The organism is Succiniclasticum sp. (assembly GCF_056977735.1).
Genome location: NZ_DBMCWA010000016.1, coordinates 1 through 57,671, shown reverse-complemented (window position 1 = coordinate 57,671; position 57,671 = coordinate 1). Strand labels below are relative to the sequence as shown.

The following is a 57,671-nucleotide window of genomic DNA, read 5'->3' as shown; positions in this document are numbered from 1 at the left end:
GGAAATGTATGTGGACAGTGTAAATTACTGGAGCCCGCTGCCCCTTCCCACTATGCTGGCGCGCCAGGACGGCGATCTGGAACTGCGCTTTGACAATGTGAATCGCACGGCTAATCCTACCCGCTACCGTTTGTTCTGGGACGTGCAGCGCAACTGGTTTGGGTATCAGGATCTGAACATTCCGGTGTATCATGATGTGCCGGCCACGTATGACGATACGGTATACGACAAGTCCGTGCTTGAGGCGAAAAACATTTATGAAGGTGTGGATTAAACGGAATACAGGACGTATAAGATTGATTAAGACGTTGTAGCCCCGGATTGTAATCGGCTGTTATGCTGACAGGAGGATCGTATGATTTGCCCAAATTGCAGACAGGAAATAGAAGCAGGTTCGAAGTTTTGCGGCAACTGCGGCGCACATATAGAGAGTCATCTGGTTGGGCTGACGTGCCCTGAGTGCGGCAGCCCGCTTTTGCCCGGAGCGGAGTTTTGTACTGAGTGCGGTGCCAAAGTCGGCGGTGAACCGGATCCGGTGTACGCTTTTTGCCCCGAATGCGGGGTGGCGGTGATGCCGGGGGATACATTTTGTGTTGCATGCGGCGCCAGACTGACGGAGGCAGCGGTCCCGGCGACGGAAAACCGGCAGTCATTCCAAACACAGGACCGGGAATATTCTTCACAACAAGACTGGGCACAGCCGCAAGCGCAGCCTCAGTTACAAGGCAGGGAACCGGTACAGCCTCAACAGCAGTGGCAGGCTTCGAACCAGCCGCAAAAATCCAATCGGAACAAGATCCTTATGGCAGCTGCCGCAGCCGTGGTTCTGTTAGTCATTGGCATTACCGGCTTTTGGAAGCCCGGCTTTTTGCAGGACTTTTTCCGCCCCACGGCCAAACTGGAAAATGGCATGCTGGCGCTGAACGATATTGCGTTGGACTTTAAGCAGACCAACCTGAAAAACGGCGAAGCCACACTGACCACGGTAAAAGACAAGGAAGAAGAACTAAATAACGGGCTGATTGGCGACCTGTATGTCATGAAGTTTGACAAGAACTGCCAGGGCAAGGTTACGGTATCTGTGCCGGTTCCGAAGGACTTTAAACCGACCACCGGCAACGGTCTGTACATTAAACTCGGCGTAGGGCGGGATTACCCTTTGGCAGACGGCAAAACTGCGCGGTTTTATGAATATTTTGATGCCGAGATAAAGGATGGCAAAGCCGTGGCTGTCATTGATCCGGCCGCCTCAGGTCGAAACCGGCATAAATTTAAAACATCCGCAAAAACGGTAGAGAATAAAACTCCGGATGTGGGTGAGTTAACGGAATATGTGGGGTACTATTATAAAGAGGGCATAATATGGTATGGAGAAGGGTATCAAAATTCCAAAGGTCATTTCCGCCTGTGGTACCCCTACCATATAGATCTCAGGAAAAACGTATATATGGGGAGCGGTGAAGCGCAAAAGCTGTTAAGCGATCTGGAAGAGGCCTACAATTACTACAAGACGCATGGTTATGCCGATCATGTGGATACATTCACGCCGATTGACGTTTATATCAGCGACTGCAAAGTTGAAGGCGGTTGGAATCCGTTGTCCGGCAACATAGAGCTTAGGGAAAGAAGCATATTTGGCGATAACCTTGACATGAGCTATGAGGGAGATCGGAGAACGAATACAAAGGCAACTATCTACCACGAGACCTTTCACGCAGTGCAGCAGAGCATAATCAATTATGCAGCTTCTGCGGTCCTCCAAACCTTATGGTTTGATGAGGCAACATCAACACACTTTGAAAAGTTGATTATTCCCAACAAAATTACTTCGAACGGAGAACAGAATTTCCAACTTCTGTGGCAAGGCCTGATTCCGCAACATAATACACGACAAGATGGTTATGCGCGGGGGGTGATGATTGATTATATAAGCAGCAAGCTGGGCGGCGATGCCTGGATTAGGGAATGCTATGAAAAATGGAGCGCAAACTGTTGGAAGCTGAAGCATTACATGAGATCGATTCACGTGAGGGAAGCTGATTTTGCCGCAAACTTTTATATGGAAGTGATTAAAAATTTAGGTCCTAAATCTGTTGAGGACTACTACAAGGGTTGTCAGAAACCCTGGGCAGACCTTGGTGAAGATCGTTATTTAAGTGCAATCAAGTTGCAACTGGATGATAAAACCAAAGAGAAAATTAAGAATGGCGAAGAAGATGCACTTCCCATAGTTTTTTCCAGTAAGCCCCTTGAGCTTGGGGGCTATGGAGCGTACGTAGTCGCACTGGCGGTTCCTGAAAAACATATCGAAAAAAGAACATTTGTAAACCTGGCCGATGACTTTCCGGAAAAATGTCAGCTGAAATTAGAGGCTGAAGGAGGCTGCCGGATACAGCTTATCAGGTTTAATAGAGATGATATCAATAATATAGTATCAAGCAATAGTACCGTTATCAAAAATTTCAAGGAGCAGACAAAAGATAATTATTTATATCTCGTACTGGTAACTTCCACCCAGTCTGAGAAGCAAAACGTCGTGCTGAAGGCCACGCTGGAAAAGGAGGATCTTAAAGAAGGCATTTATAATGGCAAGGCCAGAGCGACGATGGGAAACCAAACCCAGACAGTTGATAATAAAGTTGGATTCCGGCTTACCAAAGAAAAGGATGGCCGGTGGGGTCTGAACATATGTCTGGCGAATGGGGATAATATGGGAACGGCTCCCAATGTGCCCCTCACCTATGATGCTAAGCAAAAAATATGGAAAGGACACAGAAAATTTAAAGAAGAGCTTTCCAAAGATCCTAAAAAGTCGAGACCCGAAGTGAGCAACATCAACTGTACTATGAAAGTCAATCTGGAGGGAAAGGAACCTGTCCTGATTGTAGATTATACGATTGTTGCTACCAGAACTTGGGATTATGTTAAGCAACGTACTATGAAAGTACACTTTGAAGGCAAATGGAGTTCGGAGTTGAAGGGGAAAGTTATAGAGACAGGCAAGATTACCATACTGGAGTAAATTTAAAACGCATAAAACATTGGGGTATTTCCGGAGGTGAGGCTTAGCATGAAGAAATATATTTCCGTGTTGCTGGCGGCGGTTTTGTTTGTGTTGGGTATGCTGGGCGGCGGAACGGCAGATGCGGCTAAAGTGACAGCCGAAGAGGTTTCGAGGACGGTAACGATACAGCCGCGTGCAAAAAAAGGTGAAGAGAAACCCACGAAGACCGCGCAGATCAAAATGCATGTGATGTTGGAAAATTTAGATTTAAAAGCATATGAAAAATATACGGCCGAATTACGAAAAACTGGAAAATATAGGAATGTAGTATTTGCAAAAGCCGCTCCCGGAAGCCAGATAAGTATCTCTGCTGAAGCGGATGTTATACCGGGTATGCTTTCAAAACTCTCCAGGGGGAATAATTATTCGGGAACTGTCAATTATTACAATCATAAGAAAATAAATAATGCAAAAGACTTAATGCCTGTCGGTAAGGTAAATGGTTTTGAAAATAAATATATAATTCCCAAAGACGTGGAAGAAGTAACGGCATACGTATCGATAATATATCATGTAGGGATGGAAGTTGGGAACGATATGAAATCTTCTACCGGCACATATCGCAAGGAGCCCGCATTAGCCCGGCACTATTATATTTTTACATCTGATGCAGCATGTAAAAAGGCGTATAAGTTACTGACAGGGGATAGTGCTGCAGGGTCAACAGGATCAATTGATTCCGGTACGAAAAAAAGTGCTGCCAGTGAAGGTAACGGGAAACAGACTGCCGGTAAAGATAAAGCCTCAGTTTCTCCCGAAAAAGACAGCGGCGAATCCGGCGGCTTTGGTACCGCGGGTAAAGTCGGCATCGGTGTCGTTGCAGCGGGCGCTATCGGCTTCGGTGCAAGCCGGTTGTTGAAAGGCCGTGGCAGCTCCAAAGGTGGAGGCGGCTCCAGTAGCGGCGCAGGTAAAGCCGGTCAGTCTGCAGCAGCCACTCCTAAACCGGAGCGCGTTGTGAACACTGCTCCTCCTGCTGCGGCTCCGCGAAAACCGGAGCGTTTTGTGCAAAATGATTCTCCTACAGCCCCTTCGAAACCGGAACGTTTTGCACATACTGCTACTTCTGCAGGCGCGAATGCGGCAGGAAAAATCGGTGCGAAGATGGACAACGCTGCAGGAACTGCGGCGTTTTGCAAACAGTGTGGGGCGCCGTTACGAAGCGGCAGTCGTTTCTGTGCAAAATGCGGCGCCAGGAACGCACCGGAGTTTTGTACGAACTGCGGGGCAAAATTGGAACCTGACAGTATGTTTTGCGGGAATTGCGGGGCAAAAGTGTGAAGTCAAACACGTAGTATTTGCCGGGGCTCAGGAACTGTGGAAAATGCACAGCGAGCCGTAGCGAAAAGTTTCAGGGATACTAACAAGTAACTTGGAGGAAACAAAAATGGTAGGAAACAATAACAACGCTGAGGGTACGTGGGTCTGCAGCTGTGGAAAGGCCAATACGGGTAAGTTTTGCGTAAAATGCGGCGCACCGCGCCCGGCGGCGCCTGCGCCTCAGTCGGCCTCGCCGGCGGAATGGGCGTGTGCCTGTGGCAGGATCAATACAGGCAAGTTTTGCGCATCGTGTGGCGCGCCCCGCCCGGCGGCAAATTCAGGGAACGTACCCCGTCCGGAGAACGGCAAAGCAGTGATGCCTCCAAGGGGTAATAACCCCGCCGTTGGCACTGTAGCAATGCCGCCGAGGAATCATAAGCCCCCGGCGGAAGAAGCAGCCGCACGCAGAGCGGCGGAAGAAGCGGCCGCACGCAAAGCAGCGGAAGAAGCAGCTGCACGCAGAGCGGCGGAAGAAGCGGCGGCCCGCAAGGCAGCAGAAGAAGAGGTCGCACACAAGGCGGCGGAAGAAGCGGCCGCACGCAAAGCAGCGGAAGAAGCAGCTGCACGCAGAGCGGCGGAAGAAGCGGCGGCCCGCAAGGCAGCAGAAGAAGCAGCCGCACGCAAGGCGGCGGAAGAAGCGGCGGCCCGCAAGGCAGCAGAAGAAGCAGCTGCACGTAAAGCGGCGGAGGAAGTAGCGGCCCGTAAAGCAGCGGAAGCGAAGGAAGCGTCCCCGGCGCCTTCTGCGGAAGCAGACGGCAACAAAGGCATGATGAAGAAGGCCGCAATAGGTGTATTGGTGCTTCTGTTACTGATCGGCGCGTATTTTATGTTTGGGAAAAAGAAAGAGGAACCACCTGCGCCTGAACCGCAGAAAGTGGAGACGAAGGCAGAGGTAAAGTCCGAGACGAAGGAAGAGATGAAGGCTGATACTGAAAAGGCGATGGACCCGGCGGCAAAGGAAGCAAAACTGAAGGAATATGCTGAGGAGGTGAAGACTGCTAACGCGGAGAAAAAACAGGACGCCGCTGCGAACCAGAAAATTGTCTTTTTGGTCGATGACGTGCAGCGTAAAGATAACGATTTGGTAATTTCCGGGCATTTCTACAACGGCAAGAAAAACCGGACGATCATCTCGGTGAAAGGGCTGGAACTGGATATCGTGCTGCGCGATTTGGATAAGGAACTGCTGAACGAGAAGAATATTAAATACGAAAAGGCCTTTACCGGAATGAACATTAAGCCGCTTCAGGATTCAGAAAAGTTGGTAGTGAACCTGCCGGGTAAGGCGCCTGCGGCCGAGTTCAACAACTTTACGGTTACGGCGCACGACGTCCATTGGGAAGGCGTTGGCGACTGAAAAAAAGGCTTGAGGGGAAAGAGGTATTTTATGGCAGCTCAACCTTTTTACAAAAGTAAAAACATTACCCTGTGTAACGACGGCAAGTATCGCTGGGTGTACGAACTGGATCTCTATACTACTACGGCGATCATCAAAGAGGTGTGGAGGGCGATAGTCATCAGTATTGCGATTGTGATCGCGCTGATGCTTCTCTTCTTTGCTATTGAAGGCGATTTCATGGAGGGGCTTCAGTTCATAGGGGAATTGGCCGGCATTCTGTTTGGAATCTTTCTGGTTCTCAGCATTGCGGGCTATCTGCTTTTTGCGTTCATCATAGGCGGAAAATACTGCGCGCTGTTCGAGATGGATGAGGACGGCATCAATAACAAGGCTTTGGAAAAACATGTGAAGAAAGCGGAGCTGATCGGTTTGATCACGGCCCTTGCGGGTATCGCCAGCGGCAGGCCGGGCGTGGTCGGTACAGGCATTCTGGGAGCAACGCGTACGTCTATGTACACCAGTTTTGACGATGTGAAAGAACTGGAGCTGTTGCCGAAGCAGCACCTGATCCGTGTGAATGAAACGCTGAGCCGTAACCAGGTGTACGCGGAAGACGAAGACTTTGCGTTTGTGGCGGAGTATCTGAAAGCGCATTGTAAAAACGCGAAGGTGAGGGAGTAAAACACAGACGGATTTTTAAAAGGGGGTTCAGTATGAAAAAGATAGCTTTTTTGATGACGGTTTTGGCAGCCGTATGTTTATTTGTATCCGTCAATCCCTGTGAGGCAAAGGATGTGTGGGTGGACCGTTGGCAAAACATCAATGCGGACATTTATGTGATGGATGAAACGCTTGCCTGGGAAGAAAACCTGGAGGGCAAATTTTTCAGGGTTTCTACAAAAGAGGTGAAGAACGGAAAACTGAAACGCATCGTGAAATGGAAATATATAAAATACGGGCAGGAGATGTGGCGCTACGAAACGGATCAGATGAGCGGAAACAACATGACGGTGGTTTCGCCCAGGGACAAAGTGTTTGATTTCTGTATGAAGCGGATTGGATGGAAGTACAGGACAGAGGATTTCTGGTGCTATTGAGAAGAGAGGGTGTTTTATGGCAACGCAATCTTTTTACCGAAGCAACAACATAACCATGTGCCCGGACGGCAAGTACCGCTGGGTGTACGAACTGGATATGTATAAATCCTCAGCCATCATCAAAGAGGTCTGGCGCGCAATGCTTATCGCCGGGGCTATTCTTCTGGCAATTTTGTTTGTGATAAGCATTATGGACAGCGATTTGATGGAAACGCTGCAGTTTGTAGGGGAAACCGCGGCAATCCTGTTTGGGATTTTTCTGGTGCTCAGCATTATCGGGTATCTTATTTTTGCGTACATAATCGGCGGAAAATATTGCGTGGTGTTTGAGATGGATGAAGAGGGTATCAATCACAAACAGCATGATAAGCATGTAAAGAAATCTGAACTGATAGGTGCGATCACGGTGCTCGCAGGCCTGGCAGGCAGCAGGTTGAGCACCGTAGGAACAGGTATTTTGGCGGCGTCCCGTACATCTATGCTGACTTATTTTGACGATGTAAAAGAACTGGAATTTTTGCCGAAAGAACACCTGATCCGGGTGAACGAAACGCTGAGCCGCAATCAGGTGTATGCAGCGGACGAAGACTTTGCGTTTGTGGCGAATTATATCAAAACGCATTGCAGGAAGGCGAAAGTGAGAGAAGAGTAGCTAGTTTGTGTTTTTTTATAAAGAAAAAGTAATGTAATATGGAACGAGGTGTAAGCATGAAAAAGATCAGGGTTATTTCGTTGTGTTTCGTTTTGTTATTTGGGCTCATGAGTCAGGCTTTTGCAGAACTGCCTGCAAACCGTATCGCATTAGGCGTTCAGCTGGGTGCGACGTTTTTCCAGGTGAAAAACGTATTCGGCGTGCCGGACCGTGTGACGAAAGAACAGGTGAAGTCCGAGGCATATGGGGATTTTGTAGAAACGACGATGATTTATGGAAACGATTCCATTGTTGTTAAGTTTTATGATGATAATGCCTGGCGGATTGAATCCAACAGTGATAACGGCTGGCGAACCCCGGACGGTGTGACGGTAGGCATGCCGTTGCAGGGCGTGTATGACCGGTTGGGAAAAGAAGATATCAAAAGTCCGGCTGAAAACGGTGAAATGCTTTACTGGTATAATCATGACACCAAGAGTCAGGAAAACCGCGGCAACTTGTATCTGTTTGTGAAGAATGGCCGTGTTTCCCGGATTGTAATCGCATATCAGTGAGATAAAGAGATTTATTTGCGCCTGTAGTCATGAATGATATAAATGCAGCCGTTAAAGAATTATAATAATAGAACAGGAGGGCAGGGGATGCTGAAAATACCAAAGATTTCTAAAAAGGCCTTAACACTGTTTACTGTTTGCTTTGTGTTTCTGTTAATGTCTGCCTGTGCTGGCGGCTTTGCGGCGAACCCTTCTGCTGAAAAGGCAATTGGCCCGGAGGATATCCCGGAAGGCGTATACCGTCGTTTTTCTTCCGGGGAAGAGGTGACCTATCTGGTGGTGATGCATAAAAAAGGTGTGCTGGCAGGGGATCCTTTTAAACGTACTTACATAGGTATTGAGTCCGTGCGACGGAGCCATCCTTCCCATCCGGACGGCAGCGTGTTCATGGCGGCCCGGCTGCGGAGCTCGAAAGAGTATAAACTGAATCCGCCCACGGAGGCCGGTCCGGTTCCGACCGACGATATGGTCGCGTTTATGCTGGATTACGCGGAAACGGTCAACGCCGACGGCACAAAGGGGCTGAAGAAAAACCAGTCCCAGGCGTATGTGATGCAGCCCACGGTTGACGGACGCATCAACATCATAGGTAAGGAAACGCTTCCTGCGCCGTTGTGCGGACATTACATTCCGGTAACTGACAGACCGGCTCCGCTGGTGCTGCAGCAGGCTATGATCAAATACATGCTGGAGGATTTCATTCCCGCTGCTACCAATATGGATAACCGTTCCCAGTTCTACGATTATAAGATGGAGTTCCTGACGGGGGACAATCCGCCGGTGGATTGCTGGGCAGGCTGGTACCTGGTTCAGGTATGGGAAGACAGGAACATGGATAAGTACGATTCCCGCTACCAGATGAATTTTATCGTGGGCGATACGGGCGATGAAATCAAATTGCTTACTTTATACGACGGAAAAATGTGGCCGGTGTATGAGGATGACAGACTGAAAGGAAAGACGGACCGTGGTCCGAAGGTTGTACCGAAGGGGTAACCGGGTTGTAGTGTGTGACGTGACAACAAATGAAAAATTTTTAGAATAAACAGTGTGAGGAATGGCTTTATCCATTCCTCATTTTCATTTTTGTGATATAATAAAATGTAGGAGTATTTTAAGAAAGAAGGGAATCATCATGGCAGATCCGAGAACAGAACGCAACGCCCGGTTAGGCGCGACACTGGTGAAAAAGTTACAGGCACGGGCTTTTGATGCCTATTACTGTGCTACGAAAGAGGAAGCGCTGCAGCAGGCGTTAGCGCTGATCCCGAAGGATGATATAATCAGTTGGGGCGGTTCGGCTACCATTGCAGAGATTGGCCTGCTGGATTATGTGCGGAAAAATTTCAGATGCATTGACCGGGACACGGCGAAAACGCCGGAAGAGCGGATGGAAATTATGCGGCAGGGATTGCTCTGCGATACGTTTTTAATGAGCACCAATGCCATGACGACGGATGGCGAGATGGTTAACATCGACGGCAACGGTAACCGGTGTGCCGCCATGATTTACGGTCCGAAGCAGGTTATTGTCATTGCCGGCCTGAATAAGGTGACGGGCAATCTGCACAGCGCCATTGACCGTGCCCATACGGTGGCGGCGGGAATCAACGTGCAGCGCTTCGGCGGCAAAACGCCCTGCTGCCTTACCGGGGTTTGTGGGAATTGTAACAGTGCCGACACGATCTGTAACTATATCGTTGTCACCCGCCGCAGCAAACCGGCTAAAAAGATCAAAGTGATTTTAGTGGGTGAAGAGTTAGGCTTTTAAAGGTAGACAGGTTAAACGGTGATTCCTTAAACGGACATAAACCTTCTGGAGGCGACCATTATGCAATTTTCTTCCCGTTTTACTATTGCCGTGCACATTTTATTAGCGGTGAATGAATTCGAAGGGCAGTTTAAAACAACATCCAATTTTTTAGGAAGCAGCGTGAATGTGAATCCGGTCATCATCCGTAAAACCCTGGGACAGTTGAAGGATGCGGGACTGGTTACGGTGGAGGCCGGTGTAGGCGGCGCGTCCCTGGCGAAAGAACCCAAAAAAATCACGTTGTGGGATATTTTCTGTGCCGTGGAAGATAAAAAAGAAGATCTTTTCCATTTCCACGATCCCAACCCCGACTGCCCGGTTGGAGGAAATATCCATGCAGTCATGGACGGGCGGCTGCGAAAGTTTAAGCGAAACCTGCAGAAAGACCTGGATGATGTGACACTGCAGGATCTGGTCAAGGACCTGCGGAAAGAGATGAAGAAGAACCGGAAACTTGGATTTGCACAAACGGATGCTGAAACTACGGCGTGATAAGTATGTTAGAGTAAAAGTTTTGTCATAATATGGTACCGGGGCATAGCTATGAAAATTATTGATGCGCATATGCATTATTTTAATATTGAAGGCTTTAACGAACTGGCGAAGCTGGCAGATCATGAGAATTCTCGTGCAGGCTGGCAGAAACTCTGCGAGGATAACGGTATCGTTTTTTCTGTTGCCATGGGAAACAGCTATGATGCTCCCTGCCGTTTCGGCGGTGTAGTGCCGCGACTCATTGATCTGGGCGGGGAATCGTTTTGCCTGCAGCCTTACAATCAGCCGGAAAACATAGGGTACTGTCTGGGCGTGCAAAGTGAAGAGATTACACCGGGCAATGCGGAAAAGACTGCGTTGGAATTTGAATATTACCTGCAGCGTGATCCTCATTGCGTTGGTATCAAGTTTTATATGGGCTATCAGAATGTCTATCTTTACGATACTCGTCATGAACCGCTTTTTGAGCTGGCAAAGGCTTACGATGTGCCGGTGGTCATGCATAGCGGAGAGACTGCGAATCATCACGGACGTCTGCGGTACGCCCATCCTCTTACCGTGGATGAAGCTGCCAGTGAACATCCGGATGTCCGGTTCGTTATCTGTCATGCAGGGAATCCCTGGATTCCCGATGCGATTGAAGTCGCCACAAAAAATGAAAATGTATTTATTGATTTTTCCGGTCTGTGGGAGCATCGTCTGACACCGAAACGGGAAAAAGAAATAGCGGCATTTCAGCAGTATGTGCGCATGTGGCTGGAGTATCACGAGCTGTGGGATAAGATTATGTACGGCAGCGACTGGCCCCTGATCAACATTCCGGACAATATCCGTAATCTGGGCAGGATAGTGCCGGAGGAACATTGGAATGAGTTTTATTATGAGAATGCGTTGCAGGTATACAGGCGGATCGGAAAGCTGTTACATTGAAACTTGTGATGCCTGTTATGGCAATAAATTACGACTTTAAAATGGGAAAAAGGATCATTTTTCGGAGGTGTGTTACGTTGAAAGAAGAGGACGTAAAAAAATTAATAGATAAACTGCAGTATTTTGATTATGACAAAGTGCTGAACAAAATCCGCAAAAATGTTAAAAAACCCAGCGTCCTTGTGACAGGCGGTACCGGTGTAGGAAAAAGCAGCCTGATCAATCATCTCTTCGGCATGGATGTGGCTGTAACGGGAAATGGAAAACCCATGACGGACCGCATCACTTGTTACGAACCGGAAAATTGTGATGTGGTTTTATATGATACCCTGGGCTACGAAGTGGGGGAAGACAAGCAGCAAAAATTCTACAGGGATGTCATCGGCTTTGTGAAAGACGCTAACAGTAAAGGCGATATTAAGAAGCATGTACATCTGGCCTGGTATTGTATTTCCGCTGCTAATAAACGGGTGACGCCAACCGATCTGGACGCAATTGCGGCATTGGAAGGTTTAACAGAGGTCTGCGTGGTACTGACTCAGATCGACGCGGCTACCATGGTGGAACTGGACGAAATGAAAGCAGTTCTGAAAAAGAAATTACCGAATACGTCTGTGTTTATGGTCAGCATCGATCCCCGTGTGCCGGAGGAAAAGATGCAGTGGGACGAACTGCTGAACTGGTCTGTGGATCATCTGGATGCCGGGCTGCAGCTGACCTTTGCCCAGGCTTTGGGTCAGGAGTTGCAGACGAAGCACATTCAGGCAGACAAGCTGATCCATCGTTATGTAGCGGCGGCTGCCGGTGCGGTGGTGTGTCCGCTGCCAATGACGGATTCTGCGGCGCTGATAGCGATCCAGACTACGATGGCGACCCATCTTTTCAATTTCTGGGGCATCGACCGGGGTACGGATAAGATCAAGGAAGTGTTTGTCAATGTGGTGGTCGCCAACACCGGACGCATTTTTTCCCGCTCTCTGCTGAAACTGATACCCGGTGCCGGATCTGTGGCAGCGGTTGTGGTGAACAGTGGTGTGGCAACTTCATTTACCTACGCGTTTGGCAGGGCGGTGAACGAAGTCTGCTACAAGACAGCGTCCCGGATGGCGAAAGGGGAAAAGGTGGACATTACCTCAGCGTTTGCGATGGACGTAATTATGAAGCTGATACAAAAGTATTATAAAAAGTAGAAACTACAATTTACAAATTAGTGTGCAACAGATATAAAAAAATCAAAGATTTTTAAATGTTATACAGGTGATAAGCTCATGCCAATCAGAATATGGAACCGGACGGGACGTAAAAACTCAATGAAAAAAGAGTACGTTTCATCTCAAACAGAGAAAGCCGGCCAGGAAGACCGCGGCCGTCGGGAAACAGAAAACAAAGTCAAATCACACAGGCCCACTGTGAGGAATATTCTTGTACTTGGAAAGACCGGCGTGGGTAAGACTTCTTTATTAAATTACCTGTATGGTTTTGATTTGCCAACCGGCGCGGGATTGCCCAAAACGGGGAAAGGCCTCCATGAGAATGTAATCACCCGCAATGGGACGGCATACCACGTGTTTGATACCTGGGGTATTGAGGCGGATTCCCTGCCTGAGTGGCGGAAGGAAGTGCTGGCGCTGGTACGGAGACGCAATACTTCACCGCATATCAGTGAATGGTTTCATGCAGTCTACTATTGCTTTTCATCCAGTACGGCCCGGATCGAAGAAGCAGAGGTGGAGGAGATTATCGTACCCCTGCTTCAGTCCGGATGTAAAGTGATCATTGCGATTACCAATGCCGAGGACGGTTTCCGGAAAAAAGAAAAAATCGAGGGTATGAAGCAGTATCTGACAGAAGAACTGACAAAGCGACTGCATCGTGACCCGCAGCTGGAAATTATCCCGGTTGTCAGTATAGCCGGCGAAACGCTGGCGGGAGACTCCATTTCCCGTTTTGGTCGGACCGAAGCATTGGAAGCAGCTCATTATAATCTGGCTGATGATATTGAAAAGCGGCTTCCTGCCATTTATAAAATGAACGTGATGAACAAACTGGGCGCCTGGAAGGAACGCAGCCTGCTCCTGCTGGCTAACGGTAAGATCAGTTTCGTGCTGAACAACAATTCCGCAAAACAGTTAATCGACCTGGTTAATTATGACCTGCTCAACACGTTTGGCGCCATTGACGCGGACGGTGATAAGCTGGAAGCAGAAGCCAACGAATATTTACTGGCTGCCGGAGATAAAAAACCAATAGACCGGCGCTGGCGACCGGAATTCAGCCGCATTACCTATGTGAAAGGTTACGAGTACAGCAAAGGCTTATCGATCGGACTGGCGATGGATGTAGCATCCAGCCTGTTGCGTTCTTCCAAAAGCATCCGCGAGAATTTAAGCCGCCGGGTGGAGAAAACCTATGCGGCCATTGTAAACAGTATGAAGAAGAAATAGAGAGGACGATCCTGTTTTGTTAAAAGATATAATCAAGGAAAAAATCAGTGAAGTAGTCAAGGCGATTCTGCCGGTGGTAGCAATCGTTCTCATACTTTCTGTCACTATAGTGCCTATGCCGACCCATGTGGTGATGGTTTTCTTATACAGCTGCATCCTGCTGATGGTAGGGATGGTATTCTTTACCATCGGTTCGGAACAGGCTATGGAACCTATGGGAAATCATGTGGGAACCCGTATTACAAAAACCCGCAAACTTTGGCTGATATTGCCGTTGGGCTTTTTATTGGGCTTTATGATCACGATTTCCGAACCGGATCTGCAGGTGTTAGCAAACCAGGTCCAGTCTATTCCTAACAGGGTATTGATTTTATCGGTATCAGGCGGCGTGGCTTTATTTCTTCTGGCGTCACTGATCCGCATGGTGGTAGGCATTTCACTGCAGCGGATGCTGCTGTTCTTTTATGTCATCGCTTTTGTACTGGCATGCTATGCGCCGCCGGATTTTCTGGCGGTGGCGTTCGATTCCGGCGGTGTGACCACAGGTCCCATGACGGTGCCGTTTATCATGGCTTTTGGCGTAGGCGTTTCGGGGTTACGGGGCAGCCGCCATTCTTCCCAGGACAGCTTTGGCATGATAGCTCTCTGCTCCATCGGGCCTATTATCGCCGTCCTGCTTCTGAGCCTGATTTTTAAACCGGAAAACGCGACGTTTGAACCGGTTGTGATTCCGAGAGTGCTGCATACCATGCAGCTGGGTGAAATGTTTTTGGCTGAACTGCCGGATCAGATGCATGAAATTGCCCAGGCGGTTTTGCCCATAGCCATATTTTTCGGTATTTTTCAGCTGGCTTTACTTCATCTTCAAGGAAAGCCGCTGCTCCGCATTCTTCACGGTATTATATGTACCTATATCGGTCTGGTACTGTTCCTGACAGGCGCTAATGTGGGCTTTATCCCGGCCGGGTTCGACCTGGGAAGTATTCTGGCCACGTTGCCCTATAACTGGATCATTATACCTATCGGCATGCTGATAGGTTATTTTATCATCAAGGCGGAACCGGCAGTGTATGTGCTGATGAAGCAGGTAGAAGATATTACTGCCGGCGCTGTCAGCGGAAAATTACTGCTGCGCAGCCTGTCCATCGGTGTGGCGATTTCGGTAGGCCTGGCCATGGTACGTGTGCTGACAGGAATCCATTTGTTTTATATGCTGATACCGGGGTATCTCATTGCGTTGATACTTACATTTATTGTGCCCCCCGTGTTTACTGCTATCGCCTTCGACTCAGGCGGCGTGGCGTCCGGTCCCATGACGGCAACGTTCTTGCTTCCTTTTGCCATAGGAGCCTGCATGACGCAGGGCGGCAATGTGGTAACAGATGCGTTTGGTGTGGTAACCATGGTAGCAATGACACCATTGGTCACGATTCAGCTGCTGGGAGTTATGTATATGGTAAAAGCGCGCAGAACTCCCCAAACCAGTGTCAGCCAGAGTACGCTGGAGGATTTCGGGAACTACGATATTATCGAGTTGTAGGAGGTAGCAGGCTGTGGAAGTCTATTTGATGATAACCATCACAAGCAGGGAGAAGCTGCCTGGCTTTCTTGCGTTTTATGATAAGAAGCTGCCGGTGGGGTTTGTTTTATTAGGGTACGGAACTGCCAAAGACGAAATATTGGATATGCTGGGGCTGGACCGGTCTGAAAAAGCAGTCTGCCTGAATGTGGTGACTGATGAAGTATGGAAAGAAACCAAAGGGTATTTGCGGAAAAAGCTTTATATTGACGTACCGGATACGGGCATAGCTTTCATTGTTCCCATGAGCAGCATCGGCGGAAAGCGGGAGCTTGCTTATCTGACGGCAGAACAGAATTTCCGGAAGGGAGAAGAATCCGTAATGAAAGATACAACAATGGAGTTATTGATCATTGTCAGCAACCAGGGACACAACGACATGGTCATGGACGCGGCCCGCGCGGCCGGCGCCTATGGCGGAACGGTGTTGCATGCCCGGGGTACCGGTGTGAACCGGGCCGAACTTTTCTTCGGTGTGCCGCTGGCTTCGGAAAAGGACGTGACTTTAATCGTAACCCAAAAGAAACAGAAGAACGCAATCATGCAGGCCGTGATGCAAAAGGCCGGTATGGATACGCCGGCCCAGGCAATCCTGTTCTCGCTGCCGGTAACGGACGCGGCAGGACTCCACGCAGTAGAGGAAGATAACGGATAAGGCGGGGGACAAACCCGTTAAATCAGCGCCTCAGCAAAGAACACGTTTGCGAATCGTTTTTTTGTCCGGAGCGTTTTTAATAATAGTATTCTGTGCAATATAAAAATCCCGTTATGCAGAAGCGTCTGCATAACGGGATAAGTATTTGTAATGAAAAACTGTTTTAATCGTTGTGATGCTCTGCGTAAAACTCGTTATAATCCTTTAACATGTACTGCAGCAGGGACGGAGTATCTAATCCGTAAGGGCAGCGGCTCTTGCAAAGGTCACAGTGTACGCACTCTTCGATTTTCTGCATTTTGGCATACCATTCATCGCTCATGAACCGTTTATAGGGTGAACGGCGCAGCAGCATGGCCATTCTGGCTGCCTGGGGAATGTCGATGCCTGCAGTGCAGGGGAGGCAGTAACCACAGCTCCGGCAGAAATTACCGGATAATTCTTTACGGTCTGCATCAATGACTTCCTTCAGTTCATCCGTCATCTGCTGATTGATTTCCGTAAGTTTAAGCCACTGGTCCATTTCCCAGTCATGCTGGATGCCCCAGATGGGAACCACATTGTCATATTCCTGCATGAAAGCATAGCAGGCCGCTGCGTTGGTCAGCATACCGCCGGATAAACCTTTCATGGCAATAAAGCCCATGTCGTGCGTTTTGCAGTCTTTTACTAGTTCGATATCTTTATCCGTTGCCAGATAGCAAAACGGGAATTGCAGCGTTTCATATAATCCGGAATCAATAGCCTGATGCGCTACCTTCAGCCGGTGATTCGTGATGCCTATATGACGGATGTATCCCTTCTTTTTGGCGTCCAGCGCCGCAGCATACGCTCCCTTTTCATCTTCCGGGGAAGGCATAACAGCGGGGTTATGGAACTGGAAAAGGTCGATGTAGTCAGTCTGCAGCCGTTTTAAAGAAAGCTCGATATGCTCGGTTACCGTTTTGTAATCGGTGCCGCCGCTTTTAGTGGAAATAACAATGTTTTGACGTACATCGTGCAGCGCCGCGCCGATTTTTTCTTCGCTGTCCGTGTACATATTGGCGGTATCAAAATAATTGATGCCGTTGTCATACGCTTTGCGCAGCAGTTTTTTTGCCGCTTCCAATGAGATGCGCTGGATGGGCAGACAGCCCATTGCGGTTTTCGTGACCCATAAACCGGTTTTCCCCAGTCTGATTTTTTTAATGTCCATGATTCCCCTCCCGGTACTTGTTTTCTTTTAACAGTATTGTTGTAATGATTGTCAGCGGTTTTAGGATTCTGATTAAATTATATACGAAAATTTCTGATTTGAATATAACTGAATAAAGAAAAATTGTTTCAGCAGGCTTAAAGCAGTGAAAGCAATAATGAAGAAATCCAGTATATATTAAGAAAATGATTGTCATGAAGAGGAAAATATAGTATAATACGATAGTTAAATTTACTTATCTTATAAGCTGATATATTGGAGGAATTAACATGTCCGGACATTCTAAATGGGCAAATATCAAACACAAAAAAGGAAAAGCAGATGCTGCAAGAGGAAAAATAACGACAAAGATCGGTCGTGAGATTACCATTGCCGTGCAGATGGGCGGCCCTGACCCGGTTGGTAATATGCGTCTGAAACTGGCGCTGGCCAAAGCAAAAGCCAACAATATTCCGAAAGACAACATCAAACGTGCGATTGCCAAAGGCGCCGGTGAGACCAATGGCGCAAAATATGAAGAGATTACCTATGAAGGTTACGGTCCGGCCGGTGTGGCAATCATGCTGGACGTGCTGACTGATAACCGCAACCGTGCAGCTGCGGATATCCGCCATGCGTTTACCAAACACGGCGGGAACATGGGCGAGACCGGTTCGGTAGGCTGGATGTTCAAGCGTAAAGGTATCTTTACAATTGATAAAGAAGCCGGCTATGATGAGGATGAAGTCATGATGATCGCACTGGATGCCGGTGCAGAAGACATGAAATCCAATGAAGACAGCTTTGAAATCGTGACCCAGCCTGAGGACTACGACGCCGTAGAAAAAGCGCTGGCCGACAACAATATCGAAACCGTTATGTCGGAAATCACCATGGTTCCTGACACGATGGTGCAACTGTCCGATGAGGATGCGGAAAAGGTCCGTAAAACAATTGATATGTTCGACGATATGGACGACGTACAGGAAGTCTATACCAACGCTGACTTGCCGGACGATGACGACGAGGAATAAGAAAAAGCAGGCAGGCTTCAAATGAGCCTGCCTTTTTTATTATATTGTTTCACATTTTTGTCATTAGTGCCTTGTATAATAAATTGTAATAAGATGGTTTGAGGCAGAAGGCTGGAGGAAACAGTATGCTGGCGTTAGGAATTGATCCCGGTACCGCTATCTGCGGGTATGGGGTGGTAGAAATGAAAGGCAGTACGCTTAAGCCGGTATTTTATGGCTCTATACTGACCGGCAAGGACTGGTATCCGGAAGAGAGGCTGCTGAAGATCCACCAGGATGTTTCCGACATTATCAGTCATTTTAAGCCGGATTTTATGTCTGTGGAAAAACTGTATTTTAACCGCAATGTCAACACCGCGATCCCGGTTGCCCAGGCCAGAGGCGTAGTATTGCTGGCGGCGGCGGAGAAAAAATTGCCGGTGCTGGAATTTACTCCGATGCAGATAAAAAAATCGGTCACAGGCACCGGCGCGGCAGAAAAGAATCAGATTATCTTTATGGTACAGCGCCTGCTGGGAATCCGTGAAAAAATTGAGCCGGATGATACGGCGGACGCCCTGGCCGCCGCGATTTGTGGGCTGAACCAGGCAAGGGTGCTGCAGTTGCAGGCAACGGGCGGCGCACGGATCGGGGAAATCCTGGAAAAACAACGGAACCCGCTGAGCAAAAGATAGCAACGTGAAAATGATAGGTGCATCGTGCGTATATAGTTTTTTTTAACGAAAGAGCGCAGATAATCGTGGGAAAGTATTTGCTATCACGTTTCCACGGATATTTGTCAAAGACAGAGTTGGAGCGTGTATTATGATTGGTTCAGTACGAGGAACGGTAGCGTATCAGGCGGCAGAGTATTGCCTGATTGAAACGGCAGGCGGTGTCGGATACCGTGTGTTTATGCCGGTGTCCCAGATGCGCACCCTGTCCATGGGACAGGAGATCCGTGTTTTAACGTATACGTCTGTACGGGAGGATGCGATTCAGCTATACGGCTTTTTGACACAACAGTATTATGACCTGTTTGCGCTTCTGCTAAACGTAAGCGGTATAGGCCCTAAAGTTGCGATAGGTATTTTAGGAGCTGTCAGGCCGGAAGATTTTTATCTGGCGGTGCAGAGCCGGGATCTGAAAATGCTGACCAAGCTGCCCGGTATCGGAAAGAAAACGGCAGAACGTATGGTGCTGGAACTGAAGGATAAAATCGGTACACTGGAAAGCGAAGAGAATGACAGGGAATTTGCCGCTGCAGTCAGCGGCGAAGGCAAATCGGAAGCAATCAATGAAGCTATGGCCGCGCTGGTTGCATTAGGGTATTCCAATTCGGAAATTCTGCCGGTGCTGCGGAAGATTCCGGACTATGCTACACTGAAACGGGATGAGCTGATCCGAAGAGCCTTGCAGATTTTTGCTAAAAGATAAGAGAAGAAGGGGAAAACAATATGGATTTTGATGACCGGCTGGTGACATCGGAGACAATGGAGTCTGATGGGGAACAGTACAGTCTTCGCCCCCGGACGCTGGAAGAATATATCGGGCAGGATAAAGTAAAACAGAATATCTCGGTGTTCATTGAAGCGGCGTTGAAACGGAATGAGGCGCTGGATCATGTTTTGCTTTTTGGACCACCCGGTCTCGGGAAAACAACGCTGGCCAATATTATTGCCAATGAATTGCATGTAAATATGCGTGTTACATCAGGCCCTGCCATTATGCGGCAGGGTGATCTGGCCGCGATTCTCAGCACCCTGTCGGAGGGGGAGGTGCTGTTCATTGATGAGATTCACCGCCTGCCGAAAGCCGTAGAGGAGATACTGTATTCAGCCATGGAAGATTATCAGCTGGATATTGTCATCGGCAAAGGACCGGGCGCCCAGAATGTACGGCTGCCCCTTCCCAAATTTACACTGATTGGAGCCACCACAAGGCTGGGCTCTCTGGCGGCGCCGCTGCGTGACCGTTTTGGCGTACAGTGCCGTCTGGAATTTTATCAGCCGGAGCAGCTGCGCATTATTGTAAATAAATCAGCGGAGAAACTGGATGTTGCGATGACGCCGGAGGGCGCGCTGGAAATTGCCCGCCGTTCCCGGGGCACGCCCCGTGTGGCGAACCGCCTTCTGAAACGGGTACGGGATTTTGCCCAGGTACTTGGCCAGGCTGTCATTGATCAGAAGCTGGCCGATGAGGCTCTTTCCCGTCTGGAAGTTGACCGTTACGGGCTGGACCAGAATGACCGGCGTATCCTGCAGACAATTGTAAAGACGTTTGGCGGCGGACCTGTCGGTGTCGATACCATCGCCGCGGCTGTCAGTGAAGAGGCAGGCACAATCGAAGATGTGGTAGAACCATACCTGATGCAGCTGGGGCTGTTGCAGCGCACGCCCCGTGGGCGCGTGGCGACACGGGAAACGTACCGGTATCTTGGCGTCCCTTATCCGGATGATTCTGCAGGCAAATCGAAGATTGAACAGCCTTCACTATTGTAAAGGATAATTGTAAAGGATAAAGCGATGAAATTATTGTTGCATGCCTGCTGCGGTCCCTGTGCCTGTTATCCGACAAAGACGCTCACGGAGCAGGGCACGGATTTTACCCTGTTGTATTACAATCCGAATATTCATCCCTATAAGGAGTTTAAGCGCCGCCTGTCTGCGTTACGGGAACTGGCGGAAAAACAGGAATACCGGCTGATCATTGATAAGACCTATCCGCTGGAAGAATGCGTGAAAGGAATGCTGGAGGAACCGGTCGTACGTTGTGCGTTCTGTTACCGGATGCGTCTTCGTTACACGGCAAAATATGCGGCGGATCATGGGTTTACCGCATTTTCCACGACCTTGTTGTACAGTCCGTACCAGAAGCATGAGCTGATTGTACAGGCTGCGAAAGCAGCAGCGGAAGAATTTGGTGTGGAGTTTTATTATCAGGATTGGCGTCCCCATTATCAGGAAGGTGTGGATATCAGCCTGGCCTTGGGATTGTACCGTCAGCCGTATTGCGGCTGTGTGTTCAGCGAACGGGACCGCTACATGGAATGGAAAAAGCCAAAAACCGGAGCAGGGAACGAGAATAATCCTGAGGGAACGGATGCCGACGAAATTCAAACGGAGAGTAAGCCATTTATCCGTATAACGAAAAACATTATCCAGCTTCAGAAGCAGGAAACGATTTTATATAAATAGGTTTCGTCATATCTGTTTTTATTTTTTGTTTCGGGTTATGATATGAAAAATAATATTAAGACTTTTTTTTATGTATTCATCATCTTACTGACCTGCCTTTTTACCGGTCCGGTCCGTGCATCTTCGGACCTTGATGTGGGCCTGGTTGTTTCCCAGTTTTCTGCTGAATTGATTGCGCCGGCTTCTTTTGTGGCTACAGAACCGGATGGGAAGAAAACAAAATTAGAAAAGGGCAAGTTTTTTATTGCGGCCAATCAGGGAAAAATTACGCTGGGCAGCCACCAACTGGCCAGCGGAACTGTGTTGGAAATTGCGGAGCCGGAAAATACTGACAGTACTCCCACGGTTCGTCCCCGCCATCTTTTTTCCGTAAACCGGCAGGAGTATCGGGGAATTTTGAAAGTGTATGTGACAAATGAAGGAAAAAGCCTTACGGTAGTCAACAGGGTGCCTATGGAATATTATGTAAATTCCGTGTTGGGACCCAAGTCTTCCCCTATCTGGCCGGACGAAGCAATTAAAGCACAGGCTGTTGCTGTCCGCAGTCTGGGATGGTACTATAAAAACAATCCGGTAAGCGGTCTGTTTGCTGTACGGGCGGTGGAACCGGAAGCGTTTTATGGCGGCATCCGTAATGAGAATAAAAATATAACGAAGGTTGCGGCGCTGACTGCCGGAAAGGTTTTGTATTATAACGGGAAGCCTGCCGCGGCTTATACATGCGAAAGCAGCGGAGGCATGACTGTCAGCGCAACAGAAGTGCTGCAGAAGGATATTCCGTATTTGCAGCCTGTACTGGATTATGATTCGGACTGTCCCAGTTTTACCTGGGAAAAAAAGATACAGGCCGTGACGATCAGCCGGCTTTTAGAACAGGGCGGGCATAAAATTGGAAGACTGCGGGGATACCGCATATCTGACAGTGAAAAGCCAGACCTGAAGGACCGGTATCCCAGCGGCAGGATAAAGACGATATACTGGCAGGGCGAACTGGGAAGTGTAACCGTGAGCGGCCAGGAGTTTGCGGATATGCTGGCCTTAAGCAGCAACTGGTTTGACGTTTATGTAACGGATCCGGTACCTCAAAAACTCGATGTGCCCATTGAAAACGGCTATGGTATAGAAATTGGGAAAAAGCAGATTCCCATTGAAATCAAAGGACGCGAGAAAAATGCCTGGCAGTCTGTTATTCCCGGGTATCACTTCTTGGAAGGCACAGCAGAGGAAACCATTTTGTTTAAAGGAAAAGGAATCGGCCGGGGGCTTGGCTTGTCCAAATGGGGTGCCAAAGGCATGGCTGATGCGGCGCCGGAAAAAACAAAAGAGTATTACAAAACGATTTTGCAGCATTATTATCCGGGAACCTGTCTGGTTTCCGTGTACTGAAGGAACTGTATTTGAAACATTGCCCGTATACATTTAACGGACAGCCATCCATATAAAAAGAAAAGAGAACTGCTTTATGAAAGTTTCTGATTTTGATTACGTATTACCGAAAGAACGAATTGCCCAGCATCCTGTGGAACCGAGGGATCACAGCCGGCTTTTGGTGGTAGATAAAAATACCGGTGAGATGGAACATCGTCATTTTTATGATTTACCGGAATATCTGAAACCCGGCGATTTGCTGGTCTTTAATGATACCCGCGTGATTCCGGCCCGTTTGTATGGATATAAGGATACCGGGGCCCACGTGGAAGTGTTTTTGCTGACCCGCCTGAACAATACGGACTGGGAAGTGTTGGTGCGCCCCGGCAAAAAACTGCAGGTGGGGGCCCATATCAATTTCTCGGAAGAACTATCCGGGACGATTATTGACCATACGGATTTTGGCGGACGTATTATCCGTTTTGTATTTGAAGGCGTGTTCGAAGAGATTCTGGACCGGCTGGGGGAAGTGCCGCTGCCACCGTATATTACGGAAAAACTGGAAGACAAGGAACGGTATCAGACCGTTTACAACCGGGATCCGGGCTCGGCTGCGGCGCCTACTGCAGGCTTGCATTTTACAAAAAAACTTCTGCAGAAAATCAAAGACATGGGCTGTGAAGAAGTGTTTGTCACTCTTAATGTAGGCTTGGGCACGTTTCGTCCTGTAACAGAAGAGAATATAGAAGACCATCCTATGCATAAGGAATTTTACAGCGTGACCCCGGAAGCCGCCGCTGCCATCAACAAGGCGAAGGCGGAAGGACGCCGGATTATTGCTGTGGGTACTACGGCAGTGCGCACTCTGGAGTCTGCCGGCGCAACAGGCGAGGTGAAGGCCGGAGGAAACTGGACACAGATTTATATTTACCCGGGCTATCAGTGGCATATGGTAGACGCGTTGGTAACCAATTTCCATCTGCCTCAAAGCACGCTGCTGATGTTGGTGTCCTCCCTGTCATCACGGGAAGTGATGCTGCACACGTATGAGGAAGCCGTAAAATTGGAATATCGCTTTTTCTCGTTTGGAGATGCCATGTTTATTACAGAGTTGGATAAGAAATTGCCGACAGGTTTGGCTTAAATTTTTCAGGAGATATCATGCACGCAGTAACATACGAATTAATAAAAGAAGCAGCACGGGGAAAGGCCCGCAGGGGCCGGCTTCATACGCCGCACGGAACCTTTGAGACGCCCATGTTTATGCCGGTGGGGACTCAGGCTACTGTTAAAACGCTGTCGCCGGAAGAATTATACGATATGGAAAGCCAGGTGATACTGGCCAACACCTATCATCTGTTTTTGCGTCCCGGCAGCGAACTGGTAAAAAAGGCCGGCGGCTTGCATAAGTTTATGAATTACAATCGCGGCATGCTCACAGACAGCGGCGGCTTTCAGGTGTTCAGCCTGGGCGAGATGCGGAAGATTACAGAAGAGGGCGTTATGTTCCGCTCCCATATTGACGGCAGCAAACAGTTCCTGTCTCCGGAAGTTTCCGTACGGGTGCAGGAAGAACTGGGTGCCGACATTGCTATGGCTTTTGACGAATGCATTCCCTATCCGTCGGATCTTAATTATACGAAAAAGTCAACAGAACGCACGACCCGCTGGGCAGAGCGCTGCCTGAAAGCGCATACCCGTGAAGATCAGGCGCTGTTCGGTATTGTACAGGGCGGTATGTTCCCGGAATTACGGAAAATGAGTGCCCGGTCTCTGCAGGAAATGGACTTTGCCGGTTACGGCATCGGCGGGCTTTCGGTGGGAGAACCAAAACCAATAATGTATGAAGTGCTGGATCAGACTTCTGACTGGATGGATAAGCAGAAAGCCCGGTACCTGATGGGGGTTGGGACACCGGATTGCCTGGTGGAAGGCATTAATCTGGGCGTAGATATGTTCGACTGCGTGTTTCCGACCCGGGTGGCCCGCAACGGTACGGCCATGACAGCCAAGGGCCGGCAGGTAATTCGGAATGCTGTGTATGCGGAAGATTTCCGGCCGATTGACGAACACTGTAACTGCTACACCTGCCGTAATTATTCAAGGGCTTATATCCGTCACTTATTTAAAGCTGAAGAAACGTTTGGCTTGCGGCTGTTATCCATTCATAATCTGCATTTCCTGCTGGATTTTACAAAAAAGATCCGGGAAGCGATTGAACAGGATCGTTTCGGAGAATTTCGGAGAGAATTCTGGGACAACTGGGAAGAAAAGGACAAACGGCCTGACGATTTGCTATGACAGAGTTTCGGCAATATCCGGTATTGAAAAGGTTGAAACTAACGGTTGCATGTGGTAAAATATTATGTAATTTTGTGTGGTTTGTATGCTTAAATGCAAAAACTGCATAACTGACAACCGGGAGGTGTAAGATGACTGATGTGATGGTAATGGCTAATGCCATACTGCCGTTTATATTGATGGCGGCCATTTTTTATTTTATGTTATGGCGTCCCCAGAAGCAGGAGCAAAAGAAACGGAAAGAGATGCTGGATTCACTGAAACGCGGGGATAAGATCATAACCATTGGTGGTATGTACGGTACGCTGACCAAGGTAGGGCCGACGAAAGTGAAAGTCAGACTGGCGGAAGGCGTGGAAATTGATTTTGCCAGAACGGCTATCAGCGCTTTCCAGGACGCCGGTGCGGATGTTCAGCCCGAAAATCTGGATGCCTGATGGAACGGGACCTGTTGCAGGAAGAAAAACGCCGGGTGCGGCGTGAGTTAAAAGAAACTGCCGCACGTTTTCCGGAATGCTATGTTACCGAAGCAAGCCGGGCCGTTTGCGACACAATACTGCGAAGTGAAGAATATAAAGCGGCTTCCGTTATTTTCGGTTATCTTTCTTTCCATAATGAGATTTCTGTTGATGCTGTGTTGGAGACCGCGTTGCGTGAGGGCAAACGCGTTGCGGTACCGTGGATCGTTTCCCGGACGGAGATGAAAGCGGCAATGCTGGATTCACTGTCTGATCTGCCGCTTGACTGCTATGGTATCCGGACAGTGCGGGAACCGGCGACGCCTGTCAGACCGGAAGAAATCGGCCTGATTCTTGTGCCGGGGGCAGGTTTCTCACTGAACGGTTGCCGGATGGGAAGGGGAGCCGGTTTTTATGACCGCTTTCTTGTAAAAACCAGCGGTTTCCGTTTAGGTATAACCTGTGAGGCACTTTTGCGGGAAACAATTCCCGTGGATTCATACGACCGGAAGGTAGAAGCACTAGTCACGGAAACAAGGTTTATCCGCTGCACCGTCTCGTGAACTGAGTTTATAAATGTTACGTTGGTAACAAATGAAAGGGGTAAAGTATTTTGAGGTGGAATGAGTTGGGGAAGTTCCTGATCGTTGCGCTTGCAATTGTCGGGGGCTTTTGTATGTATATCCGGCCGCTGGCGAGCTCGGTCAAGCAGGGGCTGGATTTGCAGGGCGGTACCCATGTGGTGCTACAGGCAGTGGATACGCCCCAGTTAAAAGTGAATGATGACGCGCTGGACCGGGCGACCCACATTATTGAGCGGCGTGTAAACGCGTTGGGCCTGACGGAACCTGTGGTACAGCGTCAGGGGCGTGACCGCATCATAGTTGAACTGCCGGGCGTAAAGGATCCGGAAAAGGCAATTAATATGCTGGGCAAGACCGCTATGCTGGAGTTCAAGGACCCCAACAATAAAACGGTGCTGACCGGTACGGATCTGAAAGACGCGAAAGCAGTAGTCGGAAACGGAAACCAGCCGCTGGTTTCCATGGAATTTTCTGATGAGGGCGGACAGAAATTTGCAGATGTAACGGCCCGCAACGTGGGCAAGCGCATCGCAATAACCTTGGACGGGGAAGTACTGACCGCTCCGGTTGTGCAGGAAGCGATTACCGGCGGGCGCGCCCAGATTACCGGTAACCGTTCTATGGAAGAGGCTCAGCATCTGGCTATTTTACTGCGCAGCGGTTCTTTGCCGGTCAAACTGGAAATTATTGAAAACCGGACCGTGGGCCCGACCCTGGGGCAGGATTCCAAGGAAGCCAGCCAGAAAGCGTTCCTGATTGGTGTAGCCGGTGTCTTTGTATTCATGCTTCTGTTCTACCGTCTCAGCGGTCTTGTAGCGGATATCGCACTGCTGTTGTATACCATGCTGCTTCTGCTGGTCATGCGCTATTTAAACGCGACCCTGACGCTGCCGGGCATGGCGGGTATCATTCTGTCCATTGGTATGGCCGTTGACGCCAATGTACTGATCTTTGAACGGTTTAAGGAAGAAATCCGGAACGGCAAGACATTGCGCAGGGCTATGGATAACGGTTTCGGCCGCGCGCTGGTCACCATTCTCGACTCCAACATTACGACTCTGATGGCCTGTGCCGTATTGTTCTATCTGGGCACGGGTCCCATCAAAGGTTTTGCGGTTACGCTGGCTATCGGTGTTATTCTGAGCATGTTCTCGGCAGTTACAGTTACCAAGTTCCTGCTGAAGTTCCTGATTGATGCGAACTTTACCAAGAGCCCCACGGCTTTTGGCATCTCCGCTCCGAAAACAGAGGAGGTGGCAAAATGAAAAACTTTTCTATTGTTAAGAACTGGAAAATTTTCTTTGCGATCACGATTATCGGCCTGATTATCGGGTACGGTTCCATGATCACCCGCGGTTTCAACCTGGGTATTGATTTTACCGGCGGCAGCATCATGGATCTGAAGTTTGAAAAAGAAGTACAGGTTGCCCAGGTCCGTGAAGTATTGGGCAAGCATAATCTGGGAAGTGCCATTATCCAGTTGGAGAGTAATGATTCGGCGGCAACTTCGTCCCAGGGCGTTTTGATTCGTACGCCGGTCATTGCGGACAATGACCGTACGGCCGTGATGCAGGATATGGAAAAATCCCTGGGCAAGTTTGACATCCGCCGCGTGGAAAACGTCGGCGCTACGATCGGCGGCGAGCTGATCCAGCAGGCGGCCATCGCCATCTTCCTGTCCTGGGTGCTGATGGTGCTGTATATTACGATCCGGTTCCAACTGAATTTCGCACTTGCTGCCATCATCGCACTGATAGTTGACGTGTCGGTTACGTTGAGCTGGTTCTCCCTGCTTCAACTGGAAATCGACTCTACCTTCGTAGCGGCACTGCTGACGGTCGTAGGTTATTCCGTCAACGGTACCATCGTCATTTTTGACCGTATCCGTGAGAACCTGAAGGTGCATCGACGCAGCGAGACGGTAACGGATATGATTGATCACAGTATTAAATCTACGCTGACACGTACGATATACACCACGATTACAACTCTGTTTGCTATCGTAGCGATTTTCCTGTTTGGCGGAGAAACGATTCACAATTTTTCTTTCGCCATGCTGGTTGGCTGCTGCAGCGGCGCATATACCTCCATCCTGCTGGCAGGAACGATCTGGCTGTTCCTGCAGCATAAAAAAGCAGGGGAATAAAGTTGCTGGAAACTCATTTAACCGGTGTTTCCTTAATTAAAAAGGGCAGGCACTTTTCACGCCTGCCTTTTTTGTTTATAATATTAAGAAGTAAAGGAGCGTGTTTGCAATGCGGAAAATTATAATGCTGTGCCTGTGCCTGCTGATCAGTTTTTCTTTCAGTGCCTGCGGTAAGGAAGCAGAACCGACTAAGCCGGCTCCGAAACCGGCAAAGGCAGTGTTTGAAACGAGCATGGGTACGTTTACCTGCCGTCTGGAAACAAAACTGGCGCCGGTTACAACGGAAAACTTTATTAAACTGGCTAATAAAGGTTTTTATAATAATCTGATCTTCCATCGCGTGATTGACGGTTTTATGATCCAGGGCGGTTGCCCCAACGGAACAGGGACAGGTGGTCCGGGCTATACCATCAAAGATGAATTCAGTTCGGAACTGCGTCACAGCGGTCCGGGCGTTCTGTCCATGGCCAATGCGGGGCCCAATACCGGCGGCAGCCAGTTTTTCATTACCCTGAAGGCTACGCCATGGCTTGACAATCATCATGCGGTGTTCGGACGCGTGAGCGAAGGAATGGATGTAGTGCAGAAAATCGGACATACCAAAACAGACGCCAACGATAAGCCGGTGGAACCGGTTGTGATCCGTAAAGTGACCATAATCGAAGGCGAAGCGGCGAAATAAGAAAACATTGGTACAGCAAGCCCCCAGATGGCTGTAACTATACAGATCAATGATACAGCGATTCCGAAATTAAAAACGGAGAAGAACGTAAAGAATACGGAAAGCAAAACAGGGAAGGGAGTTAAGCAATTTGTCTTTTTTGTCAGACGAACATGTAATTGAGATCAACGATCAACAGGAAATGATAGGGATCCTGGGCCGGAACGACGAGTTCCTGCGGTTAATTGACGCAAGCTTTGACGCGACGGTCATGGCCCGGGGAAACAAAATTATCTTCAGCGGAAGTGAAGAAGAAAACCAGAAACTGGAACAGCTTTTTAAAGAACTGTTGTTTCTGTACCGGCAGGGCTTGCCGGTGACCAGCCATGATGTGAAGTACAGTATTTATATGGTGCAGGGCGGAGCAGTGGCAAAACTGCATAACATGTATGCGGAAACCCTGATCGTTACCTGGCGGGGACACCAGATCAAGGCGAAAACGCTGGGCCAGTGGAATTACGTACGGGCTATCAAAAATAATTTCATCACCTTCGGTATCGGGCCGGCAGGGACCGGTAAAACCTACCTTGCCGTTGCCATGGCGGTTACGGCGCTGAAAAAACGGGAAGTGGAACGGATCATCCTGACCCGCCCGGCAGTGGAGGCCGGAGAAAAGCTGGGCTTCCTGCCGGGGGATATGCAGGAAAAAGTAGACCCGTACCTGCGTCCGCTGTATGACGCACTGTTTGACATGCTGGGCAATGATACGGCGCAAAAGTATCTGGAACGGGGCACCATTGAAGTGGCTCCGCTGGCATATATGCGGGGACGTACCCTGAACGGTTCATTCATTATTTTGGATGAAGCGCAGAATACGACTCCCGAGCAGATGAAAATGATTCTGACCCGGTTTGGATTCGGTTCCCACATGGTGGTAACGGGGGATGCTACACAGATAGACCTTCCGTTGGGCAGGAAGAGCGGATTGATCCATGCGGCGAAAGTGCTGCGTGAAGTGCCGGGCATCAGTATCAATTATTTCGATGAAAAGGATGTGGTGCGACACGAAATCGTGGGCGCCATTATCAAGGCATACGAGCGGTTTGAACAGAATCCGGACAAAATGAAAGAAACGGAGAAACAGTATGAAGATTAGTTTCAGTGATGACCAGGATGAGGTACTGGTTCCGAAGGAAGCGGTCATGTTACTGAAACGTGGCCTGCAGGCAGTAGCAAAGTTGCATAAATTGTCTGCAAAAACCGAAGTGAGCGTGTCGTTGGTCAACGATGAGGTGATCCACGTGCTGAACAAGGATTACCGGGGTATCGACCGTCCTACCGATGTTCTTTCCTTTGCGCTTGATGAAGCGGAAGAACCAGTCGAGATTGGTGGCCCGGGCGATCATTTGCTGGGCGACATTATTATTTCGGCGGAAACAGCCTTACGCCAGGGAAAAGAATACGGGCACGGCTTCAACCGGGAACTGGTATATCTGGGGGTGCACAGCCTGCTCCATCTGCTTGGGTATGACCACATGAATAAAGAAGATAAGGCTGTGATGCGGGAAGAAGAAGAAAAAGCACTGCGGATGATCCATCTCAGCCAGGCTGATCTGGACGCGAAAATTGCAGAGGGCGACGCGGATCATTTTACAGCAGCTGTGGTCGATGCGGGGCCGGAAAAGCAAACACCCAGGTCCGCGCAAAGTGAAAAATCCAAAAATAAGCATGCAAAAAAGGTAAAACCCGCAAAAGATAAGATTGATAAAGAACTGAAGGAAGGGGAGAAAACGATGGGTCGCGATGACAGTCAAAAGAAGGACAAAACTGTTAAAAAATTGTTTAAAAAGGCATTAAAGACCCGTGAAAATGCGTATGTTCCTTTCTCAAAGTTTAAAGTGGGGGCAGCGGTTCTGACGGACTCGGGGGATATTTTTACCGGCTGTAATGTGGAGAATTCGTCCTTCGGCCTGACGGTCTGTGCGGAACGGGTGGCCATGTTTACGGCAGCGGCAGCCGGTGTCCGTCCCGGTGAAATCAGGATGTTGCTGGTAGTGGCGGATACGGAAGATGTGACCTCGCCATGCGGCGCCTGCCGTCAGGTGATGGCGGAGTTTGAAATTCCGGTCATCGTTATGGCAAACGTGCGCGGCGATATGCAGATCGTAGAATTGGAAGAGTTGTTGCCATTCCGTTTTAAGGCAACGGATTTTGCGTAAGCGATATTTATAAATTGTGTAAGAAGATTAAGGAGTTTTTATGACTGAAAATAATCATCGTACAGGCTTTGCGGCACTTGTTGGCAGACCGAATGTCGGGAAATCCACGTTAATGAACGGGATGGTCGGAGAAAAAATCTCCATCATGAGCGACCGCCCCCAGACGACCCGTAACCGGATCATGGGCATTCTTTCTACTGACCGTGCCCAGATTATGTTTCTGGATACACCCGGTATACACAAGCCGATGCATAAACTGGGGGAGTATATGAACCAGGCGGCTATCGGTGCGCTGAACCAGGTTGATGTGGTGTTGTTTGTTGTTGACGCCAGCGAAAAAAAAGGAGCCGGCGAAAAATTTATCATTGAACATTTAAAGAAAGTCAATACGCCTGTGTTATTGGTGATTAATAAAATAGACAAGCTGGATGATAAGAGCAAATTGCTGGGTATTATGCAGAGTTATAAGGACGATTTGCAGTTTGCTGCAGTCATTCCCATCAGCGCGTTGCAACAGGATGGCTTTGCGGATTTGGAAGAAGAAATTGTCCGTCACCTGCCGGAAGGTTCCAGCATATTCCCTGAGGACGAGCTGACCGATCAGCCGATGCGGGTTATCGCAGGGGAAATGATCAGGGAAAAGGTGCTGCGCAATACTCACGATGAAGTGCCTCATGCGATTGCTGTCGAAGTTGATGAATACAAAGAACGCGTGAACGGATCGGTTTTTATCCGGGCGACGATTTTTGTGGAAAGGGAATCGCAGAAAGGGATCGTTATCGGGGCAAAGGGCAGTCTTCTGAAAAAAATCGGGCAGGAGGCCCGGCATGATATTGAAACCCTGACGGGTTGCAGCGTTTTTCTTGATTTGTGGGTCAAGGTGCAGGCCGACTGGCGTAATAAGTCGAAGCTGCTGAAAGAATTGGGGTACAAGGAAGGATAATATGTTTATCCTATTTTTGATTATACTTAATGCGCTGTTTGTAGCGGCGGAATATTCGCTGTCCCGGATCCGCCGGGCACAGCTGCAGGAAATGGAAGAACAGGGAATTTCCGGGGCGGAAACATTGTTGCAGATCTATGACCGGAAAAACCATTATATCAGTGCCTTGCAGATTGGGATTACCTCCATTTCACTGTTGCTTGGCTGGTATGGGGGCCCGTTTCTAGCGGAACGGCTTTTAGGGATGCCCGGCATGCAGCAATGGATGACGGAGACGGTTACGGCAGAGCAATACCAGTTGTTTGACTGGCTGCCCGATACGGCGTCCTCCCTCAGCCTGCTTTGCGCGTTCCTGATTTTGCTTTTGCTGCATGTGGTCATCGGGGAACTGGTGCCCCGTATCATTGTCTGGGATAACGTGGAAAATGTGATCGTACATCTGGGAACTCCATTGCGCGCCATTTACCTGCTTACGTATCCGCTGGTGGGCTTCACGTTCTGGATTGCCAAAGGCATTGCAAAGCTTTTTGGCGTAACGTATACGCCGGAAGAAGACATATCCCGCAGCGAGGAAGAACTGCGGGAAATTGTCAGTGCCAGTGAAAAGGAAGGCGAACTTGACAGCGCGGAACGTGTTTTGATTGACAATGTGTTTGAGTTTAACGATACGGTGGCCCGGGAAGTAATGGTTCCCCGGCAGGACATGGCCTGCGTATATGTGGACGACAGCCCGGAAGAAATCCGGGAGGTGATCCGTTCGACCCGCCATACACGTTTTCCTGTCTGTAAAGAAGATAAGGATCATATACTGGGGATTTTCCATGTAAGGGAGTTCCTTAATGCTGATGTGTCCCAGGGATTTGATATCCGTTCTGTGTTACGGAAAACCATCATGGTGCCGGATGGGATGAATGCATTGCGGGTGTTGCAGACTATGCAGAAGCAACACGTCCATCTGGCAATCGTCGTGGATGAATACGGCGGTACAGTGGGGCTGGTTACGCTGGAAGATCTGATGGAAGAAATTGTAGGCGATATTCAGGATGAATATGACGAACCGGAACCCCCGGACGTTTTGCCGCTGACGGATGGAAGCTTTAACCTGGACGGAGAGATGCCGCTGGATGACGTGGGTGATTTGTTGCATCTGTCATTCGAGGAAGAAGATGAAGACGACACATTGGGCGGTTATATCTTCAGCCGGCTGGGACGGAAGCCGGAAGAAGGCGATGAGGTTGCATGGAAAAACTGGACGTTTACGGTGTTGAAAATGGACCAGTTCCGAATTGAACGGGTGAAGGCGGAAAAAGCAGAAGCGGATTAAGACACCGCCGTTGTGTCAGAGACGATGGAAAGTTACCAGGACGAAATATTGATTTTACAAGTAAATAATTGGCAGACTGCAGATAAGAAAGTTGTGTGCTTTTCCCGGGAGCATGGGAAGATTGTGTTTATGGCCTACGGAGCCCGATATCCCAAAAGCATATCGGGACGTCTGCTGCAACCCTTTGCCTGCCTGGAAGCAGAGTTGTATCCGGGCAGCCGGGTGGATAAACTCAAAAACTGCCAGCTGGCAGCGCCCATGCCGCAACTTGGATTGGAACAAATGGCGTACGGTTTTCTTGTAGCTGAAATGACAGAACGGCTGATGGAGCAGGGCGAACCTTCGGAAGGCCTGTATTTATTGTTACGAAAAGCGTTGCAGCTGCTGGTAGAACGCAATCCGCGCCTGGTATCGCTTGCGTATCTGATACAGCTGCTGGATTATTGCGGGATCGGTCCCGTGTATGAAGTATGCGTCAATTGCAGCCGTCCTTCCGAAGGAGATGGCTGGTTCAGCGAGATGCAGGGCGGCTTCATCTGTAACGAGTGTCATTCCGGCCCGGGAAAGACGGAAGCGCTGCAGCCGTTCCACGAAGAGACACGCAGGTTGTGGCAGAAGTTACGTATGCTGGATTTTGCTGACCCCGGGCATTTTTCGGTAAAAGGCGCGGCGTTGATGGAATTGGAACAGATTTTGCACCGATATCTGGTGTATCAGACGGAGCAACCCGTAAAAAGTCTTGATTTCATACGGCAGATTGTGGAACAGAAAAATCAGTAAATCATTTGACAAAGCAGTCCGGACTTCATATAATATTTTGTAGCGATGATAAGACTAAGTATTCTGTCACTGCAGCGAGCCGGGAGGGTGCAAGCCGGCGACAGGCGGAAGAAGGCAGCTTTGAGCAGAATTGAATAAGCGTTGAGGCGGGTCATGTATGTTGTGACCAAGCAGGGTGGAACCGCGGAGATTCTCCGTCCCTGTAACATTTATTTGTTGCAGAGGCGGATTTTTTATTTGCGTCAGACTGATTGCAGAGGGAATAACCAGGCAGAGGGTTGCGCAAAAGTAACGGCTTTGTAACACGAAGGAGGAAAAAATGGATTTTCAGCAAATGATTTTGACATTGCAAAAGTTCTGGTCTGAACAGAATTGTATTTTGGGCCAGCCCTACGATATGGAAAAGGGGGCGGGTACCATGAACCCGTTGACTTTTTTGCGGGTTCTGGGACCGGAACCCTGGCGTGTGGCGTATGTGGAACCGTCCCGTCGTCCGGCAGACGGACGGTACGGCGACAACCCCAATCGCCTGTTCCAGCATCATCAGTATCAGGTAATCATCAAACCGTCTCCGGAAAACATTCAGGATTTGTATCTGCAGAGCCTGGCAGCTTTAGGCTTTAAAGCAGAGGAACATGATATCCGTTTTGTGGAGGACAACTGGGAATCGCCGACGCTGGGCGCCTGGGGCCTGGGCTGGGAAGTGTGGCTGGACGGTATGGAAATTACCCAGTTCACCTATTTCCAGCAGGTAGGCAGCCTGGACATCAAGCCGGTGGCTGTTGAAATCACCTACGGGCTGGAACGTATCGCCATGTACATCCAGGGAGTGGAAAATGTGTACGATGTGAAGTGGGTCGGCGATGTGACTTACGGCGATGTGTTCCATGACAACGAAGTGGAGCAGAGCTGGTATTCCTTCCAACTGGCAGATACCGATATGCTGTTTGACATGTTTGAAAAATTTGAAAAAGAAGCAGAACGGATCGTGGAGACCGGCAATATCCGCCCGGCTTATGATTATGTGCTTAAATGTTCCCATACTTTTAACCTGCTGGACAGCCGCGGCGCCATCAGCGTCAGCGAACGCGCCGCGTATATCGGGCGTGTGCGCCGTCTGGCGCGCCTGTGTGCCAAAGCCTATGTGGAACAAAGGGAAAAGATGGGCTTCCCGCTGCTGAAGGGAGGAAACAAATAATGAAAAAATTATTGTTTGAAATCGGAACGGAAGAATTGCCGGCGAATTATATGCCGAATATTTTAAAAGACCTGAAAGAGCTGGCAGTAAAAAAACTGCAGGATGCCCGGGTGCCATTTGCTGATGTAACCGTCCTGGGTACGCCCCGCCGTCTCGCCGTTCTTGTTGACGGAGTGGAAGAAACTCAGGCTGACAGTACGGAAGAATTCAAGGGCCCGGCTGTGAAGATTGCCTTTAAGGACGGGGAACCTACCAAAGCGGCCCAGGGCTTTGCCCGTGGCAAAGGCGTGGATGTGAAAGATCTGGTTGTACGGGATAATTATATTTATGCGGTTAAACATACCCAGGGCCGTGTCACTGCAGAACTGCTGCCAAATGTTCTGCAGGAGATCCTGACAAACATCCCGTTCCCCAACCATATGCGCTGGGCAGACTTTGATTTTCGTTTCCTGCGCCCTATCCGCTGGCTTGTTGCATTGTTCGGTACAGAAGTGGTGCCCGTTTCGGTTACGGATATTCAGTCTGACCGTTATACCATGGGGCACCGTTTCCTGAGCAACCGGAAAATCGAAATCCCGGTTGCTGATGATTACGAAAAAGTGTTGGAAGAAAATTTTGTCCTTGCAGACCAGGATAAGCGCCGGGAGATGATCCGGCAGCAGATTACCGAGCTGGCAAGAGAAGAAGGCGGCGATATTGAAATTGCACCTGACCTGTTGGAAGAAGTAAACTATCTGGTAGAATATCCCACACCATTATGCGGAACGTTTGAAGAAAAATATCTGGCCCTGCCGGAAGCCGCCATTATCACCCCCATGCGGGACCATCAGCGGTATTTCCCGGTACGCGGCAAAGACGGCAAACTGCTGAACAAGTTTATTGCTGTCCGTAACGGCGGCAAAGCATTTCTGGAGAATGTGACCCATGGCAATGAACGGGTATTGCGTGCCCGCTTAAGTGATGCGGAATTCTTCTTTAACGAAGACCGCAAACAGAAACTGGAAGCGTACGAAGAGAAGATCAAAACAGTTGTGTTCCAGGAAGGTCTGGGCAATATGTACGATAAGAGTCAGCGCCTGATCCGGCTGGTAGAGATGCTTCATTTCGGTCAGCAGAGCCGGTTGTCGCTGGATGATCTGAAGCGGGCTGCCCGCCTGTGCAAGTGCGACCTGGTTACCGGCATGGTTACAGAATTTACGGAACTGCAGGGTGTCATGGGACGGGAGTATGCGCGTCTGGATGGAGAAAAAGAAGGGATTTGTGAAGGTATCTTTGAACATTATCTGCCCCGTTTTGCCGGCGATGTGCTGCCCAAAACAGAAATCGGCCGGATCCTTGGTATTGCAGACAAGGTGGATAACATTGTAGCTACGTTCAGCAGGGGGAAGGCGCCCACCGGTTCCCAGGATCCTTTCGCACTGCGTCGTCAGGCTCTGGGTATCATCAATATACTGTTGGAAAGCAAAATGAATATGGACATGGCGAAGGTTGTAGGGGCATCTATCCTGCTTCTGAAAGTTCCCATGGAAAATATTAAAGAACTGGCAAAACAGATCCTTGACTTTATTAAGCTGCGCTTCCGTAACCTGATGCTGGATCAGAAGATCCGGTACGAAGTGATCGATGCCGTGCTGGCCGATGAGCGCAACAATAATCTGTACGATCTGTATCTGCGGGCACAGGCGCTGAATGAATATGTTGCAGGTGACAAAGCGGCGGATATGATTCAGGCGGCTACCCGTGTCAACAATCTCAGCAGCAAAGCGGAAGCAGAAGAGCCGATTCATGAAGGGCTGTTTAAAGAACAGGCGGAAAAGGACTTATATGCGGTTGTGAAGAAACTGGATACCGGGATGATCCCGCTGATGGTGCGCTGCGATTATGCAGGCGCGCTGGATATCCTCAGCGAACTGAACGCTCCGGTAAATAAGTTCTTTGACGATGTCATGGTAATGGATAAAGATGAGGCAATCAGAAATAACCGCTTGTCTTTGTTGTGTCTGGTGAAAGACCTGGTAAATGGTGTAGGAGATCTTTCCAAAATTGTCATGTGATTTTAGGCCGGTTATATCACGGGTGTGACTGCGCGCAAAGATTTCCAAGAAGCGACCTTGAATATCTGATAGAAGAGTGGTATAGTATATACTAAATAGGGGAATAATCTCACTTTGTGTGTACAATAAAAATTTTAAAAAGGAGTGGCATTTATGGAGAAAGAAAAAGAGTATCTCTTGTGGTTCGAACAGATGGAGCGCAAAGATGTGGCCATTGTAGGCGGTAAATCTTCTTCTTTGGGAGAAATGACCGCCAAAACAGATGTTCCGGTACCCTATGGGTATGCAACCACTGCGTATGCGTATCGTTATTTCATTGAGAAAACCGGCCTGAAACAGAAAATGGCTGACTTGATCGCCCAGCTGACTGATGTGGAAAACACTGCTCTGCTGCGGGATATCAGCGCCAAACTGCGTAAAGCCATTATGGATGAAGAAATGCCAAAGGATTTGCAGGCTGCTATCACGAAAGCCTATAAAGAACTGGGCAAAAAAGTTGGTGAGAAAGAACCGTATGTGGCCGTTCGGTCCAGCGCTACTGCGGAAGACTTGCCGGATGCCAGCTTTGCCGGGCAGCAGGATACCTACCTGAACGTCCAGGGCGCCAAGATGATTATTCAGAAAGTAAAGGAATGCTATGCTTCCTGCTTCACCGACCGTGCCGTGTACTATCGTGAGAAACAGGGCTTTGACCATCTGGACGTGGCATTGTCCGCTGTTATTCAGATGATGGTATATTCCAAGGCTGCCGGTGTTATGTTCACAGTTAACGTAGCTGACGGCGATGATAAGAATGTATTGATCGAAGGCGCTTACGGCCTGGGCGAATATGTGGTACAGGGAACCGTGACCCCGGATGATTATCTGGTTTCCAAAGATAAATTGGAAATTCTGGAAAAGACGGTTAATCCCCAGGAAGTAAAACTGATCCGCAAACCGGGCGGTGATGTGGAAGAAGTTCCTGTTCCTAAGGAAGAGGGAGAAGCCCAGAAGCTGACAGATGAGCAGATTAAAGAGCTGGCAGGCTATGCACTGAAAATTGAAAAGCATTACGGTTGCTATATGGATATGGAATGGGGTATTGACGAGCGGGACAATAAAATCTGGATCCTGCAGGCCCGTCCGGAAACCGTATGGAGCCGCCGCAAGGCAAAAGAAACTGCCAAAGCGGAAGAGAAGGGAGCGGTTACTACGGACAGAAAAGTTATTGTAAAAGGCGCGCCGGCAAGTCCCGGACAGGTTTCCGGCAAGGCACACGTAATTTTGGATCCGTCCATGATTGATGAATTCAAGCAGGGCGAAATTCTGGTAACGGAAATGACGGCTCCTGACTGGGTTCCGGCCATGAAGAAAGCCAAAGCTATCGTAACGGACAGCGGCGGAATGACTTGCCATGCTTCTATCGTAAGCCGTGAACTGGGGATTCCCTGTATTGTTGGCTGCAAGAGCCGGGGCGCCGCTGCTACGGCTTCTATTCCGAACGGTGCGGATATTACAGTTGACGCGACCCACGGCGTTGTATATGAAGGAATCTTGGAAGATGCCAAACCGGCTGCTGCTGCACCGGCTGCTGCGGGCGCAACCGTAACTGCGGAATTCTTCCCGCCCACCGGCACTAAGATTTATATGAACCTGGGCGATCCGGAACTGGCGGAAAAATATGCATCCCTGCCTTGCGACGGTATCGGCCTGATGCGTGAAGAGTTTATCTGGACTACGTACATCCATGAGCACCCGCTGTATCTGATCAAGACCGGTCATCCGGAAAAAGTGGTGGACCAGCTGGCCGAAGGGATTCGCCAGGTCTGCCAGGCTATGGCTCCGCGTCCGGTAACCCTCCGCTTCAGCGATTTCAAATCCAGTGAGTATCGTGATTTGAAAGGCGGCGATGAGTTCGAGCCCTATGAACCTTCCGCTCTGTTAGGCTGGCGCGGCGCTTCCCGTTATTACGATCCTAAATACATCGAAGCATTCAAGCTGGAATGCCAGGCTGTACGTAAAGTACGTGAAGAATTCGGTTTAAAGAACCTGAATGTTATGATTCCGTTCTGCCGCAACATCGACGAAGCCCGAAAAGTAACTGGCATTATGGCGGAACAGGGTCTGGCCCGCGGCAAAGATTTCAAAGTCTGGCTGATGGCTGAAATCCCATCCAATATTATTCTGGCCGATCAGTTTAATGAATTTGTAGATGGCTATTCTATTGGGTCTAACGATCTGACCATGCTGATTCTGGGTTGTGACCGGGATAACGATACTGTTTCCCATATCTATGATGAACGTAACCTGGCAGTACGCCGCGCCGTACGTCACCTCATTGAAGTGGCACACAAAGCAGGCAAGACCGTTTCTATCTGCGGTCAGGCTCCGTCCGTATATCCGGAATTCTGCGAATTCCTGATCAAGAGCGGCATCGACAGCATGTCCGTCAATCCGGATACTGTTAAATTCACCAAGAAGCTGGCCGCTCACATTGAACAGCGTATCCTGCTGGATTCCCTGACAGGAAGAGGCCGTCAGGAAGCAGAGGATCTGGACTGGTAACGTAATAAACTCTGTACATTTAGTTTTAATATAGTAAAGACATTTTTAAATCTGTATTAAGTGGTAACTCATAGGGGTTACCACTTTTTTTGTGAAAAATTGGAAAAATTGTCCTCTTATTGCAAATGAAACTATACATCCTTGTTAATTCAGTGATATAATTACTATGTATGCGTGTGCCAATTTATCGCTAAATAACAGACATAGCAATGGTAACGCATTGAGCCAGATTTTCTTTTCACGGCAACGGACAGGAAGGCAGAAATTCTTGTTTTGAAAAGGAGCTACCGTGAAAATGCAAATGTTCAATTATTTTTTGCTTGGTGCTGCAACCAGTACTTTTTTACAATATTGCAGCCGTTTTGTGCCGCTGTGGCATAAGATTCTGCTCAGCTTACTGGCAGGCGTCCTGTTTTGTTTAGCCGGGTTACGGTTACCATGGGGTTTGCGGCTGGTCTTAGTCTGGTTTTTTCTGTGGGGGCTGGTTGCAGAATCCTATGTAGATCTCCGGTACACAATCATTTTGGATGAAATTCTTCTTTTATTGTTGCTGGCCGGAATCGCGTATACCGGAGTGACAGGGTGCTCATGGAGGGATTCTTTTCTGGGGGCTCTGACCGGCAGCGCGTTGCTTGGTCTGGTCTTCGTTTTAAGTAAAGGCGGTATGGGGCTTGGGGATGTAAAATTCGCCGGAGTCCTGGGGATCTGGACTGGTATTTCTGGCATATTGGTAACATTATATCTTTCATTCTTCATTGGCGGCATCGTGGCATTGTTGCTTTGTGTGACACATAGAACTACCCTGAAAAGCAGGATTCCTTTTGGTCCCTGTCTCAGCGCGGGGGCAGCCATGAGTTTCTTCTTTTCTTCCCGCATTCTTGACTGGTATTGGTCTTTGCTTTTATGAATGGAGGCGGTGTCAGGATGCGTTTGATGTGGAGTATATTGGATCAGCTTTTGGGAAAGCCGGTCGTGCTGACGATTACGGGGACTTGCGTCAGAATCTGTGCGGATAGAAAATCTCTGGAGTATGAGCTCCCGGGAACCTTTCAGGATTATAATTACATAAAGCATGTGGAAGAAATGGCAGGCTGGTTACAGGCAGTCCTGCTGGAGAAAAAAATACGGATCAGGCAGTGCAGAATCGTTCTGGATACAGGACAGGCTTTTTTACAAACGGTAAAACTGCCGTCTCTGACAGCACAGGAACAGAAAAACTGGGTCCGTTGGGAAGGAAGCCAGTATGTTCCTTTTGAACCGGGAACGTATCAGGCTGTTATACTGCCCCGGCCTGAACCGGTTGCTGAAGGGAATATGCAGGAAAGTCAGGAAGCGGGCGCTCTGGCTTTTTCTTCAGAATGGAAAACAGAAGAGTCTTCGTTAATAGATTTTTTGCTGGTAGCAGTGCCTTTGGAGCAGATCGCGTCGCTGCAAAAACTGTGCATGTTCTTGAAGGCAGAACTGAAAGGAATCAGCGTTGAGGAACCAAAGCAGGGTGAACTGCCGATTGATTTACTTCCTGCAGTTTCAAAACAGGAAGCTTTACTGAAACGATGCTATAAAACGGCTGCAGGTATATGCCTTTTTCTGTCGTTGTTTCTGGCGGTCCGGGCCGGTATTTGCTGGCAGCGCGCAAAATGTGTTCATGCAGAAGCAGAACGTCAGCTTATGCCATACCGTTCTGTAAAAACAGCTTATGAAGAGGGAAGGCAAACAGATTACAGGATTCAAAATTATCGGCAGAGTCTGAAATATGTCAACCAGGCTGATCCAATTTGGAGTCTGGCGTTTCAGACAATAGGACAGACGATACCGGAAGGTTGCTGGTTAGTTGGGTTGCAGCAAAAGCGCTCTGCCCAATTGGAAATCAAAGGATATGCATTAGCGTTAACCCATGTTACAGATTTTTTGAAGCGGTTAGAAAGATCCGGCGCTTTTTCGGAGGTTCATATCGCGGAAAGCGGCGGTAAACGAATTACTGTTAAGGAGGGAGAAGAGAACGGAAAACGGGTAATTTCCTTTCTTTTTCTTGCAGAACTTGCTCCGGTACAGGAGGAGGGGATGCCATGAAACAGTTTTTTCTATCCTGTATCAAAAGTGAAAAAATAATTTTGCTGAAAAAGGGGATGACTGAGAACAGCAAAAACGCCTGTTGGCTGCTGCTTTCCGTGATTCTCTTAACCGGTACGGTAACAGGAATTGCAGGCCCATTGGAAGAACTCGTAAGCAAAATGACGGACCAGGCAAGGATTATGCAAAGGGAAATTGTCCGGTACCGTGAGTTTGCAGAACGTCCGGACCGGGTTCAGCAGCAGATGTTGCAGCGTCAATTACTGTTGAGATTAATGAATCTGATTCCTGAACAGATTAACGCGGAGAAAGAGGTACAACGGATATACCGACTGGCTGACCTTCACAATATAACGGTACAGAGTTTTAAACAGATACCCGATCGTACGGTACAGTCCAAAACAAAAAGCAACCGGATCAACAGACAGATTTGGGAAACAGAATTCTTTGGAACATGGAATAACCTGATACTTTTTTTAAATGATATAGAAACCCAGAGCCCCTGTACACGAATGGAAGCATTGCAGATTTGTAAGTCTGGCGGAACGGGAAAAAGTTTGACTTTTTACGGAACCGGCAGTAATACGGCATTGTCTGTAAAAGGCAGGATTTGTGTATATTATAATTCCAGCGGTCAGCAGCGTAAATCATCGCTGCCTGATCGGAGAAAGCAGGCGTCATCATGAATTTGCAGGACAAAAGACTACGTATCCTTATCATCGGTGTAATTGTTATTTTGGGAATCGTGGCATTCCGCGTCATATCAAATATCATGTCGCGGAATCAGGAGGCAAAAAGCAGCAACCAGGGCAGGACGGCGGTAATCACAGCTGCGTATCCGAAGCGGGAGACCATTATTCCAAAATTCCGCTTTTCCGGTACGCTGGATCCTGTCTGGCAGGCAGATGTCGCGGCTAAAGTCGATGGACGTATTGAAAAGGTTCTGGTCAGCGAAGGGCAGGCTGTGGCTGCAGGCCAGGCACTGGTGGTGTTGGAACAGGAGGATACAGCGGCAGGTGTAATGAATGCCAGAGGGTCTTATCTGGATGCCAAAACCAATTATGAAAAAGCCAGGATGGATGTACAGCGGTACGAAGAACTGTATAAGCGGGGCGCTGTATCAAAAGAATCGTTAGATAACATGCGGTTTGCTCTCGAAAATGCCAGAGGCAAGCTGGATGCGGCCAAAGGCAGTCTGGTCTCCGCGGAATCCGATATGGGCGGGACAACAGTCACAACACCGCGGGCCGGCGTGATCCAGAAACGGTATTTTCAGGAAGGGTATTATGCAAAAGTAGGTACGGCATTATTTAACATTGCGGATATATCTACACTGTCCGCAAAAATTGATATTCCGGAAGGATATGTGAACAGCGTGGCAGTTGGCGGGGAAGTCGAGTTTACCATCCCGTCAATGAGCGGGAATAACAAAAAGGTTAAAGGTACTATTATCCGGATCAGCCCTGTAGCGGTACAGCCATCCCGTACATTTGAAGCTGAGGTTATCGTAGATAACCGGGATAACCGGCTGCGCGGCGGTATGTACGCGGAGGCATTGATTACCGCGATTCCCAAAGAAAACGTGCTGACGATTCCCATGACGGCAATTTCCATGCGGGACGATCAGCGTACCTGTTACGTGATTGAAGATGGAAAAGCGGTACGCAGGATACTGACTACTGGGTATATCGGCGAAAATCTGGTCGAAGTACTGAATGGTGTAAATGAAAAAGACCATGTAATTACCGGTGGCCTGAACAAGGTTCGGGAAGGCGCTGATGTAAAGGTTTCTGAGAAGGGTACGAACGAATGATTGAAACATTTATCAAACGGCCAGTCTTTACTACCATGTTCATATTGGTGTTGATCGTCTTTGGTATCCGCTCTTACCCGGGACTGGGTGTGGATCTGTACCCGGATGTGGATCTGCCCATGGTAGGCGTTACCGTCACCTATGAAGGAACGGCGCCGGAAGAAATGGAGACCCTGGTTACCAAGCCTATTGAAAGCCGGGTCAGCCAGGTATCCGGAATCAAGACGATTACGTCAACAATCCGGGAAGGTTATTCCCAGACGATTCTGGAATTTGAAATAGGGACGGATCCCCGGCAGATGGCAAGTGAGGTACGTGAAAAAGTTGCCGGTGTGCGCCGGCGCCTGCCTGACGATATCGACGAACCGGTGGTACAGCGTTTTGACATGGCGTCTCAGGCTATTGCGACCTATTCGTTTTCATCTGAAAAACGCAGTACTGGCGAAGTCCGCCGTATCGTTAACGATGTGGTGATTGATGGCTTGCAGATGCTGGAAGGTGTGGCGGATGTTACCGTTTACGGTTCGGCAGACCGGGCTATCAAGGTTCATGTAAAGTCAGACAAACTGAGTCAGTATGGCATATCTTTCCAGACGGTTCTGTCGAAAGTTAACAGTGCTAACATTAATACGCCCGGTGGCAAGGTCAGGGATAACAATAATACAATAACCGTGCGGACCATCGGCAAGCTGAACACGGTGGATGATTTTAAACAGATCATCGTAGCCAACAAAGACGGGAAAGCCATCCGGCTCACAGAGGTAGCAGATGTGGAGGACAGTTGGGAAGATGCGGAGTCCTTCTCACGTACTAACGGTGTTCCTTCTGTAACTATGGCCGTCCGTAAGCAGAGCCGGACTAATACGGTAGAGGTCATTGATACGGTAAACAGGGAATTGAAAAAAATCATGGAGCAGGATATGCCTCCGGATATCCATATGGATGTAGTACGGGATCAAAGCCGCTATATCCGGGAAAATGTAGCGGATGTGTGGAATACGATTCTGTTTGGCGGTTTTCTGGCGCTTCTGATTACCTATATGTTTTTAGGGGATCTTCGGGCTACTATTATCGGCGGTCTGGCCATACCTACGTCCATTATTGCAACCTTCTTCCTGATGGATATCATGGGCTTTACGCTGAACAATATGTCCCTTATGGGGTTGTCGCTGGCCGTTGGTTTCCTCATTGACGATGCCATCGTACTGGTAGAAAATATTTTCCGGCATATGGAAATGGGAAAAAATCCGTTCCTTGCGTCAGCTGATGCCACAAAAGAATTAGTGCTGGCTATTTTGGCGACATCCATGTCCCTGATGGCAGTATTTGTACCTATCGGAAGCATGGGAGAAACGATTGGGCAGTTCTTCAAACAGTTCGGGCTGACGGTAGCCTTTGCGCTGGCTTTTTCTACAATTTCCGCTTACACATTAACCCCAATGGTTTCCGCCCACTGGCTGAAGCCGCCCGGAGAAGACAAGACGCTGCGTCCGAAATTTGTGGATTCTGTATTGAAAAGCTTTAATAACGGCTTTGAATATGTACGGGCGCTGTATAATGAGCTGATGGCTTTTGCAATCAGGCATCCTAAAAAGATTGTAGCCGGCTCACTGGTCACGCTGGTTTTTAATTTATTCCTCCTGCCGTTTTTGGGAACGGAACTGCAACCTATTTATGATTCCGGTGAATTCCGTATCAACATGAAAGCCCCCGCCGGTATCGGCCTGGACCAGATGGCGGCGTGGTCCAGATATCTGGAAGATACCGTCATGAAAATTAAGGAAGTTAATGTTACGGCCATGCACCTGGGGGGTGTCCGTACCCAGGTGAACGAAGGCAGTATTGAAGTGAAGCTGAAGCCTCTGGAAGAACGGAAACGAGGAATGCTGGACATTATGAGTGAACTCCGTAAAGATTTCCGGGATATCGGCGAGATGCAGGTGTCGGTAGTGACCAACCAGGGAAGCCGCGGCGATCCGCGTCCGGTACAGATTGGCCTGCGGGGCAGCGACCTGGTGCGCCTGACAAAATATGCCAATGATCTGGCAGAAAAGATCCGGCAGGTGCCGGGTTCTGCAGACGTAGAAGTGATCGGTGTCGATCCGGAACCGGAAATCATGGTGCGTCTGGATCAGACAAAGGCCAGTCAGCTGGGTTTGGATAATGCCAGCGTGGGCCGGGTCGTGCAATATGCCTTCCAGGGTAAAAGTACGGGCAACTCTTATACGATTGGCAACAATGATTATGATATTATATTGCAGTTGGATAAAGCTGACCGCCGGACGATTCAGGACGTGGAGAACCTGCGGGTCTCTACTGAATCCGGAGAATTTGTACGCTTAGGCGACGTGGCAGAAGTAAAGCTGGGCTCCGGGCCGACCCGTATTGACCGGGAAGGACGGCAACGGCAGATCGGTGTATATTCCAATGCAGTGGGAACTTCTCCCGGTGACTTGCTGAAAGTAATTGAGGGACAGCTGATTCCTGAGCTGAATATGGATATTGGCTACCGTTATAAACTGATCGGTAACTCAGATATGATGAGCCGTATTTTTGGGGAAATTGCCAAGGCGGTTATTCTGGCCATTGTTTTGATTTATATGGTACTGGCGGCAGAGTTTGAAAGCTTTTCCCAGCCCTTTGTTATTATGATGAGCCTTCCCTTTGCCATTATCGGTGCGGTACTGGGTCTGCTGGTCGCCAATCAGACCGGTAACATGATGTCCCTTATCGGTGTAACCATGCTGCTTGGTTTGGTTACGAAAAACGCAATCCTGCTGGTTGACTATGCAAATCAGGCAAGAGAGAACGGAATGCCGCTGAAGGAAGCGATTCTGGAAGCCTGTTCTTTGCGTCTCCGTCCTATTTTCATGACCACCCTGTCCACCATGCTGGGTATGCTGCCTGTAGCATTGGGCATAGGCGCCGGTGCTGAATTGCGCCAGAGTATGGGCGTGGTTTTGATTGGCGGCCTGACAACATCCACCTTGCTGACGTTGGTGGTAGTTCCTTTGATTTATCTGCTGACAGAGGAGTATAAAGAAAAGAGAAAGGCGAGGGCAGCAGATTAATTTGACAGGAGAAAACTGGCAGATCCGTATGTATGATAATCTGTCGGCTAAGGAGGATACATGAGTTACGAAACGGATATTCATGATTTACTGGAGGCGTACAAATCCGGAGATTTATCAGAAGATGAAGTGATCAGCCGGTTTCACCGTCTTAATGTAACGGATCTGGGATATGCCTGTCTGGATCATGACAGAAGTCTTCGCCGCGGCTTTCCTGAAGTTGTTTATTGCGAGGGGAAAACGATTCCGCAAGCTGCCTCTATTTTAACGGTACTGGCATCCCGTCACGCAAATGTACTGGGTACAAGGGCTTCGCGGGAACTGTATGAGACGGTAAAACCGGATTTGCCTGAGGCACTTTATTATGAGCAGGCCCGGCTGATTGTTCTGGAAAAAGAACCGTTGCCGAAAGACCCGGATCATAAGATTGCGGTTATTACTGCAGGGACCAGCGATGTACCGATAGCTGAAGAAGCAGCGGTAACGGCAGAAACAATGGGCAACGAAGTTATGCGTATTTATGACGTGGGCGTTGCAGGGATCCATCGGCTGCTTGGCCGCGTGGAGGAGATACGCAGCGCGAATGTCATTATTGTCATTGCCGGCATGGAAGGCGCGTTGGCAAGTGTAGTAGGCGGTCTGGTGGATAAACCTGTGATTGCGGTGCCTACCAGTGTTGGCTATGGTGCAAACTTTAAAGGACTGTCTGCATTGCTGGGTATGCTGAACAGTTGCAGCGCAGGCGTGGCCGTGGTAAACATTGACAACGGATTTGGCGCCGGGCGTATGGCCAGCATCATTAATCACCTGAGATAGTTTTTCTGTCCTCGCTGCCGGAAGCCCGGTTGCATTCGTCAGAAGACGGTTAAAGAAATTTTAAGAAAAAAGTGGCCGGAGGCCAAAATACATTCTGCAGCAGGCAAGAGCCTGTCAGCGGAAAATCGGAGAAAAATATGAAAACCTTATATGTAGAGCCGTTTGCCGGTATCAGCGGCAACATGTTACTTGGAGCCTTGATGGATGCAGGAGTGCCGTTTGCGTATTTACGGGAAGAATTTGTAAAACTGCATTTGGGAGACTATGAATTAGTTCATAAGAGTGTGAATAAGAGTGGGATTCAGGCGCAGTATTTTAATGTAATGTTGCCGGAAGAACACCATCATGATCATCATGAACAGGAGCATGGTCATAGTCATGCTTCAGAACATGGGGAAGAGATGGTTCATGATCATGCCTGGATGCATGCTCATGGGATAGCCCATAGCCATGATACGGCTGAAGGGTATCATCATGAACATTGCGACCATGCTGCTAACCATCAAGAACATCATCACCATCACGGGCATCATCATGAGCATCGTAATCTTCATGACATTGAAGAAATATTGGAACATTCTGATTTAACGCCAGAAGTAATCGCCAAAGCGAGAAATGTTTTTCTTGCAATTGCTGAAGCAGAAGCAAAAGTTCACGGCAGTACAATTGAAGAAATTCATTTCCATGAAGTAGGTGCAATTGATACCATTATTGATGTTGTCGGCAATATTCTCGCATTACAGTATCTGGGGATTGAAAAGATTTTCACAACCCCTGTGAATACGGGATTTGGATTTGTGGAATGCGCGCACGGACAGATGCCGGTACCGGCTCCTGCTACTGCGGAACTTCTGAAAGGAATACCGCACTACAGGGGTACCGTAGACAAGGAAATGACAACGCCTACCGGGGCTGCGCTGTTAAAAGTGCTGGCTGTTCCGGTAGAGGAAGTGCCTGATGGGTTTACGGTAGACCGAATTGGCTATGGGGCAGGCACCCGGGAAGTTTCTATACCCAATGTGCTTCGCGTCAGTGTGGGTACATATGAAGAAGGTGTTATGGCAACTGTTCGCGGTAATGGTTGTGAATCCCTGATTATGCTGGAATGTAATCTCGATGATTTGAATCCGGAAATTTTACCTTATGTATTGGATAAACTGTTGGAAGCAGGGGCAAACGATGCCTGGATCCAACCTGTCATCATGAAAAAGGGCCGCCCGGCACAGATGTTAAAAGTACTTTGCCGGGAATCATTGCAACAAAAAATGCAGCAGATTATGTTTTTGGAAACTACTACGCTGGGAATTCGGGCGTATCCGGTTACGCGTATTGCACTGGAACGCCGCTGGAAAGAAGCAGATACGCCCTGGGGAAAGGTACGTGTCAAAGAAGGGCTGTTGAATGGGCAGGTAATCAATTCGGTACCGGAGTTTGAAGACTGTAAGCATATAGCTCTGGAAAGCGGACAACCCTTAAAGAAAGTACATGCAGCTGCATTGAAAGATAACGGTTGATTATATCTTCTACAGGATATAAATCAGAAATTGAGGGACCCATTTTGGACTTTGAAGATTATATTAATACAATTGAAGAAACGTTGTGTGCTTTAGGAAATGTGCAGACTAAAGCTATTAATTACGGCGCCCAGATCATCTTAACGGATGCCGGTAAAAAAGTTACGCTGAATATTTATAACGGGAAAAAAGGAATCCGTCTGGTTTGGGGTGGCGGAGATTCTGAACTGCAGAAGAAGGCTGTTGCTTTAGTCCATAGCAGCCCCGGACAAACTGACTCGATTCTATCTGATGAACCGGATTTTCCCGGTATCTGGATGGGAAGCGACGAAAGCGGCAAAGGTGATTATTTTGGTCCGTTGGTGGTTGCATCGGTGTGTCTGGATGTACAGGGCGGCAACTCTTTACGGAATGTCGGCGTAAGAGATTGTAAAGCATTAACGGATACAAAGATTCTGGAGTTGGCAGAAGTGATACAAAAGACAGCGCTGGCTTACAGTGTGCTGGTTATGAAACCGCATGCCTATAATATGCGGTATGAACAGGTGCAAAAGCAGGGCGGTAATTTGAATACCCTGTTAGCGTTGGGACATATTGCTGCGTTAAAACAAACGTGGCAGAAGTACCCGGAATGCAACAGGGCTGTGGTAGATCAGTTTGCCAATAATGAAGTTATACCGGATGGTGTTCATGCCTTTGCACCGGAAATGAAAGTGTTCCAGCGTCCTCGGGCAGAAGAAGACATTGCGGTTGCTGCGGCCAGTGTATTGGCCAGGGCTGCTTTTTTGCAGACGATTCAGGAACTGGGACAGGAAGCGGGTATTGGCCGGATTCCTAAAGGCGGCGGGGAGGCCGCCACGAATGCGGCTCGTCGCCTGGTTCAAAAACAGGGAGCAGGAATATTAGGAAACTATGTAAAATTGCATTTTGCCAATACGCAAAAACTGTGACTATCATGTTTTGGAAGGATTCACAGCAGAAAACCTGGTGACCAAGAGAATGCATCGAAATAAACTTTACAAGCGGCTTGCGCTGCTGGCAACTTTTGTACTTGCTGTTTCGGCAGCAGTCATTTACTTCACATTTGATATCCGCGCAATAGACTATCTGACCATGTTTTCTTCATGGTCTGTTTTGTGCGCAATTGGTTCGCTGGCAATAGGGTTGTTTTTTGACGGTACACGCCTGTTGACCTTAGCCCGTGTGACAGGGGAAGAGTTATCATTGGCTGATGTTACGAAGGTAGTGCTGAGCAATTATTTTCTGGCTCTTTTGACCCCCGGGGCATCCGGAGGAGCTATTGCCCAGGTTATGTTTATGCGACGTGCCGGCGTGCCGGTGGCACGTTCAACGCTTATCATCTTAGTCAGGACCATTATGTCTATCTTTTTCCTGATTATTATGGTTCCGTTCTTTATGGAACAGGATGAAGCCATTACCAGTTGGATCCCGTTGCCCATAATTGTCACAGTGTCATTGATATTTATAGCTATTCCTGTTACGGCAATTATCCTTATGCACACGGATTATCCGGAACGGATTATTTACTATTTCTCCCAATATTTTAAACATGAACGGAGGCGGCAGGCTTTCCAATGGTATCGTGATTTTCGTCAGGCCGTTTATATTATGGGAAAACAGCCAGTCATGGTGCTTCGTGCTTTTATTGAATCGGGAGTCAGTCTTACGTTTATATATCTGACAGTTCCGTGCTTTTTTATGGGACTTCAGTTTTCTTTTGATATTGTTCAGGTACTGGGACGGATGTACCTTCTTAATCTTGTGCTTTATTTTTCGCCAACACCTGGAGGAAGCGGTATTGCAGAAGCCGGTTTTGTCGTACTGTTTAATCAGCTGGTACCCAGCGGCACTGTTGGAATTCTTGCAGTATTATGGAGATTCACAGCGGAATATCTTCCGTTTGTTTTAGGCGCCTGCATCACGTTACGTGCATTTGGCTCCAATGTACTTTCCATAGCGGATAAGAATAAAGGGAAGGATAAGGAAGGAAACGAAGAATGAAACATATTTCCCGGAATGTGTTTATCGTTTTGCTGCTTCTTTCTGCATTTGCGGCTTTATTTGCCAATGCTGCTCTTCCTTTCTTTTACACTGATGAGCAGATTTTTGCGGAAACCGCAAAAGAGATGCTGCAGTTCCGTGATTATCTGGTGCCGCGCCTTCATAACGAATACCTTCTGAACATGCCTCCTCTGTATTACTGGATTCTGGCAGGTTCGGTTTCCGCTTTTGGCGACAATCTGTTTGCCATGCGTTTCCCAGCAGCTATAATGGGTATTTTGACGGTAATGATGGTTTATGTCGCTTCAACAAAATTATGGAATGAACGTATCGGTTTTTGGGCAGGATTGATTTTAAGCAGCAATATGCTGTTTTTTTACTCTGGTAAGGCTTCGGCTGCGGATACAACCTGTTTGTTTTTCGTAACCGGAACCTTACTTTGCTTTTTATGTGAAAAATATTGGCTTCAGTATGTTTTTGGCGGAATGGCAGTCCTGGCGATGGGATTTTCCGGGTTGCTTTTTCCCACCGGGATTTTGCTTATTTACTTATTGATGTCGGGGCAAATGCACCGCGTGCTCAGGATGCATGTATTGCCGGGGCTTGTGCTGAGTTGTGTATTTTTTATTCCCTGGTACTATCTTGCTTATGAAACTTATGGTATGGAATTTTGTAAAGCGGTTTTCAGTTATGAATCCTTGTTTTGTATCGGAAGAATCGGTGAGGCACCCCAAAATTTTTTCCTATGGCGATATCCTTTTCTTATCATATTGGCAGGCATTTTTCCCTGGACCGGATTATTGATGAAATCCATTAAAGACGGAATATGTGAAAGCAGGACTATTGATTTGCAGAGAAACACATTTTTAAATTTATGGTGGTTACTTGCAATAGTTGTTTTTACTTTGTGTTCTGTTAAGCAGTCCGGTATGTTGATTATTGTATTTCCTGCCCTGGCTATGCTGACCAGCTGGAATATGGAACGGATGATCCGGGAGGACCGTAATCACTTTACAAGTTGGGCTTTTAGCAGCGTAGCGGCATATATTGTGGCTGCAACGCTTTTGATCATTGGTTTTTGGCATGTACAGGAACTGGCTTTTGGCAGTATGGTTCTGGGTGTCGTTATCCTGATACTGGGCGGTGCTGTGGCTGTTTCGTTGCTCATGTTTAAGGATGGGATGCTGGCTGCCTGGCTGCATGTGGCTACAGCTTTTATGATACTGATTATTGTCAGCACTTTCCTGTTGCCGGTTGCGGCAGATATTCTGATGTGAATGAAATAATCTTACGCAAATGAAAATTGTGCCTGCTAAAAAAATGAAATACATACAATATTAAGGATAAAGAGGATTATCGCGCTATGAGAGAATTTAACCTTCCTTTATTTATGAAAGTTAAGCCGGATGTATTAAAAGAATTGAAAGAGAATCTCGATTTGTATTTTCCGGATATTATCAGAAAAAAAGTTCTGATTCTGACTACTGAAGGTCTTTTGCAGAAACTGGAGAAGAAAGTGACAGTGCTGCTGTCGCAGCTGGAAGAATATGAGGTCGTTACCGTAGAAACCAGCTCTTATGATTATGCAGTATCCGTTGCAAAAAAAATAAGTATGGAAGGCGTGCGGATGATTATCGGATTCGGCGGCGGCACGGCTCTCGATACGGCAAAGTACGCGGCTTTTGTGGCCAATGTGCCATATATTGCTATTCCCACGGCTCTAAGCAATGATGGTGTTTGTTCTCCCGTTTCGGTTCTATTTTCCAAGGGGAACAGAACGCATTCTTTTACGTCGAAAACACCGGACGGGCTTCTCATTGATACGGGTATTATTTTAAAATCGCCCCGTTTATTATTGGAGGCAGGCGTAGGTGATATTATCAGCAATTATACGGCTCTTTATGACTGGGAACTGGATTGTAAATTTAACCACGGACAGCCTAATGACTTTGCGTATATGCTTTCGGAAAGGGCACTCAATGCGTTGTTGTATTCCAATATTAAATCTTTTACCAGTCCGGAGGGTGTTAAAATGCTGGCCCAATCCCTGGTGTTAGGAGGCCTTGCCATGCAGATAGCAGGCAGCTCACGTCCCTGCAGCGGATCAGATCATCTGTTCTGTCATGCGTTAGATGAATTATTTGACCATGGGCTTCCCCACGGGATTGCGGTGGGAATCGGAACGATTGGTGCTGCATGGCTGCAGAAGCGCGATTACAGGATGTTGTTGGAGTTTTTAAAAGATTATGGCATTGATATTAACCCAAAACGCCGGGGAATTACTGAGGTAATGTTTGTCAGGGCTTGGCTGTTTGCACGGGAAGTCCGCAAAGAACGGTATACGGTTTTAAATAATATGGAAATGATGCCAAAACGGATGAAAGAGGATATGTTCAAAGAGCTTTACGCTATGATGTGCCGGATATAATGCCGCTATTGGAGCAGTTTCAGAAAACACGTTGAATAAAACTGAATAAGAATAAGCGCCGAAAGCTATTCCTGCCCTTCTTTCTTGTCTCAAGAAAGAAGGGCAGGAAAATACTTCGACGCTTTTTGATTTTGCCTGAATGATTACAGCTACAGCAGTTCTTTCAATTCATCCAGCTTTCTTGCAAATTTATCTAACGTAACCTGTACCGGTTGCGGCGTGTTCAAATCTACGCCTGCAGTTTTTAAAATGTTAAGGCTGTAATCACTGCCACCTGCATGTAAAAAATCCAGATACTTTTTCACTGCCGAATCAGTTTGACAGGAGTTTGGTACGTTATCGGATTTATTATCGGCTTGGGATTTTGCCGGATTTTTACCGGCTGTTTCTTTCAGGATCGCTTCGCTGAAGGAAGTGGCGGCGCTGAAGCCGGTAGCGTATTTATACACATAAAAAGGAGTATAGAAATGGGGGATACGGCTCCACTCGCTTCTTAACTCTCTGTCAACGGTCAGCGAAGGACCATAATATATCCGGTTACTTTCCAGCCAATAGTTTTCCAGCTCTTCAGCCTGCAGGGATTCACCTGCTGTGATTTTATCATGAATGTATTTTTCAAATTCTGCAAATTGTACCTGGCGGTATACGGTGGTACGTACAGCTTCCAGGAACTGGTTCAGCAAAAAGATTTTCTGCGTTCTGTCTGCATTGGCAAGCGAATATTCCAAAAGAAGATTTTCATTGGTTGTTGAAGCCACTTCAGCACAAAAGATACTGTATTCGCTTTTTGCATAAGGCTGTGCCAGGCTGCTGAAATAGCTGTGAAGCGAGTGGCCCAGTTCATGGGCCAGCGTGGAAACGCTGCTGTAACGGGGTTGGAAGTTTAACAAAACATAAGGATGGACCCCGTATACGCCCCAGGAATAAGCGCCGCTCCGTTTTCCCTTGTTTTCATATATATCAATCCATCCTTCCGTCATACCTTTCTGTAATGCGTCAATATAAGATTGACCCAACGGCTGCAGCGCATTTTTCACGATTTCGCAGGCTTCAGAAAATGAGCAGGAAAAGCGTTTTTCCCCTTCCTGAGATAAGGGGACATACAAATCGTACGGGTGGAATTCATCATAACCCAGCATTTCTTTTTTCAGTGTAATATATTTGTGCAGCGGCTTTAAATTGGCATGTATGGTATCTATCAGACCGTTGTACAGACTGACAGGGATGTTTTCTTCTGCCAGACTGGCCTCCATGGCATTGTGATAGCCGCGGACCCGCGCGTAAAAGTAACGGCTGCGACAGGCTCCGGTCAGTGTTGCGGCCAGCGTGTTTCGGTAATTATGATAAGTGTTCATCAGACCGGCAAATGAATTTTTACGTAAAACGCGGTCACCACTGGACATGTTCAGCATGTAGCAGCCTTCGCTTACAATTGCATCGTGGCCATTATGGTCTTTGATGGTTGGAAATTCTATGTCGGCAGATACCAGAGCCCGGAATGCGGTGGCGGCGGTTCCTGTAGCCAGCTGGCTTTGTGCCAGGATTGCTTCCTGTTCCCCGGGCAGTACGTGCTCCTTCATTCGTTCCAGGTCTTCCAGATAAAAACTGTAATCGGAGAACAGGGGATCGCTTTTTAATATCTCCATTTGTTCTTTTGAGAGTGAAGTGACTTCAGAATCAATAAAGGAGACTGCATTGTAAAAAGAATCCAGAATCCCTTCCGCTTTTCCCGAAAGGGCCTGGGCGTTTGCGTCGCTGTTGTCCGCATCCTGCTGCAGGCGGGCGTAGGCGTATATTTTATCAATTTCCTGAGACATGCGATCCCGTAATTGCAAGGCCTGTAACAGTTTTCTGGAGTCTTTCAGGCTTCCCCTGCATGTTTCCAGTTCTTCAATCAGCTCTTTTAAGCCGGCACAGGCTTTTTCCCAGTTTTCCTGTGTAGCATAGATATCCTGGATCTTCCATTGGCAGATGGCAGGAATATCTTTTCTGTTAACATTGCTTCCGTGAGATGGTGTATTCATAATGCCTCCTCGAAATCTTATTGCATTTTACTTAATTCTTTACTATTATATCACTATAGGTCGTGAAATGAAGTGCTTTTTGGAAAAGGAATTATCATGCAGGCATTTTTTATTGGAACAAACAGTAAATATATTCATACAGCGCTGGGGATTCGTTATGTGACGGAATACTGCAGGGATCGGGAAATAGCTGTCCACAGGCTGGAGGCTGCTGTCAATGAGCCGCTGCTTTCGGTTTTGACCCGTATTACAGAAATGATTGATGCCTGCAATATTGCAGAACATGAAGTAATCGTTTTAGGTCTGGAAGTACATATCTGGAACCGGCAGTTTGTTCTGGAACTGGGAGAACTGCTCCGGAAAGTACTGCCGGAATGCTTTTTGATGCTGGGCGGCCCGGAAGTCATGTTTCAACCGGCAAAGATTTTTGACGCAGCGCAGTTTGCGGATTTTATAGTATGCGGCGAAGGGGAAGAAGCGGTAGCTGAGTTTTTACAGAACCTTACACGGATTGAACGGGAAAAAACTGCAGGAAACGATGTGGAATCTGTTGCAAGAAACAATATCAGCCGGTGGCAGAACCTGGTGCCGTCCGGCATTGCCTGCCGGGATGAAAACGGGAAAATTTTTGTTCCTGACAGGCAGCTTGTAATCGAAAATTTGGATAAGCTGCCATTTCCGTACCCGGATATAGATGAAGTTGTGGATCAGCATAAGATTGTGTATTACGAAGCGTCCCGTGGTTGCCCTTTCCATTGTGCTTACTGTCTGTCCGGAATTTCCCATTTGGTACGCCGCCGGAGTCTGCCGTTGGTGTTGGCAGACATGGACCGGTTTATGCAGGCAGGAGCCACACTTGTGAAGTTTGTTGACCGAACCTACAATCTGGATGAAAACTATTACCTTCCGATGATGAGGTACCTGGCGCAGGCAGATACAAAAACCACCTTTCATTTTGAAATTAAGGCGGATATTCTCAGTCCCAGGGCTGTGGAATTTTTACGGACTGTTCCGAAAGGCCGTTTCCAACTGGAAATTGGTGTGCAGAGTACGGACGCGGATGTACTGCGGATAATCGGCCGGAAAGATGACTGGGACCGGTTAAAAGATAATGTGTCCGCTCTGCTGGAAAATGACAACATACATATTCACATGGATCTGATAGCCGGCCTTCCGTTGGAAACCATGGAAAGCTTTGCGCGTTCGTTTGATGACGTATACGGACTGCATCCTCATGCGCTGCAGCTGGGATTTTTAAAGGTGCTGTCCGGCACAGTGATGGAGAAAATTTCGGGGCAGCATGGTCTTGTTTATATGGACCGGCCCCCGTATGAAGTTTTGTCTACAAATTACATGAATTATAATGAGATGCGTTTTCTCAAAATATTGGAAGAGGTATTTGAACTGACGGCTAACAGCGGGAGATTCCCGTTTACTCTGGCGTTTCTGACTGAAAAGGCGGGAAACGGGTCGGCTTTTGTATTATACAGGGAACTGACTGAATGGTACAGACAAAAAGGAATGGCAGGTTTGGGACATAACGTCATGGAAACCGCTGAGATGCTGTTTAAATATGTGGAAGAAAGGCAGACGGCATTGCAGTTCCCGGTGCGTGAACTGCTGCGGCTGGATGTTTTACAGCATCTGCCAAATTTCAGGCCGGACTGGTTGAAATGGCGGACGGCAATGAATTACGAAAAAGCTACTGTTTTTTGGCGTAATGAAAAACTGGTACGTAAATATGTGCCGGATTATTCGTTTAAAAACTGGCGGACTTTACATAAAAAGTACGCATTGGAAGAATTTTTGTACAACCCATGGACGGGGGAGAAAAAATCTGTTTTTGTTTTGGTAAATTACGGTGAAATGTGCTTGACAAGAATCGAATCGGATGCTATTATGTAAAAGCCGTCGGTTGACGGCGGAACCTTGAGAACTGAATAACGAACCAGATGAATGTGCGGGTCAGCTCTTTTTAGAAGGAGCGGCCTAAAAGAAGTCAAAGAAATT

The 57,671-nt window shown here is 48.3% G+C and carries 51 protein-coding genes and 1 pseudogene (1 of these 52 running past the window's edge); 50 read left to right on the top strand and 2 right to left on the bottom strand.

The window, feature by feature from the left end:
- The 16 genes from ACZOWY_RS09815 to ACZOWY_RS09740 all read left to right on the top strand — a co-directional run.
- A protein-coding gene (locus ACZOWY_RS09815; protein ID WP_484396612.1) for a hypothetical protein crosses the window boundary here: on the top strand, positions 1-274 show its final stretch. 419 nt of this gene lie to the left of the window's left edge; the window shows 274 of its 693 coding nt (coding positions 420-693); the start codon falls outside the window, past its left edge; its stop codon occupies positions 272-274.
- Between the two features lie 81 nt (positions 275-355).
- On the top strand, positions 356-3,022 hold the full coding sequence (locus ACZOWY_RS09810; protein WP_484396607.1) for a zinc ribbon domain-containing protein: 2,667 nt from the start codon (positions 356-358) through the stop codon (positions 3,020-3,022).
- Positions 3,023-3,070: 48 nt separating this feature from the next.
- Complete coding sequence (locus ACZOWY_RS09805; RefSeq protein WP_484396601.1) at positions 3,071-4,342, top strand: zinc ribbon domain-containing protein; 1,272 nt, start codon at positions 3,071-3,073, stop codon at positions 4,340-4,342.
- 106 nt (positions 4,343-4,448) lie between these two features.
- Positions 4,449-5,738, top strand: a complete 1,290-nt coding sequence (locus ACZOWY_RS09800; RefSeq protein WP_484396597.1) for a hypothetical protein — start codon at positions 4,449-4,451, stop codon at positions 5,736-5,738.
- A 30-nt stretch (positions 5,739-5,768) separates the two neighbouring features.
- Positions 5,769-6,401: a hypothetical protein gene (locus ACZOWY_RS09795; RefSeq protein WP_484396593.1), complete on the top strand. Its 633-nt coding sequence runs from the start codon at positions 5,769-5,771 to the stop codon at positions 6,399-6,401.
- A gap of 32 nt (positions 6,402-6,433) precedes the next feature.
- Entirely contained in the window at positions 6,434-6,817 is a 384-nt protein-coding gene (locus tag ACZOWY_RS09790; RefSeq protein ID WP_484396588.1) for a hypothetical protein, read from the top strand.
- Between the two features lie 16 nt (positions 6,818-6,833).
- Positions 6,834-7,469, top strand: a complete 636-nt coding sequence (locus tag ACZOWY_RS09785; protein WP_484396584.1) for a hypothetical protein — start codon at positions 6,834-6,836, stop codon at positions 7,467-7,469.
- A 56-nt stretch (positions 7,470-7,525) separates the two neighbouring features.
- Entirely contained in the window at positions 7,526-8,023 is a 498-nt protein-coding gene (locus ACZOWY_RS09780) for a hypothetical protein (RefSeq protein ID WP_484396579.1), read from the top strand.
- Positions 8,024-8,110: 87 nt separating this feature from the next.
- A complete protein-coding gene (locus ACZOWY_RS09775; protein ID WP_484396574.1) occupies positions 8,111-9,019 on the top strand; it encodes a hypothetical protein in 909 nt (302 codons plus the stop codon).
- Between the two features lie 139 nt (positions 9,020-9,158).
- Positions 9,159-9,794, top strand: coding sequence for a lactate utilization protein (locus ACZOWY_RS09770; RefSeq protein ID WP_484396569.1), 636 nt, complete (start codon positions 9,159-9,161; stop codon positions 9,792-9,794).
- Positions 9,795-9,854: 60 nt separating this feature from the next.
- Positions 9,855-10,328, top strand: coding sequence for an Rrf2 family transcriptional regulator (locus ACZOWY_RS09765; protein ID WP_484396563.1), 474 nt, complete (start codon positions 9,855-9,857; stop codon positions 10,326-10,328).
- 51 nt (positions 10,329-10,379) lie between these two features.
- Positions 10,380-11,261, top strand: a complete 882-nt coding sequence (locus tag ACZOWY_RS09760) for an amidohydrolase family protein (RefSeq protein ID WP_484396559.1) — start codon at positions 10,380-10,382, stop codon at positions 11,259-11,261.
- A gap of 77 nt (positions 11,262-11,338) precedes the next feature.
- Positions 11,339-12,451 carry a GTPase gene (locus ACZOWY_RS09755; RefSeq protein WP_484396554.1) on the top strand — a complete coding sequence of 371 codons (1,113 nt, stop codon included), beginning with the start codon at positions 11,339-11,341 and terminating at the stop codon, positions 12,449-12,451.
- Positions 12,452-12,571: 120 nt separating this feature from the next.
- On the top strand, positions 12,572-13,705 hold the full coding sequence (locus tag ACZOWY_RS09750; RefSeq protein ID WP_484396549.1) for a GTPase domain-containing protein: 1,134 nt from the start codon (positions 12,572-12,574) through the stop codon (positions 13,703-13,705).
- A gap of 16 nt (positions 13,706-13,721) precedes the next feature.
- Positions 13,722-15,245: a DUF1538 domain-containing protein gene (locus tag ACZOWY_RS09745; RefSeq protein ID WP_484396545.1), complete on the top strand. Its 1,524-nt coding sequence runs from the start codon at positions 13,722-13,724 to the stop codon at positions 15,243-15,245.
- A 13-nt stretch (positions 15,246-15,258) separates the two neighbouring features.
- Positions 15,259-15,939 carry a P-II family nitrogen regulator gene (locus ACZOWY_RS09740; RefSeq protein WP_484396540.1) on the top strand — a complete coding sequence of 227 codons (681 nt, stop codon included), beginning with the start codon at positions 15,259-15,261 and terminating at the stop codon, positions 15,937-15,939.
- A 163-nt stretch (positions 15,940-16,102) separates the two neighbouring features.
- On the opposite strand, the gene ACZOWY_RS09735 is transcribed toward ACZOWY_RS09740, so the two are convergent.
- A complete protein-coding gene (locus ACZOWY_RS09735) occupies positions 16,103-17,128 on the bottom strand; it encodes an aldo/keto reductase (RefSeq protein WP_484396625.1) in 1,026 nt (341 codons plus the stop codon).
- 275 nt (positions 17,129-17,403) lie between these two features.
- Here ACZOWY_RS09735 and ACZOWY_RS09730 point away from each other — a divergent pair, with 275 nt between their 5' ends.
- The 33 genes and pseudogenes from ACZOWY_RS09730 to ACZOWY_RS09570 all read left to right on the top strand — a co-directional run bounded on the left by ACZOWY_RS09730 (position 17,404) and on the right by ACZOWY_RS09570 (position 53,637).
- Entirely contained in the window at positions 17,404-18,147 is a 744-nt protein-coding gene (locus ACZOWY_RS09730) for a YebC/PmpR family DNA-binding transcriptional regulator (protein ID WP_484396534.1), read from the top strand.
- Between the two features lie 125 nt (positions 18,148-18,272).
- A complete protein-coding gene (gene ruvC, locus ACZOWY_RS09725; protein WP_484396530.1) occupies positions 18,273-18,821 on the top strand; it encodes a crossover junction endodeoxyribonuclease RuvC in 549 nt (182 codons plus the stop codon).
- Between the two features lie 130 nt (positions 18,822-18,951).
- The gene (gene ruvA, locus ACZOWY_RS09720) at positions 18,952-19,563 is read left to right on the top strand and encodes a Holliday junction branch migration protein RuvA (protein ID WP_484396525.1); all 612 of its coding nucleotides are present in this window, start codon (positions 18,952-18,954) and stop codon (positions 19,561-19,563) included.
- 20 nt (positions 19,564-19,583) lie between these two features.
- On the top strand, positions 19,584-20,627 hold the full coding sequence (gene ruvB / locus ACZOWY_RS09715) for a Holliday junction branch migration DNA helicase RuvB (RefSeq protein ID WP_484396520.1): 1,044 nt from the start codon (positions 19,584-19,586) through the stop codon (positions 20,625-20,627).
- A 24-nt stretch (positions 20,628-20,651) separates the two neighbouring features.
- Positions 20,652-21,323 (top strand): epoxyqueuosine reductase QueH, encoded by a 672-nt coding sequence (locus ACZOWY_RS09710; RefSeq protein ID WP_484396512.1) that lies wholly within the window; start codon positions 20,652-20,654, stop codon positions 21,321-21,323.
- Positions 21,324-21,365: 42 nt separating this feature from the next.
- The gene (locus ACZOWY_RS09705) at positions 21,366-22,709 is read left to right on the top strand and encodes a SpoIID/LytB domain-containing protein (protein WP_484396508.1); all 1,344 of its coding nucleotides are present in this window, start codon (positions 21,366-21,368) and stop codon (positions 22,707-22,709) included.
- A 76-nt stretch (positions 22,710-22,785) separates the two neighbouring features.
- Positions 22,786-23,835, top strand: a complete 1,050-nt coding sequence (gene queA, locus ACZOWY_RS09700) for a tRNA preQ1(34) S-adenosylmethionine ribosyltransferase-isomerase QueA (protein ID WP_484396503.1) — start codon at positions 22,786-22,788, stop codon at positions 23,833-23,835.
- A 17-nt stretch (positions 23,836-23,852) separates the two neighbouring features.
- Entirely contained in the window at positions 23,853-24,992 is a 1,140-nt protein-coding gene (gene tgt, locus ACZOWY_RS09695) for a tRNA guanosine(34) transglycosylase Tgt (protein WP_484396498.1), read from the top strand.
- Positions 24,993-25,123: 131 nt separating this feature from the next.
- The gene (gene yajC, locus ACZOWY_RS09690) at positions 25,124-25,429 is read left to right on the top strand and encodes a preprotein translocase subunit YajC (protein ID WP_484396493.1); all 306 of its coding nucleotides are present in this window, start codon (positions 25,124-25,126) and stop codon (positions 25,427-25,429) included.
- A complete protein-coding gene (locus ACZOWY_RS09685; protein WP_484396491.1) occupies positions 25,429-26,013 on the top strand; it encodes a 5-formyltetrahydrofolate cyclo-ligase in 585 nt (194 codons plus the stop codon). Before yajC ends, ACZOWY_RS09685 begins: the two co-directional genes overlap by 1 nt.
- A 50-nt stretch (positions 26,014-26,063) precedes the next feature.
- A complete protein-coding gene (gene secD, locus ACZOWY_RS09680) occupies positions 26,064-27,299 on the top strand; it encodes a protein translocase subunit SecD (RefSeq protein ID WP_484396489.1) in 1,236 nt (411 codons plus the stop codon).
- Positions 27,296-28,180 (top strand): protein translocase subunit SecF, encoded by an 885-nt coding sequence (gene secF, locus ACZOWY_RS09675; RefSeq protein ID WP_484396485.1) that lies wholly within the window; start codon positions 27,296-27,298, stop codon positions 28,178-28,180. The genes secD and secF overlap by 4 nt, the downstream gene beginning before the upstream one ends.
- A 109-nt stretch (positions 28,181-28,289) precedes the next feature.
- Entirely contained in the window at positions 28,290-28,862 is a 573-nt protein-coding gene (locus ACZOWY_RS09670; protein ID WP_484396480.1) for a peptidylprolyl isomerase, read from the top strand.
- Between the two features lie 181 nt (positions 28,863-29,043).
- Positions 29,044-29,997 (top strand): PhoH family protein, encoded by a 954-nt coding sequence (locus ACZOWY_RS09665; protein ID WP_484396620.1) that lies wholly within the window; start codon positions 29,044-29,046, stop codon positions 29,995-29,997.
- A pseudogene (gene ybeY, locus ACZOWY_RS09660) lies at positions 29,987-30,448 on the top strand (rRNA maturation RNase YbeY); the annotation flags it as partial. The gene ACZOWY_RS09665 and the pseudogene ybeY, both read left to right, overlap by 11 nt.
- Positions 30,431-31,060 (top strand): cytidine deaminase, encoded by a 630-nt coding sequence (cdd, locus tag ACZOWY_RS09655; protein WP_484396617.1) that lies wholly within the window; start codon positions 30,431-30,433, stop codon positions 31,058-31,060. The pseudogene ybeY and the gene cdd, both read left to right, overlap by 18 nt.
- 40 nt (positions 31,061-31,100) lie before the next feature.
- A complete protein-coding gene (gene era / locus ACZOWY_RS09650; RefSeq protein WP_484396476.1) occupies positions 31,101-32,003 on the top strand; it encodes a GTPase Era in 903 nt (300 codons plus the stop codon).
- Position 32,004: 1 nt separating this feature from the next.
- The gene (locus ACZOWY_RS09645) at positions 32,005-33,327 is read left to right on the top strand and encodes a hemolysin family protein (RefSeq protein WP_484396471.1); all 1,323 of its coding nucleotides are present in this window, start codon (positions 32,005-32,007) and stop codon (positions 33,325-33,327) included.
- A gap of 24 nt (positions 33,328-33,351) precedes the next feature.
- Positions 33,352-34,107, top strand: coding sequence for a DNA repair protein RecO (recO, locus tag ACZOWY_RS09640; protein ID WP_484396467.1), 756 nt, complete (start codon positions 33,352-33,354; stop codon positions 34,105-34,107).
- A gap of 319 nt (positions 34,108-34,426) precedes the next feature.
- Positions 34,427-35,305, top strand: coding sequence for a glycine--tRNA ligase subunit alpha (glyQ, locus tag ACZOWY_RS09635; protein WP_484396462.1), 879 nt, complete (start codon positions 34,427-34,429; stop codon positions 35,303-35,305).
- Positions 35,305-37,359 (top strand): glycine--tRNA ligase subunit beta, encoded by a 2,055-nt coding sequence (gene glyS / locus ACZOWY_RS09630; protein ID WP_484396457.1) that lies wholly within the window; start codon positions 35,305-35,307, stop codon positions 37,357-37,359. Before glyQ ends, glyS begins: the two co-directional genes overlap by 1 nt.
- A gap of 153 nt (positions 37,360-37,512) precedes the next feature.
- Complete coding sequence (gene ppsA / locus ACZOWY_RS09625) at positions 37,513-39,903, top strand: phosphoenolpyruvate synthase (RefSeq protein WP_484396451.1); 2,391 nt, start codon at positions 37,513-37,515, stop codon at positions 39,901-39,903.
- A 295-nt stretch (positions 39,904-40,198) separates the two neighbouring features.
- A complete protein-coding gene (locus ACZOWY_RS09620) occupies positions 40,199-40,810 on the top strand; it encodes a prepilin peptidase (RefSeq protein ID WP_484396447.1) in 612 nt (203 codons plus the stop codon).
- A gap of 17 nt (positions 40,811-40,827) precedes the next feature.
- Complete coding sequence (locus tag ACZOWY_RS09615) at positions 40,828-41,973, top strand: PilN domain-containing protein (RefSeq protein WP_484396443.1); 1,146 nt, start codon at positions 40,828-40,830, stop codon at positions 41,971-41,973.
- A complete protein-coding gene (locus ACZOWY_RS09610) occupies positions 41,970-42,659 on the top strand; it encodes a hypothetical protein (RefSeq protein WP_484396438.1) in 690 nt (229 codons plus the stop codon). The genes ACZOWY_RS09615 and ACZOWY_RS09610 overlap by 4 nt, the downstream gene beginning before the upstream one ends.
- The gene (locus tag ACZOWY_RS09605; protein ID WP_484396434.1) at positions 42,656-43,786 is read left to right on the top strand and encodes an efflux RND transporter periplasmic adaptor subunit; all 1,131 of its coding nucleotides are present in this window, start codon (positions 42,656-42,658) and stop codon (positions 43,784-43,786) included. Before ACZOWY_RS09610 ends, ACZOWY_RS09605 begins: the two co-directional genes overlap by 4 nt.
- A complete protein-coding gene (locus tag ACZOWY_RS09600) occupies positions 43,783-46,857 on the top strand; it encodes an efflux RND transporter permease subunit (protein ID WP_484396429.1) in 3,075 nt (1,024 codons plus the stop codon). Before ACZOWY_RS09605 ends, ACZOWY_RS09600 begins: the two co-directional genes overlap by 4 nt.
- Positions 46,858-46,917: 60 nt before the next feature.
- A complete protein-coding gene (gene larB / locus ACZOWY_RS09595) occupies positions 46,918-47,673 on the top strand; it encodes a nickel pincer cofactor biosynthesis protein LarB (RefSeq protein ID WP_484396425.1) in 756 nt (251 codons plus the stop codon).
- Positions 47,674-47,810: 137 nt separating this feature from the next.
- Positions 47,811-49,187 (top strand): nickel pincer cofactor biosynthesis protein LarC, encoded by a 1,377-nt coding sequence (gene larC / locus ACZOWY_RS09590; protein ID WP_484396420.1) that lies wholly within the window; start codon positions 47,811-47,813, stop codon positions 49,185-49,187.
- A gap of 44 nt (positions 49,188-49,231) precedes the next feature.
- Positions 49,232-50,137, top strand: coding sequence for a ribonuclease HIII (gene rnhC / locus ACZOWY_RS09585; RefSeq protein ID WP_484396415.1), 906 nt, complete (start codon positions 49,232-49,234; stop codon positions 50,135-50,137).
- 10 nt (positions 50,138-50,147) lie between these two features.
- Complete coding sequence (locus tag ACZOWY_RS09580) at positions 50,148-51,209, top strand: lysylphosphatidylglycerol synthase transmembrane domain-containing protein (RefSeq protein ID WP_484396410.1); 1,062 nt, start codon at positions 50,148-50,150, stop codon at positions 51,207-51,209.
- A gap of 17 nt (positions 51,210-51,226) precedes the next feature.
- The gene (locus ACZOWY_RS09575) at positions 51,227-52,486 is read left to right on the top strand and encodes an ArnT family glycosyltransferase (protein ID WP_484396408.1); all 1,260 of its coding nucleotides are present in this window, start codon (positions 51,227-51,229) and stop codon (positions 52,484-52,486) included.
- A 113-nt stretch (positions 52,487-52,599) separates the two neighbouring features.
- Positions 52,600-53,637, top strand: a complete 1,038-nt coding sequence (locus ACZOWY_RS09570; protein WP_484396403.1) for an iron-containing alcohol dehydrogenase family protein — start codon at positions 52,600-52,602, stop codon at positions 53,635-53,637.
- Positions 53,638-53,786: 149 nt separating this feature from the next.
- Here the strand turns inward: ACZOWY_RS09570 and pepF are convergent, their stop codons facing one another.
- Positions 53,787-55,661: an oligoendopeptidase F gene (gene pepF, locus ACZOWY_RS09565; protein ID WP_484396398.1), complete on the bottom strand. Its 1,875-nt coding sequence runs from the start codon at positions 55,659-55,661 to the stop codon at positions 53,787-53,789.
- 96 nt (positions 55,662-55,757) lie between these two features.
- On the opposite strand from pepF, the gene ACZOWY_RS09560 reads away from it, so the two are divergent.
- Positions 55,758-57,566, top strand: coding sequence for a B12-binding domain-containing radical SAM protein (locus ACZOWY_RS09560; RefSeq protein WP_484396393.1), 1,809 nt, complete (start codon positions 55,758-55,760; stop codon positions 57,564-57,566).
- Positions 57,567-57,671: the final 105 nt, after the last annotated feature.

Coding starts and splice junctions, on each gene's coding strand:
- ACZOWY_RS09810 (WP_484396607.1), top strand. CDS start 356: ATGATTTGCCCAAATTGCAGACAGGAAATAGAAGCAGGTTCGAAGTTT.
- ACZOWY_RS09805 (WP_484396601.1), top strand. CDS start 3,071: ATGAAGAAATATATTTCCGTGTTGCTGGCGGCGGTTTTGTTTGTGTTG.
- ACZOWY_RS09800 (WP_484396597.1), top strand. CDS start 4,449: ATGGTAGGAAACAATAACAACGCTGAGGGTACGTGGGTCTGCAGCTGT.
- ACZOWY_RS09795 (WP_484396593.1), top strand. CDS start 5,769: ATGGCAGCTCAACCTTTTTACAAAAGTAAAAACATTACCCTGTGTAAC.
- ACZOWY_RS09790 (WP_484396588.1), top strand. CDS start 6,434: ATGAAAAAGATAGCTTTTTTGATGACGGTTTTGGCAGCCGTATGTTTA.
- ACZOWY_RS09785 (WP_484396584.1), top strand. CDS start 6,834: ATGGCAACGCAATCTTTTTACCGAAGCAACAACATAACCATGTGCCCG.
- ACZOWY_RS09780 (WP_484396579.1), top strand. CDS start 7,526: ATGAAAAAGATCAGGGTTATTTCGTTGTGTTTCGTTTTGTTATTTGGG.
- ACZOWY_RS09775 (WP_484396574.1), top strand. CDS start 8,111: ATGCTGAAAATACCAAAGATTTCTAAAAAGGCCTTAACACTGTTTACT.
- ACZOWY_RS09770 (WP_484396569.1), top strand. CDS start 9,159: ATGGCAGATCCGAGAACAGAACGCAACGCCCGGTTAGGCGCGACACTG.
- ACZOWY_RS09765 (WP_484396563.1), top strand. CDS start 9,855: ATGCAATTTTCTTCCCGTTTTACTATTGCCGTGCACATTTTATTAGCG.
- ACZOWY_RS09760 (WP_484396559.1), top strand. CDS start 10,380: ATGAAAATTATTGATGCGCATATGCATTATTTTAATATTGAAGGCTTT.
- ACZOWY_RS09750 (WP_484396549.1), top strand. CDS start 12,572: ATGAAAAAAGAGTACGTTTCATCTCAAACAGAGAAAGCCGGCCAGGAA.
- ACZOWY_RS09730 (WP_484396534.1), top strand. CDS start 17,404: ATGTCCGGACATTCTAAATGGGCAAATATCAAACACAAAAAAGGAAAA.
- ruvC (WP_484396530.1), top strand. CDS start 18,273: ATGCTGGCGTTAGGAATTGATCCCGGTACCGCTATCTGCGGGTATGGG.
- ruvA (WP_484396525.1), top strand. CDS start 18,952: ATGATTGGTTCAGTACGAGGAACGGTAGCGTATCAGGCGGCAGAGTAT.
- ruvB (WP_484396520.1), top strand. CDS start 19,584: ATGGATTTTGATGACCGGCTGGTGACATCGGAGACAATGGAGTCTGAT.
- ACZOWY_RS09710 (WP_484396512.1), top strand. CDS start 20,652: ATGAAATTATTGTTGCATGCCTGCTGCGGTCCCTGTGCCTGTTATCCG.
- ACZOWY_RS09705 (WP_484396508.1), top strand. CDS start 21,366: ATGAAAAATAATATTAAGACTTTTTTTTATGTATTCATCATCTTACTG.
- queA (WP_484396503.1), top strand. CDS start 22,786: ATGAAAGTTTCTGATTTTGATTACGTATTACCGAAAGAACGAATTGCC.
- tgt (WP_484396498.1), top strand. CDS start 23,853: ATGCACGCAGTAACATACGAATTAATAAAAGAAGCAGCACGGGGAAAG.
- yajC (WP_484396493.1), top strand. CDS start 25,124: ATGACTGATGTGATGGTAATGGCTAATGCCATACTGCCGTTTATATTG.
- ACZOWY_RS09685 (WP_484396491.1), top strand. CDS start 25,429: ATGGAACGGGACCTGTTGCAGGAAGAAAAACGCCGGGTGCGGCGTGAG.
- secF (WP_484396485.1), top strand. CDS start 27,296: ATGAAAAACTTTTCTATTGTTAAGAACTGGAAAATTTTCTTTGCGATC.
- ACZOWY_RS09670 (WP_484396480.1), top strand. CDS start 28,290: ATGCGGAAAATTATAATGCTGTGCCTGTGCCTGCTGATCAGTTTTTCT.
- ACZOWY_RS09665 (WP_484396620.1), top strand. CDS start 29,044: ATGATAGGGATCCTGGGCCGGAACGACGAGTTCCTGCGGTTAATTGAC.
- cdd (WP_484396617.1), top strand. CDS start 30,431: ATGATCCATCTCAGCCAGGCTGATCTGGACGCGAAAATTGCAGAGGGC.
- era (WP_484396476.1), top strand. CDS start 31,101: ATGACTGAAAATAATCATCGTACAGGCTTTGCGGCACTTGTTGGCAGA.
- ACZOWY_RS09645 (WP_484396471.1), top strand. CDS start 32,005: ATGTTTATCCTATTTTTGATTATACTTAATGCGCTGTTTGTAGCGGCG.
- recO (WP_484396467.1), top strand. CDS start 33,352: ATGGAAAGTTACCAGGACGAAATATTGATTTTACAAGTAAATAATTGG.
- glyQ (WP_484396462.1), top strand. CDS start 34,427: ATGGATTTTCAGCAAATGATTTTGACATTGCAAAAGTTCTGGTCTGAA.
- glyS (WP_484396457.1), top strand. CDS start 35,305: ATGAAAAAATTATTGTTTGAAATCGGAACGGAAGAATTGCCGGCGAAT.
- ppsA (WP_484396451.1), top strand. CDS start 37,513: ATGGAGAAAGAAAAAGAGTATCTCTTGTGGTTCGAACAGATGGAGCGC.
- ACZOWY_RS09620 (WP_484396447.1), top strand. CDS start 40,199: ATGCAAATGTTCAATTATTTTTTGCTTGGTGCTGCAACCAGTACTTTT.
- ACZOWY_RS09615 (WP_484396443.1), top strand. CDS start 40,828: ATGCGTTTGATGTGGAGTATATTGGATCAGCTTTTGGGAAAGCCGGTC.
- ACZOWY_RS09610 (WP_484396438.1), top strand. CDS start 41,970: ATGAAACAGTTTTTTCTATCCTGTATCAAAAGTGAAAAAATAATTTTG.
- ACZOWY_RS09605 (WP_484396434.1), top strand. CDS start 42,656: ATGAATTTGCAGGACAAAAGACTACGTATCCTTATCATCGGTGTAATT.
- ACZOWY_RS09600 (WP_484396429.1), top strand. CDS start 43,783: ATGATTGAAACATTTATCAAACGGCCAGTCTTTACTACCATGTTCATA.
- larB (WP_484396425.1), top strand. CDS start 46,918: ATGAGTTACGAAACGGATATTCATGATTTACTGGAGGCGTACAAATCC.
- larC (WP_484396420.1), top strand. CDS start 47,811: ATGAAAACCTTATATGTAGAGCCGTTTGCCGGTATCAGCGGCAACATG.
- ACZOWY_RS09570 (WP_484396403.1), top strand. CDS start 52,600: ATGAAAGTTAAGCCGGATGTATTAAAAGAATTGAAAGAGAATCTCGAT.
- pepF (WP_484396398.1), bottom strand. CDS start 55,661: ATGAATACACCATCTCACGGAAGCAATGTTAACAGAAAAGATATTCCT.
- ACZOWY_RS09560 (WP_484396393.1), top strand. CDS start 55,758: ATGCAGGCATTTTTTATTGGAACAAACAGTAAATATATTCATACAGCG.